Annotated in this window: 49 protein-coding genes and 2 pseudogenes (1 of these 51 cut by a window edge); 18 read left to right on the top strand and 33 right to left on the bottom strand. The window is 67.9% G+C overall.

The annotated features are described in order from the left end of the window. The 3 genes in view from CYU89_RS12165 to CYU89_RS12155 are tightly spaced (at most 26 nt apart) and all read right to left on the bottom strand, a layout consistent with a single transcriptional unit that may run on beyond the window. Nucleotides 1–280, bottom strand: partial view of a COX15/CtaA family protein gene (locus CYU89_RS12165; RefSeq protein WP_296281414.1) — the start only. It extends 881 nt beyond the left edge of the window; only the first 280 of its 1,161 coding nucleotides appear in the window; it begins with the start codon at nucleotides 278–280; its stop codon lies beyond the left edge, outside the window. A gap of 22 nt (nucleotides 281–302) precedes the next feature. Next, the gene (locus tag CYU89_RS12160; protein WP_296281345.1) at nucleotides 303–875 is read right to left on the bottom strand and encodes a hypothetical protein; all 573 of its coding nucleotides are present in this window, start codon (nucleotides 873–875) and stop codon (nucleotides 303–305) included. Between the two features lie 26 nt (nucleotides 876–901). Continuing rightward, nucleotides 902–1,636, bottom strand: a complete 735-nt coding sequence (locus CYU89_RS12155; RefSeq protein ID WP_343125256.1) for an SURF1 family protein — start codon at nucleotides 1,634–1,636, stop codon at nucleotides 902–904. Between the two features lie 89 nt (nucleotides 1,637–1,725). Between CYU89_RS12155 and CYU89_RS12150 the strand changes: the two genes are divergently transcribed. Next, nucleotides 1,726–1,947 carry a twin transmembrane helix small protein gene (locus CYU89_RS12150; RefSeq protein WP_162335975.1) on the top strand — a complete coding sequence of 74 codons (222 nt, stop codon included), beginning with the start codon at nucleotides 1,726–1,728 and terminating at the stop codon, nucleotides 1,945–1,947. A gap of 94 nt (nucleotides 1,948–2,041) precedes the next feature. On the opposite strand, the gene CYU89_RS12145 is transcribed toward CYU89_RS12150, so the two are convergent. From CYU89_RS12145 to CYU89_RS12120, 6 genes are read right to left on the bottom strand one after another with little or no spacing between them, the layout of a single operon-like run. Next, nucleotides 2,042–2,920, bottom strand: a complete 879-nt coding sequence (locus CYU89_RS12145; protein WP_296281344.1) for a cytochrome c oxidase subunit 3 — start codon at nucleotides 2,918–2,920, stop codon at nucleotides 2,042–2,044. A gap of 28 nt (nucleotides 2,921–2,948) precedes the next feature. After that, the gene (locus CYU89_RS12140) at nucleotides 2,949–3,527 is read right to left on the bottom strand and encodes a cytochrome c oxidase assembly protein (RefSeq protein WP_296281343.1); all 579 of its coding nucleotides are present in this window, start codon (nucleotides 3,525–3,527) and stop codon (nucleotides 2,949–2,951) included. Then, nucleotides 3,524–3,658, bottom strand: coding sequence for a hypothetical protein (locus CYU89_RS12135; RefSeq protein ID WP_296281342.1), 135 nt, complete (start codon nucleotides 3,656–3,658; stop codon nucleotides 3,524–3,526). Before CYU89_RS12135 ends, CYU89_RS12140 begins: the two co-directional genes overlap by 4 nt. An 18-nt stretch (nucleotides 3,659–3,676) precedes the next feature. Beyond that, nucleotides 3,677–5,290 carry a cytochrome c oxidase subunit I gene (gene ctaD, locus CYU89_RS12130; RefSeq protein ID WP_296281341.1) on the bottom strand — a complete coding sequence of 538 codons (1,614 nt, stop codon included), beginning with the start codon at nucleotides 5,288–5,290 and terminating at the stop codon, nucleotides 3,677–3,679. A gap of 35 nt (nucleotides 5,291–5,325) precedes the next feature. Then, nucleotides 5,326–6,264, bottom strand: coding sequence for a cytochrome c oxidase subunit II (gene coxB, locus CYU89_RS12125; RefSeq protein WP_296281340.1), 939 nt, complete (start codon nucleotides 6,262–6,264; stop codon nucleotides 5,326–5,328). 18 nt (nucleotides 6,265–6,282) lie between these two features. After that, nucleotides 6,283–6,759, bottom strand: coding sequence for a DUF2244 domain-containing protein (locus CYU89_RS12120; RefSeq protein ID WP_296281339.1), 477 nt, complete (start codon nucleotides 6,757–6,759; stop codon nucleotides 6,283–6,285). Nucleotides 6,760–7,021: 262 nt separating this feature from the next. Here CYU89_RS12120 and putA point away from each other — a divergent pair, with 262 nt between their 5' ends. The 3 genes from putA to CYU89_RS12105 all read left to right on the top strand — a co-directional run bounded on the left by putA (nucleotide 7,022) and on the right by CYU89_RS12105 (nucleotide 12,613). Beyond that, nucleotides 7,022–10,237 (top strand): bifunctional proline dehydrogenase/L-glutamate gamma-semialdehyde dehydrogenase PutA, encoded by a 3,216-nt coding sequence (gene putA, locus CYU89_RS12115; RefSeq protein WP_296281338.1) that lies wholly within the window; start codon nucleotides 7,022–7,024, stop codon nucleotides 10,235–10,237. 248 nt (nucleotides 10,238–10,485) lie between these two features. Further along, nucleotides 10,486–11,646, top strand: a complete 1,161-nt coding sequence (locus CYU89_RS12110) for a GGDEF domain-containing protein (protein ID WP_296281337.1) — start codon at nucleotides 10,486–10,488, stop codon at nucleotides 11,644–11,646. Between the two features lie 13 nt (nucleotides 11,647–11,659). Next, the gene (locus CYU89_RS12105; RefSeq protein ID WP_296281336.1) at nucleotides 11,660–12,613 is read left to right on the top strand and encodes an SMP-30/gluconolactonase/LRE family protein; all 954 of its coding nucleotides are present in this window, start codon (nucleotides 11,660–11,662) and stop codon (nucleotides 12,611–12,613) included. A gap of 452 nt (nucleotides 12,614–13,065) precedes the next feature. Here CYU89_RS12105 and CYU89_RS12100 read toward each other — a convergent pair whose 3' ends face one another. Continuing rightward, nucleotides 13,066–14,433, bottom strand: a complete 1,368-nt coding sequence (locus CYU89_RS12100; RefSeq protein WP_296281335.1) for an outer membrane protein transport protein — start codon at nucleotides 14,431–14,433, stop codon at nucleotides 13,066–13,068. 223 nt (nucleotides 14,434–14,656) lie between these two features. On the opposite strand from CYU89_RS12100, the gene CYU89_RS12095 reads away from it, so the two are divergent. The 3 genes from CYU89_RS12095 to CYU89_RS12085 all read left to right on the top strand — a co-directional run bounded on the left by CYU89_RS12095 (nucleotide 14,657) and on the right by CYU89_RS12085 (nucleotide 17,106). Continuing rightward, nucleotides 14,657–15,349: a rhomboid family intramembrane serine protease gene (locus CYU89_RS12095; RefSeq protein ID WP_296281334.1), complete on the top strand. Its 693-nt coding sequence runs from the start codon at nucleotides 14,657–14,659 to the stop codon at nucleotides 15,347–15,349. A gap of 96 nt (nucleotides 15,350–15,445) precedes the next feature. Continuing rightward, on the top strand, nucleotides 15,446–15,766 hold the full coding sequence (locus tag CYU89_RS12090) for a DUF1820 family protein (RefSeq protein ID WP_296281333.1): 321 nt from the start codon (nucleotides 15,446–15,448) through the stop codon (nucleotides 15,764–15,766). Nucleotides 15,767–15,849: 83 nt separating this feature from the next. Next, nucleotides 15,850–17,106 (top strand): cation:proton antiporter, encoded by a 1,257-nt coding sequence (locus CYU89_RS12085; RefSeq protein ID WP_296281332.1) that lies wholly within the window; start codon nucleotides 15,850–15,852, stop codon nucleotides 17,104–17,106. Between the two features lie 34 nt (nucleotides 17,107–17,140). Here the strand turns inward: CYU89_RS12085 and CYU89_RS12080 are convergent. The 3 genes and pseudogenes from CYU89_RS12080 to gpmI all read right to left on the bottom strand — a co-directional run. Beyond that, nucleotides 17,141–18,478 (bottom strand): annotated as a pseudogene (locus tag CYU89_RS12080) (S41 family peptidase); the annotation flags it as partial. 116 nt (nucleotides 18,479–18,594) lie between these two features. Next, complete coding sequence (locus tag CYU89_RS12075; RefSeq protein ID WP_296281331.1) at nucleotides 18,595–19,854, bottom strand: peptidoglycan DD-metalloendopeptidase family protein; 1,260 nt, start codon at nucleotides 19,852–19,854, stop codon at nucleotides 18,595–18,597. After that, nucleotides 19,854–21,401 (bottom strand): 2,3-bisphosphoglycerate-independent phosphoglycerate mutase, encoded by a 1,548-nt coding sequence (gene gpmI / locus CYU89_RS12070; protein ID WP_296281330.1) that lies wholly within the window; start codon nucleotides 21,399–21,401, stop codon nucleotides 19,854–19,856. The genes CYU89_RS12075 and gpmI overlap by 1 nt, the downstream gene beginning before the upstream one ends. A 139-nt stretch (nucleotides 21,402–21,540) precedes the next feature. Between gpmI and CYU89_RS12065 the strand changes: the two genes are divergently transcribed. From CYU89_RS12065 to CYU89_RS12055, 3 genes are all read left to right on the top strand, one after another. Then, nucleotides 21,541–22,200 (top strand): hypothetical protein, encoded by a 660-nt coding sequence (locus CYU89_RS12065; protein WP_296281412.1) that lies wholly within the window; start codon nucleotides 21,541–21,543, stop codon nucleotides 22,198–22,200. 80 nt (nucleotides 22,201–22,280) lie between these two features. Then, nucleotides 22,281–23,984 (top strand): M28 family metallopeptidase, encoded by a 1,704-nt coding sequence (locus CYU89_RS12060; protein ID WP_296281329.1) that lies wholly within the window; start codon nucleotides 22,281–22,283, stop codon nucleotides 23,982–23,984. Between the two features lie 297 nt (nucleotides 23,985–24,281). Continuing rightward, nucleotides 24,282–24,674, top strand: coding sequence for an MAPEG family protein (locus tag CYU89_RS12055; RefSeq protein ID WP_296281328.1), 393 nt, complete (start codon nucleotides 24,282–24,284; stop codon nucleotides 24,672–24,674). On the opposite strand, the gene CYU89_RS12050 is transcribed toward CYU89_RS12055, so the two are convergent. The 3 genes from CYU89_RS12050 to CYU89_RS12040 form a co-directional block, all read right to left on the bottom strand. Continuing rightward, nucleotides 24,643–25,224 (bottom strand): helix-turn-helix transcriptional regulator, encoded by a 582-nt coding sequence (locus CYU89_RS12050; protein ID WP_296281327.1) that lies wholly within the window; start codon nucleotides 25,222–25,224, stop codon nucleotides 24,643–24,645. The two genes, CYU89_RS12055 and CYU89_RS12050, sit on opposite strands and share 32 nt — an antisense overlap. Further along, entirely contained in the window at nucleotides 25,208–25,987 is a 780-nt protein-coding gene (locus tag CYU89_RS12045; protein WP_296281324.1) for a cytochrome b/b6 domain-containing protein, read from the bottom strand. The genes CYU89_RS12050 and CYU89_RS12045 overlap by 17 nt, the downstream gene beginning before the upstream one ends. Before the next feature lie 99 nt (nucleotides 25,988–26,086). Further along, a complete protein-coding gene (locus CYU89_RS12040; protein ID WP_296281322.1) occupies nucleotides 26,087–26,815 on the bottom strand; it encodes a pseudouridine synthase in 729 nt (242 codons plus the stop codon). 82 nt (nucleotides 26,816–26,897) lie between these two features. On the opposite strand from CYU89_RS12040, the gene CYU89_RS12035 reads away from it, so the two are divergent. Continuing rightward, a complete protein-coding gene (locus CYU89_RS12035; RefSeq protein ID WP_296281320.1) occupies nucleotides 26,898–29,684 on the top strand; it encodes a pitrilysin family protein in 2,787 nt (928 codons plus the stop codon). A 765-nt stretch (nucleotides 29,685–30,449) separates the two neighbouring features. Here CYU89_RS12035 and CYU89_RS12030 read toward each other — a convergent pair. Further along, nucleotides 30,450–31,289 carry an endonuclease/exonuclease/phosphatase family protein gene (locus tag CYU89_RS12030; protein ID WP_296281319.1) on the bottom strand — a complete coding sequence of 280 codons (840 nt, stop codon included), beginning with the start codon at nucleotides 31,287–31,289 and terminating at the stop codon, nucleotides 30,450–30,452. Nucleotides 31,290–31,378: 89 nt separating this feature from the next. Between CYU89_RS12030 and CYU89_RS12025 the strand changes: the two genes are divergently transcribed. Then, entirely contained in the window at nucleotides 31,379–32,218 is an 840-nt protein-coding gene (locus CYU89_RS12025) for a hypothetical protein (protein WP_296281317.1), read from the top strand. Then, nucleotides 32,215–32,625 (top strand): hypothetical protein, encoded by a 411-nt coding sequence (locus CYU89_RS12020; protein WP_296281316.1) that lies wholly within the window; start codon nucleotides 32,215–32,217, stop codon nucleotides 32,623–32,625. The genes CYU89_RS12025 and CYU89_RS12020 overlap by 4 nt, the downstream gene beginning before the upstream one ends. 21 nt (nucleotides 32,626–32,646) lie before the next feature. Here the strand turns inward: CYU89_RS12020 and CYU89_RS12015 are convergent, their stop codons facing one another. Then, a complete protein-coding gene (locus tag CYU89_RS12015) occupies nucleotides 32,647–33,213 on the bottom strand; it encodes a type 1 glutamine amidotransferase domain-containing protein (RefSeq protein WP_296281314.1) in 567 nt (188 codons plus the stop codon). Between the two features lie 105 nt (nucleotides 33,214–33,318). Between CYU89_RS12015 and CYU89_RS12010 the strand changes: the two genes are divergently transcribed. Next, a complete protein-coding gene (locus tag CYU89_RS12010; protein ID WP_296281312.1) occupies nucleotides 33,319–33,738 on the top strand; it encodes a hypothetical protein in 420 nt (139 codons plus the stop codon). Nucleotides 33,739–33,789: 51 nt separating this feature from the next. Here CYU89_RS12010 and ubiB read toward each other — a convergent pair whose 3' ends face one another. The 5 genes from ubiB to oleC form a co-directional block, all read right to left on the bottom strand. Beyond that, complete coding sequence (gene ubiB, locus CYU89_RS12005; RefSeq protein WP_296281310.1) at nucleotides 33,790–35,442, bottom strand: ubiquinone biosynthesis regulatory protein kinase UbiB; 1,653 nt, start codon at nucleotides 35,440–35,442, stop codon at nucleotides 33,790–33,792. Continuing rightward, nucleotides 35,439–36,080, bottom strand: a complete 642-nt coding sequence (locus CYU89_RS12000) for an SCP2 sterol-binding domain-containing protein (protein ID WP_296281308.1) — start codon at nucleotides 36,078–36,080, stop codon at nucleotides 35,439–35,441. The genes ubiB and CYU89_RS12000 overlap by 4 nt, the downstream gene beginning before the upstream one ends. A gap of 115 nt (nucleotides 36,081–36,195) precedes the next feature. After that, nucleotides 36,196–36,354: a DUF1328 domain-containing protein gene (locus CYU89_RS11995; protein WP_082563134.1), complete on the bottom strand. Its 159-nt coding sequence runs from the start codon at nucleotides 36,352–36,354 to the stop codon at nucleotides 36,196–36,198. Between the two features lie 156 nt (nucleotides 36,355–36,510). Then, a complete protein-coding gene (oleD, locus tag CYU89_RS11990; protein ID WP_296281304.1) occupies nucleotides 36,511–37,512 on the bottom strand; it encodes a 2-alkyl-3-oxoalkanoate reductase in 1,002 nt (333 codons plus the stop codon). Next, the gene (gene oleC, locus CYU89_RS11985) at nucleotides 37,509–39,152 is read right to left on the bottom strand and encodes an olefin beta-lactone synthetase (protein WP_296281303.1); all 1,644 of its coding nucleotides are present in this window, start codon (nucleotides 39,150–39,152) and stop codon (nucleotides 37,509–37,511) included. Before oleC ends, oleD begins: the two co-directional genes overlap by 4 nt. Nucleotides 39,153–39,244: 92 nt before the next feature. Between oleC and CYU89_RS11980 the strand changes: the two genes are divergently transcribed. After that, nucleotides 39,245–39,625, top strand: a complete 381-nt coding sequence (locus CYU89_RS11980; RefSeq protein WP_296281301.1) for a YkgJ family cysteine cluster protein — start codon at nucleotides 39,245–39,247, stop codon at nucleotides 39,623–39,625. 146 nt (nucleotides 39,626–39,771) lie between these two features. Here the strand turns inward: CYU89_RS11980 and CYU89_RS11975 are convergent, their stop codons facing one another. The 4 genes from CYU89_RS11975 to CYU89_RS11960 all read right to left on the bottom strand — a co-directional run bounded on the left by CYU89_RS11975 (nucleotide 39,772) and on the right by CYU89_RS11960 (nucleotide 45,175). After that, nucleotides 39,772–40,677: an alpha/beta fold hydrolase gene (locus CYU89_RS11975; RefSeq protein ID WP_296281299.1), complete on the bottom strand. Its 906-nt coding sequence runs from the start codon at nucleotides 40,675–40,677 to the stop codon at nucleotides 39,772–39,774. A gap of 67 nt (nucleotides 40,678–40,744) precedes the next feature. Further along, entirely contained in the window at nucleotides 40,745–41,761 is a 1,017-nt protein-coding gene (locus tag CYU89_RS11970; protein ID WP_296281297.1) for a 3-oxoacyl-ACP synthase III, read from the bottom strand. A gap of 123 nt (nucleotides 41,762–41,884) precedes the next feature. Further along, a complete protein-coding gene (locus tag CYU89_RS11965) occupies nucleotides 41,885–42,202 on the bottom strand; it encodes a DUF4156 domain-containing protein (protein ID WP_296281295.1) in 318 nt (105 codons plus the stop codon). Between the two features lie 105 nt (nucleotides 42,203–42,307). Continuing rightward, complete coding sequence (locus tag CYU89_RS11960) at nucleotides 42,308–45,175, bottom strand: pitrilysin family protein (RefSeq protein ID WP_296281293.1); 2,868 nt, start codon at nucleotides 45,173–45,175, stop codon at nucleotides 42,308–42,310. A 120-nt stretch (nucleotides 45,176–45,295) separates the two neighbouring features. Between CYU89_RS11960 and CYU89_RS11955 the strand changes: the two genes are divergently transcribed. From CYU89_RS11955 to trmL, 3 genes are all read left to right on the top strand, one after another. Beyond that, nucleotides 45,296–46,000 carry an SDR family oxidoreductase gene (locus CYU89_RS11955; RefSeq protein WP_296281291.1) on the top strand — a complete coding sequence of 235 codons (705 nt, stop codon included), beginning with the start codon at nucleotides 45,296–45,298 and terminating at the stop codon, nucleotides 45,998–46,000. 391 nt (nucleotides 46,001–46,391) lie between these two features. Beyond that, nucleotides 46,392–46,778: a hypothetical protein gene (locus tag CYU89_RS11950; protein WP_296281289.1), complete on the top strand. Its 387-nt coding sequence runs from the start codon at nucleotides 46,392–46,394 to the stop codon at nucleotides 46,776–46,778. Nucleotides 46,779–46,879: 101 nt separating this feature from the next. Beyond that, nucleotides 46,880–47,359: a tRNA (uridine(34)/cytosine(34)/5-carboxymethylaminomethyluridine(34)-2'-O)-methyltransferase TrmL gene (trmL, locus tag CYU89_RS11945; RefSeq protein ID WP_296281288.1), complete on the top strand. Its 480-nt coding sequence runs from the start codon at nucleotides 46,880–46,882 to the stop codon at nucleotides 47,357–47,359. Between the two features lie 181 nt (nucleotides 47,360–47,540). On the opposite strand, the gene CYU89_RS11940 is transcribed toward trmL, so the two are convergent. The 6 genes and pseudogenes from CYU89_RS11940 to CYU89_RS11915 all read right to left on the bottom strand — a co-directional run. Then, nucleotides 47,541–48,806 (bottom strand): FAD-dependent oxidoreductase, encoded by a 1,266-nt coding sequence (locus CYU89_RS11940; protein ID WP_296281287.1) that lies wholly within the window; start codon nucleotides 48,804–48,806, stop codon nucleotides 47,541–47,543. Next, nucleotides 48,803–49,510, bottom strand: coding sequence for a M15 family metallopeptidase (locus CYU89_RS11935; RefSeq protein WP_296281286.1), 708 nt, complete (start codon nucleotides 49,508–49,510; stop codon nucleotides 48,803–48,805). Before CYU89_RS11935 ends, CYU89_RS11940 begins: the two co-directional genes overlap by 4 nt. A gap of 1 nt (nucleotide 49,511) precedes the next feature. Beyond that, nucleotides 49,512–51,062: a serine hydrolase gene (locus CYU89_RS11930; RefSeq protein WP_296281285.1), complete on the bottom strand. Its 1,551-nt coding sequence runs from the start codon at nucleotides 51,060–51,062 to the stop codon at nucleotides 49,512–49,514. A 109-nt stretch (nucleotides 51,063–51,171) separates the two neighbouring features. Beyond that, on the bottom strand, nucleotides 51,172–54,066 hold the full coding sequence (locus CYU89_RS11925) for a TonB-dependent receptor (protein WP_296281284.1): 2,895 nt from the start codon (nucleotides 54,064–54,066) through the stop codon (nucleotides 51,172–51,174). 375 nt (nucleotides 54,067–54,441) lie between these two features. Beyond that, nucleotides 54,442–55,197 (bottom strand): N-acetylmuramoyl-L-alanine amidase, encoded by a 756-nt coding sequence (locus CYU89_RS11920; protein WP_296281283.1) that lies wholly within the window; start codon nucleotides 55,195–55,197, stop codon nucleotides 54,442–54,444. A 116-nt stretch (nucleotides 55,198–55,313) separates the two neighbouring features. Continuing rightward, nucleotides 55,314–56,221, bottom strand: a pseudogene (locus CYU89_RS11915) (energy transducer TonB); the annotation flags it as partial.

Here is a 56,221-nt window from a genome sequence, read left to right as displayed (position 1 = left end):
CGGCGAGGTGGCGATGCACCTGTTCGCGCCACGCCTTGTGGGTTTCGAACGGCCGGATCTCGCTGGCGACGTGGGAGGCCGCTTCATCGACCGCTTTCGGCCACGCGGCACGGCCGTAGCAGGTCGGCCAGTCGGGGCAGCTCAGCCCGGCATCGGACAGGCGCACGAAGGCGCCGAACACGACGACGCACAGCGTCAGTGCGACCGCGAGCCAGGCGATGCGATGGAAGTGCTTGTAGACAGCAGGACGGGAGAGGACGGAGCGGGCGGGGGTAGTCATCATCGGCGGTTCTGTGAGCGGCTCAGATGAGCTTGATCAGCTTGGACACATCCGTGCGCAGGCCGCCCGGATCGAAGCCGGGGGCATAGCGCAGGATGACGAAGCCATGGGGATCGATCACGTAGACCGGCGTACCCGCCGCGTCGTCGACCTGCGGCAGGCGCGCGCGCAGGGGATCATTGGCGCGCACCTCGCGCAGGGCCGCATGGCGGGGGGCGTCGGCGGGATAGTCGCCGATCCAGAGGATGTCCACTTCGTCGGCGTTGTGGCCGAACAGTTGCCAGACCTTGTCCAGGTCGCGGGCGAGACGGGTGCAGGCCTGCGCGCAGTCCGGCGCCGGGGCGGCTACGATGCGCCAGCGACGCTCGGCGGGCGTCCAGTCATAGCGGCCACCGTCGGCCAGCGTCAGCGAAAGATCGCGCGCGTCCGCCGGCGGCTGCAGCATCACCCCGTGGTTCTTGTGCGAGGCGGGTTGCCAGCCGGAGAAACGCAGGATGCCGGCGCCGAACACGGTGCCGAAGAACAACGCGAACAGGCCGACGAGCATCCACCGCCCGCGACGCCGCTGGGCGGGATCGAATGGTTTTGGGTCCATGGACGCATTTTCTCACGCCCGCGGGATCATTGCCCCTTCCGTGCACCACGCCGGCTGCGCCAGGTCAGCACCAGTGCCGTCACCAGCACGGCGCCCGCCAGTCCGAACCACTGCACGGCATAGCCGATGTGGCGCTCCGGGGGCAGCGTGTTGGGCAGGATGTCCAGGTCGCGCGCATAGCCCAGCGGCAGGTCCGGATCCAGCTTCAGCACACGTGGCGCCAATGAAGGCAGGCCCAGCGCCTGGCCGATCTCCTGCCGCTGCAGCGCGATCACCAGCAGGCTGCCATCCGGCTGCGCGCTGGGCAGCGCGTGGGCGATGCCTTCCGATGGCGGCGGTACCAGCAGTCCGGTAATGCGCTGGGTACCCGACAGCGGCGCCACGGCCGGCATCTCGCGGTTGCCCGGCACCGGCAGCCAGCCCAGTTCCACCAGCAGCGGCGCTCCCGCATCGGCCGGCTGGAAGACACGATACGCGCGCACGCCGGGCTGGCGGTCGCGGGTCTGGTTGTCGAGCAGGATGGCCGGCGCAGGCAGGAATTCGCCCTCGCCGGCCGCCCAGTCGTAGGCCTGCGACCGCGCCTTGTCCGCGGCCGACGCCAGCGGCTGCGGCTGCCGCTCCGCCAGCACGCGGGCGGTCTCGGCCAGCATCGCCTCCTTCTGCTCTGCCCGCCCCCACTGCCAGGCGCCCAGACTGCCGAACAGCGACATGGCCAGCACTGCCAGGGTCCAGCCGACCGGCAGCGGCATGTGGCGGCTCACGGACTGCGTCCGAGTGTCGCACCCACCGCGGGCTCACCCGGGGAGAGCGATAATGCGCGCCTCACTGCCGAAGTCCCGTCAAGGACGCCATGAACGATTCGCTGAAAACCCTGCTGATCATCGCCTTCCTCATCCTCATCGTCTGGAACCTGGGCGCTGGCCTGTACTACATGCTGGTCGACAAGGGCGAGAGCAAGCGCACCGTCAACGCGCTGACGCGCCGCATCGCCCTCTCCGTCGGCCTGATCCTGCTGGTCGTGCTGGCCATCAAGATGGGCTGGATCCAGCCGCACGGCATCAATCCCGGCTGAGCACGCATTGTCCCGCGCGCGGCACCCCGCGCCAACCGGGCAAAAGAAAAGGGCCGGCATTGCCGGCCCTTCTTCGTTGCGGCGTCGCCCGCGCTTACAGCACGTAGACGAACAGGAACAGGCCCAGCCACACCACGTCCACGAAGTGCCAGTACCAAGCCACGGCTTCGAAGCCGAAGTGGTCGTCCTTGGTGAAGTGGCCCTTGGCGCAACGGAACCAGATGATGGCCAGCATGATGGTACCCAGCGTCACATGCAGGCCGTGGAAGCCGGTCAGCATGAAGAACGTGGAGCCGTAGATGCCCGAGCCCAGCGTCAGGTTCAGTTCCTTGTACGCGTGGACGTATTCCTCGGCCTGGAAGAACAGGAACACGCAGCCCAGCAGCACCGTGGCGCCCAGCCAGATCAGCAGCTGGCTGCGGTTGCCGGCCTTCAGCGCATGGTGCGCGATGGTGATGGTGACGCCGGAGGTCAGCAGGATCAGCGTGTTGAGCAGCGGCAGGCCCCACGCCGGGATGGTCTGGAACTGGCCGCCCACCTGGCCCGGGCCGGCGCTCGGCCACGCGGCCGAGAAGCCTTCCCACAGCAGGCTGTTGGTCATCACGCCGTCGCCTTCGCCACCCAGCCACGGCAACGCGAGCGTGCGGGCATAGAACAGCGCGCCGAAGAAGGCCGCGAAGAACATCACTTCCGAGAAGATGAACCACACCATGCCCATGCGGAACGACACGTCCACCTGGCGGTTGTAGTGGCCGCTGACCGACTCGCGGATCACGTCGCCGAACCACATGAACAGCGTGGCGCACAGGCCGACCACGCCGGCGTAGAACGTCCACATGCCGAACGACAGGTCGTTGAGCCAGCTGGCCACGCCGACCATGGTGACGAACATGGCGATGGAACCCACGAACGGCCACTTGGAGCTGTGCGGCACGAAGTAGATGTTGGCGTCTGGCGATGGGGCGTTTGCCATGGCGATGCTTCCGGTTGCTAAGGCGAAGTCAGGGGGCCGCGAGCGGCGAAGTCGACGCATTGCCCGTGCCGATCTGCGCGGTCAGGGCGTCGTTCTTGAAGAAGGTGTACGACAGGGTGATCGTCTTCACTTCCGCCGGCAGGTCCTGGTCCACGATGAAGCGGACCGGCATGTCGCGGCTTTCGCCGGGCTGCAGCGTCTGGGCGGTGAAGCAGAAGCACTCGGTCTTGGTGAAGTAGCCCGACGCGCGCGCCGGCGCGACCGACGGCACGGCGCTGCCGACGACGGCCTTGTCGCTGTCGTTGCGAGCGAAATACTTCGCTTCGTAGAGCTCGCCGGGCACCACCTGCATGGTCAGCTGTTCCGGCTTGAAGGCCCACGGCAGCTTGGAGTTCACGCCGCCGTCGAACTGCACGGTGACCGTGCGCTTCGCCTTGGCGGCGGCCGCCGCGGCGGCCTGGCCCGGGCCCTGCTCCAGGCGTATGCCGAACACCTTCTCGCAGGCGATGCGATACAGCGGCACCAGCGAGAACGTCAGCACGAACACCGCCATCGCCACGCCGACCAGCTTGAACAGGCCGGCCGAGTTGGACTTCGCCGCCGTCATGCGGCCAGCACCGCGCGGCCGATGAAGGCCACGAAGATGGCGAAGGCGATGCCGCCGATCACCCACGCGGTCCGCAGCACTGCCCTGCGGCGGCGCGCGAGTTCTTCGGGGGTGAAGGCGGGGACGTTCATGCGGTCGCGGTCAGGCGTTCAGTGCGTCACGTCGCCGTGCGCCAGGTCGCCGTCCCGGATGACCGGCGGCGTGGTGAAGGTGTGGTGCGGCGCCGGCGACGGCACGGTCCACTCCAGCCCCTTCGCGTTCTCCCAGGCGCGCGCCTCGGCCTTCTTGCCGCTGCGCAGCGAGGACCACAGGATGGCGGCCATCATGAAGGGCGTGACGAACATGCCGAACGCACCGATCGAGCTGATCAGGTTCCAGTCCGCGAACACCGGGTTGTAGTCCGGGATGCGGCGCGGCATGCCGGCCAGGCCCAGGAAGTGCTGCGGGAAGAACAGCAGGTTGACGAACACGATCGTCCACCAGAAATGGACCTTGCCCCAGAACTCGCTGTACATGCGGCCGGTCCACTTCGGCCACCAGTAGTAGGTGGCGGCGATGATGGAGAACAGCGCGCCGGTCACCAGCACGTAGTGGAAGTGCGCCACCACGAAGTAGGTGTCGTGGTACTGGAAGTCCGCCGGCACGATCGCCAGCATCAGGCCGGAGAAACCGCCGATGGTGAACAGGATGACGAAGCCCACGGCCCACAGCATCGGCGTCTCGAAGGACAGCGAGCCGCGCCACATCGTGCTGACCCAGTTGAACACCTTCACGCCGGTCGGGATGGCGATCAGCATGGTGGCGAACATGAAGTAGATCTCGCCGCCCAGCGGCATGCCCACCGTGAACATGTGGTGCGCCCACACGATGAACGACAGGAAGGCGATCGAGGCGGTCGCGTACACCATGGCCTGGTAGCCGAACAGCGGCTTGCGGCTGAAGGTCGGGATGATTTCCGACACCACGCCGAACGCCGGCAGGATCATGATGTAGACCTCGGGGTGACCGAAGAACCAGAAGATGTGCTGGTACATCACCGGGTCGCCGCCACCGGCCGCGTTGAAGAAGCTGGTGCCGAAGAACTTGTCGGTCAGCAGCATGGTCACCGCGCCCGCCAGCACCGGCATCACCGCGATCAGCAGGAACGCGGTGATCAGCCAGGTCCAGCAGAAGATCGGCATCTTCAGCAGGTCGATGCCCGGCGCGCGCATGTTCAGCACGGTGGCGATGATGTTGATGGCGCCCATGATCGAGCTGACGCCCATCATGTGGATCGCGAAGATGGTGAAGGCGACGTTGTAGCCGCCCTGCAGCGACAGCGGCGGATACAGCGTCCAGCCACCGGCTGGCGCGCCGCCCGGCAGGAACAGCGACATCAGGAGCAGGGTGAACGCGAACGGCATGATCCAGAAGGACCAGTTGTTCATGCGTGGCAGCGCCATGTCCGGCGCGCCGACCTGCAGCGGGATCATCCAGTTGGCCAGGCCGACGAACGCCGGCATCACGCCACCGAAGATCATGACCAGCGCATGCACCGTGGTCATCTGGTTGAAGAACTCGGGGCTGACGAACTGCAGGCCCGGCACCATCAGCTCGGCACGGATGATCACCGACATGCCCGCGCCGATGATGAACATGATGAAGCTGAAGATCAGGTAGAGCGTACCGATGTCCTTGTGGTTCGTGGAGAAGAACCACCGCTCGATGAAGCTCTGCTGGTGACCGTGGTGATCGTCGTGATGATCGACAGCGGTGTTGGCCATGTTCGTACTCTCTTGCAGCTGGTGCGGACGGTCGATCAGCCCTGCGCGGTCGGCGCGGGCGTCTCGGCGGTGGGGGCGGCTTCAGCGGCCGGGGCCGTCGTGGCGTCGGCCGGAGCGGCCGGTTCCACCGGCGCGGCCGGAGCAGGTTCGGCGGCCGGAGCGGGCTTCTTCGACGCCAGCCACTGCTCGAACTCGGCCTTCGGCACAGCCTTCACGACGATCGGCATGAAGCCGTGGTCCTTGCCGCACAGCTCGGCGCACTGGCCGCGGTAGATGCCGGGCTCCTTGATGTCGGTCCAGGCCTCGTTGACGATGCCCGGGATCGCATCCTGCTTCCAGCCCAGCGCCGGTACCCACCAGGCGTGGATCACGTCGTCGGCGGTGATGACGAAACGGATCTTGGTATTGGTCGGCAGGACCAGCTGGTTGTCGACGTCCAGCAGGTAGTGCGGGTTCTTCGCCAGGTCCGGCTTCTCGCCACTCTGGCGGATGCGGTCGGACTCGCGGTCCAGCCGGCTGGTGAAGGAGACGTCCTCGCCCAGGTAGTCGTACTTCCACATCCACTGGTAGCCGGTGACCTTGACGGTCATCTCGGCATCGCGGGTGTCGTACATGGCGATCAGCTTGGCGGTGGCCGGCCAGGCCATGACCACCAGGATCAGCACCGGGATGACGGTCCAGATGATCTCGGCCGTGGTGTTGTGGCTGAACTGCGCCGGCACCGCGCCCTTGGAATGGCGGAACTTGAACATCGCGTAGCCCATCGCGCCGAACACGATGACGCCGATCACGATGCAGACCCACAGCGCGATCATGTGCGCGTCATAGGCATGCTGCGAGGACGCGGTGACGCCCTTGCCCATGTTCAGCTGCCACCGGTGCGGGTCGGCCGACTGCGCCCAGGCCAGCGCCGGCATCGCCAGCAGCGTGCAGGCCGTCACCAACCGCTTCCACATCCCATTCACTTGCGTCATTGCCTAGACCCCAATGCGTCATCGGTTGCGGCCGCTCGCGGCCGCCAGTAAATCCTGCAACGTGTCCGCCAGCTCCCGGCGTTCGGCCGGCCCCAGGAAGTCGCCTACCCGGACCCGCCTGCCACTGGATGCCAGCGAAATCCTTTCGCCTTCCCGCTCGATCCCCAGCCGTACCCAGTACGGGTGCGCCCGGAACACCACCCCGGCGTCGGAGGTGACCACCTCCACCGCCTCGGGACCGATGCGGATCTCCTCGCCCCGGTCGCCGCTGCGCCACAGCGCCCTCAGCGCCGTGGCCACGATGGCCGAATGGAGCAATGCAAAGGCCGGCGCGAAGGCATTGCCTCCCCACCAGCCCAGCATGGCGACGATCCACATCGCGCCCGACAGCGCCACGAACAACAGGATGAACTGGCGGCGCGTCAACGCGCGGGGCGGCCGCAACCGGAGCTGCGCACCACGCCCGTCCCACGATGACGGCACCCTTTCGATCATGTCGTCCGCCACACGATCCGGGCTGCGGAAAACCGCTGAATGGTAGCTCCCGGCACACTTTGCGGCAAGTTTCATTGATCCTGCACAAGGCGCGCGAATCCTCCGCAAACACGGCGCGGCGCCTTCGCGCGGCGATTCCATGACCGGCGTCACCGCCCGGACGACCGCCCTGCTGCGGCCCGTGCGCGCGGTCGCCGCGGGCATATCCGGCCCGGCCGCGCCGTCCTAAACTAATGGACTGCCTTTGGACTGCCCCGCCGTCATGTCGACCCCTTCGCCTGTCCCCCCATCCGCCGCTCCACCGGTCGGCGCCGTCGTCTCTCCCGAGCTCCCCGCACCCCCGGCCGCGCTGCGTGCCGCCATCACGGCCGCCTGGCTGCGCGACGAGACCGAGCACGTCCGCGAACTGCTCGGACAGGCCCGCCTGCCGGCCGACGAACAGGTCCAGGCGCAGAAGCTGGCCGTGGACCTGGTGAAACGGGTCCGCGCGCGCGCCCAGGACCAGGGCGCGATCGAGGCCTTCATGCGCCAGTACGACCTGGGCAGCGAGGAAGGCGTGCTGTTGATGTGCGTGGCCGAGGCGCTGCTGCGCATTCCGGACCAGGAGACCGCGGACAAGCTGATCCGCGACAAGCTGGGCGACGCCGACTGGGAGAAGCACCTCGGCCAGAGCGACTCGGTGCTGGTGAACGCCTCGACCTGGGGCCTGATGCTGACCGGCAAGCTGGTCAACCTGAACGACCTGACCCGCGCCGACGTGCCGGGCGCCTTCAAGCGCCTGGTCGGCCGCGTGGGCGAGCCGGTCATCCGGCTGGCGGTACGCCAGGCCATGCGGATCATGGGGCACCAGTTTGTCATGGGCCGCACCATCGACGAGGCGCTGGCCCGCAGCCGCAAGGGCGACAACGCCGACTACCGCTATTCGTTCGACATGCTGGGCGAGGGCGCGCTGACCACGAAGGATGCGGCTCGCTACCTGGAGGCCTATCGCCAGGCGATCCACGCGATCGGCCGCACCGGCCCGTTCGCGGACGTGCTGGCGGCGCCGAGCATCTCGATCAAGCTGTCCGCGCTGCACCCGCGTTACGAACACGCCAAGCGCGCCCGGGTGATGCGCGAGCTCGCGCCGGCGATCCTCGAACTGGCGCAGCTGGCCAAGTCGTATGGCATCGGCTTCACCATCGATGCCGAAGAAGCCGACCGCCTGGAGCTGTCGCTGGACCTGATTGAGGCGACGTTCTCCGACGACTCGCTGGCCGGCTGGGAGGGCTATGGCCTGGCCGTGCAGGCTTACCAGAAGCGCACGCCGTACGTGATCGACTTCTTGGCCGACCTCGCCCGCCGCGTCGGTCGCCGCATGCCGGTGCGCCTGGTGAAGGGCGCGTACTGGGATGCCGAGATCAAGCGCGCGCAGATCGATGGCCATCCGGGCTACCCGGTGTTCACCCGCAAGCCGAACACCGACGTCTCGTACCTCGCCAACGCGCGCCGCATGCTCGACCACGGCGACGCGCTGTACCCGATGTTCGCCACCCACAACGCGCAGACCATCGCCGCGATCCGCTTCATCGCCCACGGTCGCCCGTACGAACACCAGAAGCTGCACGGCATGGGCGACGACCTGTACGCGGAAGTGGTGCCGAAGCACCGGCTCGACACGCCGTGCCGCGTCTACGCGCCGGTCGGCTCGCACGAGGACCTGCTGCCGTACCTCGTGCGGCGCCTGCTCGAGAACGGCGCCAACAGCAGCTTCGTCAACCGCATCACCGACGAGAACGTCGCCATCGAGGACCTCGTGCGCGACCCGGTGCAGACGGTGTCCGAATTCGATTCCATCCCGCATCCGCGCATCCCGCTGCCGGTCGATCTTTTCCGGAGCCAACCGGCTCCCATCGCCTCTTCTGACAGGAACAACTCCATGGGCGCCAACCTCGCCAACGACAACGACCTGCGCGCGCTCGCCGAGCGCATCAACGCGGCGGTCAAGCCGTGGCGCGCGGCGCCGCTGGTGCCGGGCGCCGTCGTGTCCGGCAACGCGCTGCCGGTGACCAATCCGGCCGACCGCCGCCAGACGGTCGGCGAATGGCAGCCCGCCGACAGCGCCGCCGTCGAGAAGGCATTGGCCAATGCCGTCGCCGCGCAGCCCGCCTGGGATCGCACGCCGGCCGCGAGTCGCGCCGCCATCCTCGAACACGCCGCCAATCTGCTGGAACAGCGCCTGCCCGACTACATCGCGCTGTGCGTGAAGGAAGCCGGCAAGACCATCCCCGACAGCGTCGCCGAGGTGCGCGAGGCGGTCGATTTCCTGCGCTATTACGCCGCGCAGGCGCGCACGCAGTTCGGCGCGCCGGAACACCTGCCCGGCCCGACCGGAGAATCCAACCAGCTGCAGCTGCAGGGCCGCGGCGTGTTCGTCTGCATCAGCCCGTGGAATTTCCCGCTGGCGATCTTCCTGGGGCAGGTCAGCGCCGCGCTCGCCGCTGGCAACAGCGTGATCGCCAAGCCGGCGGAGCAGACCAACCTGATCGGCCACGCGGCGGTGAAGCTGCTGCACGAGGCCGGCATTCCCGAGTCGGTGCTGCAGTTCCTGCCCGGCGACGGCGCCACCGTCGGCGCTGCGCTGACCAAGGATCCGCGCGTGGCCGGCGTCGCCTTCACCGGTTCCACCGAGACCGCGCGCGCGATCAACCGCGCGCTGGCCAGCCGCGATGCCGGCCCGATCGCCACGCTGATCGCCGAGACCGGCGGCCAGAACGCCTTCATCGCCGACTCGTCCGCGCTGCCGGAGCAGCTGGTGAAGGATGCGATGGGCTCGGCCTTCACCTCCGCCGGCCAGCGCTGCTCGGCCGCGCGCGTGCTGTTCGTGCAGGACGACATCGCCGACAAGGTGATGACCATGCTCGCCGGCGCGATGGATGAACTGAAGATCGGCGATCCGGGCCTGCTGTCGACCGACGTCGGCCCGGTGATCGATGCCGACGCGCTGAAGATCCTCGACGACCACGCCGCGCGCATGGCGAAGGAAGCGCGCCTGATCAAGCAGGCGAACGCAGGCGAGGACACTGCACACGGCACGTTCTTCGCGCCGCGCGCGTGGGAGCTGACGTCGCTGGACCAGTTGCACAAGGAAATCTTCGGACCCGCCTTGCACGTGGTCCGGTGGAAGGCCGACCAGCTGGATGCGGTGATCGACCAGATCAACGCAACAGGCTACGGCCTGACCCTGGGCGTGCACTCGCGCATCGACGAAACCGTCGACCGCATCGCGGCGCGCGTGAAGGTCGGCAACGTGTACGTCAACCGCAACCAGATCGGCGCCGTGGTGGGGGTTCAGCCGTTCGGCGGCCAGGGCCTGTCGGGCACGGGCCCGAAGGCGGGTGGACCGCACTACCTGCCGCGCTTCGCCACCGAGAAGACCGTCACCGTCAACACGACCGCGGCCGGCGGCAACGCGTCGCTGCTGACGCTGGGCGAATGACGTAACGCGTCGTTTTTCGCCCGATGCCGGACACCGAGCCCCGCCCATGCGGGGCTTTTTCGTGGGACATGACCCACGGCACTGATGCGGGCGGCGGTGTCGCCGCGATCCTGCCGATCCGTGGTCGCCGTCGCTGAACTTCCGCCGCGACTGCGCCAGCATCGCGCAGCGAGCCTGCCGGAATGCACCGTTTCCTGCGTTCCTGCAGCGACAGGATGTTCAAAGGCCAGCAGGGCTCCAACCGACGCATGACGACCGACTTCTACAACCTGCTGCTCAGCGACTGCGCCTTGGCCGCCGTGCTGCTGGCGCTGTTCCTCTACGTGGGCAGGGTCTCGCGCGGCGTGCGCGGCATCACCACCTGGGGCGTGGCGCATTTCCTCTATTCACTCGGCGCGGCGATGCTGGATGGCACGGCGCAGACGCTCGTGCGCGCCGGCAATGAATCGCTCGCGGACGGCATCGCCGGTGCCGGTGGCGTGCTCGCGTGCGCGGGGCTGGTCGGACTGGCGTGGTCGATCATCCAGTTCGTGCAACAGCGCGCGCTGGCCCTGTGGGAACGCGCATTGCTGCCGCTGTGCCTGGGCTTCTCGCTGGCTGGCGTGGCCCTGGGGGGCGGCGTGGAGGCGCAGGGCGCGGCGATGAGCGCCACGGAAGTGATCGTGCTGCTGGTCATGGTGCGGCATCTGTTCGCGCTGCGCGGTGCGCCCGACCACGTCCCGGCGCGCCTGATGATCGTGGGTTGCGGGGTGCTGTTGTGGCTGTACGGAGGAGACCTGCTGGCCGCGCTGACCGGACGTTACGGCCCCAACCCGATGTGGGTGAACCTGGACCTGTCCATCTGGTTCCTGCTCAATTTCTGCATGCTGATGCTGGCCAGTTTCCGTGCGGCGGAGCCCTTGCGGCGCGGCGCGCTGTTCGATCCGCTGACGGGCGCCTTGAACCGGCGCGGGCTGGACAACGAGCTGCAGGCGCTCGGCACGCGCGCCGCCGGGGAGCACGGGCTTGCCGTGATCGTGCTGGACCTGGACCACTTCAAGGCGGTCAACGACGACCACGGCCATGAAACCGGCGACCGGGTACTGCAGCGCTTCTCCGACGTGGTTCGCGGCTGCATCCGCAGCGAGGATCTGTTCGCGCGGCTGGGCGGCGAGGAATTCATGCTGGTCTTGCGCAACACGCAGGCCGACACCGCGCACGCCCTGGCCGAACGCATCCGCCGGCAGGTGATGATGCTGGAGTTCGCGCCCGCCCATCGCAACATCCGCGTCACCGTGAGCCTGGGCATCTCGTTCTCCGCCGACCGCCATGCCCCCTGCGAAACGCTGATCCGGCTCGCCGACGAGGCGCTCTACGACGCCAAGCACAAGGGGCGCAACCGGATCGAGGTACGCTGGCATCCCGCCTGAGTAAGAGACCGCCATGCCGCGACGCCATCGCCTTGCCCTCGCCCTCGTCCTGTGCGGCGCCCTGCCGCTCGCTCATGCATCTGCCTACCGTTCGGTCTGCCCGGCCGATCCGGGTCGCGCACCCGCGGGCGAACTGACGGCCACGCGCGTGGCCGCCGCGAAGGCCGACGACGGCCAGGACCGCCTGTACGAGGGCGCGGTGTGGAAGGACGGCGCGCTGTACCTGTCGGATTTCGTGCATAGCGGCCGCTTTCCCTCGCGCATCCGCCGCTTCACGCCGCCGGACCGCTGGGAGACCGCGGTGGAGGACAGTGGCAGCAACGGGCTTGCGCTGGATACGGAAGGCCACCTGATCGCCGCCACGCACGACCGCAAGCAGGTTGCGCGCGTCGATCTGGACGACGGCACGCGGACGGCACTGGTCTCGACCTTCGAGGGCGCGCCGTTCAATTCGCCGAACGATCTGGTGATGGCCGCCGACGGCACGCTGTACTTCACCGACCCGGACTACCAGCGCAAGGCCGCGCCCGGTGGCCAGCCGCTGACGCGGGTGTACCGCTATCGCGACGGCACCACGAACGTGGTCGACGACACACTGCGCAACCCCAACGGGATCGCACTGTCGCCGGAGGGCGGCACCCTGTACGTGGCCGGCGGCACCGACGACGGCGATGTGTTGCGCGCCTATCCCCTGCGCAACGGCATGCCGGGCGACGGACGCGACCTCGCACGCATCAGCGGCGGCGATGGCCTGGCCATCGACTGCCTGGGGAACATCTACGTGACCGAACACGGCGAACGGCGCGTGCGCGTGCTTTCTCCGACCGGTCAGGTTCTGGCGACCATCCGCGTGGATGCGAACATCACCAACGCGGCCTTCGGTGGCGAGGACCGGCGCACGCTGTTCCTCACCGGCGCGGCCAGCCTGTGGTCGATCGACCTGGACGTGGCGGGTCTGCCGTACTGACGGCAACGCGTGCGCTGTGCGCTGGATGCTCTCGGCGGGAGACGGGTTCGAGCGCCTGACGGACGTAGCGTGCGCCACGCGCACGACGACTGAACCCATCACCGCGCGCCGTGCGCTCAGCGCACGCTATGGCTGCTTGATGTTCTCACTCCAGGAAGAGAGCCTGCCCCGTGCGCGATACAGCGTGGCGTGGCCGGGGCGCCGGATGCGGGTGTGCGGACCGCTGAGCCTCCACCACTCCGCCTGACCCTCACCCCAACCCCTCTCCCGCCGGGAGAGGGGGTTCAAAGCGCCATGCCGGGCGGGTGCCGGCGTTGCGTGCGCCATGAGCACCATGCGTGAACCATCACCGCGGGTCGTGCCCACGGCGCACGCCACGGACCGCGCGCTTGCGAAGGCAAAGAAAAACCCCGCCGAAGCGGGGTTTCTCGTGGTCCGGATCCGTGGTGCGATCAGAACTTGTACTGCATCGACACACCGAACAGGTCGGCGCCGCCTTCGAAGTCGCCGACCAGGCGCGCGCGCGTGCTGGTGGTCAGGTCCACTTCGGGCGTATCGACGATGTCGATCTTCACGTAGCTGGCGCTCAGCTCGAAGTGCTCGGACACGTTCCAGGTCAGGCCCAGCGAGTACCACATGCGGTCCTGGTCGGGCAGGCGCGGGGTGCGGTACGGGCGGCTCACCGGGGAGTCGTCGCGGGCCACGCCGGCACGGAAGGTGAACGCATCGCTGAACTTGTATTCGCCACCGATCGAGTAGAACCAGTTCTCGTCCCAGTTGTACTCCTCGACCGAGTCGGGCTGCGCGGGGTTGTCGAACTCGATGCGGATCTCCTGCAGCGACGACCAGTCGGTGCGGGTGACTTCGGCCATGACGGTGAAGCGGTCGGTGGCGTAGTAGGTGGCGCTGAACGCATCGACCGCCGGGGTCGTCAGGTCGGCACCGCCGCCGCCGTTGATGAAGACGCTGTTGCCCAGCGCGGCGCGGACGTTGGCCGGCACTTCGAACACGGAGTCGCCATCCAGCTCGTGGTCGACTTCGGAACGGTGCGAATAGCCCAGCGACCACTTGTCGCTCGGACGCCAGTTGACACCGACGATCCAGCCCAGGCCGTTGTGCGTGCCGTTGATGCTGGCGAAGCCGTCATTGCGCTGCGGGCCGAACTGCGCGGTCGGGCCGACGCACGCGGCAGGGCTGCGGCTGCAGGCGATGGTGCCGAAATCCACGGCGTTGGACAGGGTGACGTCGGCGTGCTCGTAGATCAGGCCGGCACCGACCGAGAAGCTGTCGCTCAGCTCCAGCGATGCGGCCAGCGTCAGGTCGACGATCTTCACGTCCGATTCCAGCGCGTGGTAACGGCCCTTCCAGCCGTCGTCGTATTCGGTCTTCAGGCCGAACGGCGCGCTGATCATCATGCCGAGCGTCAGGTACTCGAAGTCGCCGCTCAGGGGCAGGATGAACGACGCGGCGGGCACGGCGGCCACGTCACCGGCGTCGCCACCATTGCCGCCGGTCAGCGGCTGCTGGAACGGCGTGCCGGTCGCGGCGGTGCCGTCGCCGGAGAATTCGTAGGACAGGTCGATCGCGGTGAGGTCGGCCTGCAGCGTGCGCTCGGTGAACGTGGACATGACGGCGGGGTTGTTGACCACCACCGAAGCGTCGCCCTTGGCGGAGGCCGAGCCGGCCATCGCGCGACCCTGGGCCTTGACGCTGTTTTCCTTCAACTGGAAGGCGGCCGCGTGCACATCGCCATAGGCGAGGACACCGGCGATGCCGAGTGCCAGCGCGGTGACGCGGGTCAGGTTCTTGGTGAATTCCATCTGTATCTCTCCGGAGACGTGGGTACAAGGATCGTCTGCGTCGCGAAGGCCGGGGTGTGTTGTCCACCTTTCGACCTGCCGGAAGCCCCTCCCGACATACGACGCCGTATGCAGTATACCCGCTAACTAAACTCTAACAATCCGTCGTAAGTCATTGCCCCTATTCAGTTTCGTCGCGATGCACCATGGGCAGCCGGACGGTGAGCAGGTAGAGTTCCGCCGCATGTTCGTTTCGCTCCCCTCCCGTCGCAAGGCGCCCGTCCGCTGGGCCACGCCCACCTTGCTCGTCCTGCTGTCGGCGACGTTCTGTTGGGCGCTGACGCGGGGAGATGCGGCACAGGGCGATCTGCTGATCCGCTGGGGCGCACTGACCGGCGGCATGGTGGCCCCGGAGGTCTGGCTGGCGTCGCTGCAGAGCGGCACGGTGCTGCGGCTGTTCACTGCGCTGTTCCTGCATGCGGACTGGGCGCACCTGCTCGGCAACCTGGTGTTCCTGCTGATCTTCGGGCTGCCGTCGGAGCGGGCGATGGGGCCGTGGCGCTTCCTGTTGCTGTTCCTCGTCGGCGGTGCCGTGGCCAACGTGGCGGCGGTACTGAGCATCGGCACTCCGGACCGCGTCATCATCGGCGCCAGCGGCGCGATCTCCGCCGTGATCGGCGCCTACCTGGCCCTGTTCCCCGCCGCCAAGCTGGGCGTGGTGCTGCCCCTGGGCCTGTTCCTGGAGTTCGTGAAGGCTCCCGCCTCGTTGCTGATCGGCATCTGGGCGCTGCTGCAGGTGGTGTTCGCCTATACCGGCCCGGCGTTCGGTGCGGTGGCGTGGTGGGCGCACATTGCCGGCTTCCTGTTCGGGGTGGTCTTCGCCCTGTTCGTGCGCGCGGCGATCGCACGCCGCATGCGGAAGCGGCAAGGCTACTGAGGGGAGGAGTGAGGGAAGAGGAGTGAGCAGTACAGCCTTTGCTCACGCCCCACTTCTTTCCTCTCACTTCCCTGCCCTCGCTCCTATAATCCCCGCATGAAGAACGCGCTCTACAAGATCACCTTTCACAACCACACCAAGGTCTACGAGCTGTACGCGCGCCGTGTCGCCGCCAGCGCCCTGTGGGGCTTCACCGAAGTCGCCGACCTGGTGTTCGATCTCCACGAAGGGTTGGTGGTCGATCCCACCGAAGAGCGGTTGCGCGACGAATTCGGCGCGACCAAGGTGTTGCACCTGCCCATGCAGAGCATCATCCGCGTGGAGGAAGTGGAGCGGAAAGGCCAGTCCGCGATCCGCGATGCCACCACCGGCGAGAAGGTGGTGACGCCGTTCCCGCTGCCCGCCAAGCCGCGCTGAGCCGCACGGGGTGTTCCTGGCCCGTTGTCCGTGACCCTATGATGCGTCGCTGACCGGTCCGCAATCCGGCAACGCAGGCGACGATGTCCACACCCCAACTGTCGGTCTACTTTTTCCTCCAGGTCGGGGTGATCATCCTGGCGTGCCGGGCAGCGGGCGCGCTGGCGCGACGCATCGGCCAACCCCAGGTGGTCGGGGAAATGATCGCGGGGGTGGCACTGGGACCCTCCCTGTTCGGCGCGCTTGCCCCGGGCATGCAGGGCGCGCTGTTCCCGGCGGCCTCGCTGGACATGCTGTATGTCGGCGGGCAGGTGGGAGTGGGGCTCTACATGTTCCTGGTCGGCACGGAGTTCAACGTGGCCCACCTGCAGGCGCGCTACCGCAGCGCCCTGGCGGTGTCGTGGGCCGGCATCGCCGTGCCGTTCGCTCTGGCCTTCGCGCTGGCGCCGTGGCTGCACGAGGTGCCGGGGCTGTTCTCGCCGCAGGCGCGCTTCCTGGAAACCGCGCTGTTCCTGGGCGCCGCCATCGCGATCACCGCTTTCCCGATGCTCGCGCGCATCATCCAGGAGCGCGGCCTGGCGGGCTCGCCGCTGGGCACGCTGGCACTGACGGCCGGCGCCATGGATGACGCGGCGGCCTGGTGCATCCTGGCGGTGGTGCTGGCGAGTTTCGGAGGAAGCTGGGGCCAGGCCTGGATCGCGATCATCGGCGGCATCGTGTATCTCGCGCTGATGCTGTCGGTCGGGCGCCGCTGGCTGCGGCCGCTGGCCAACCGCGTGCCGCTCGACGGGCCGTTGCCTGCACAGACCTTCGCGGTAGTGATGGCGCTGTTCTTCTTCTGCGCGTGGGCGATGGATGCCATCGGGCTGCATGCGGTGTTCGGCGGCTTCGTGCTCGGCATCTGCCTGCCCCGCGGCGCGCTGACCGACCGCCTGCGTGCGACGCTGCAGACGGTCGTCGTCGTGCTGTTGCTGCCGCTGTTCTTCACCTACTCGGGACTGAAGACGCAGCTGTCGCTCGTCTTCGATGCGGCGATGCTGCTGCCGGCGATCGCGATCCTGCTGGCGTCGTTCGGTGGCAAGGCCGTCGCGTGCTGGGCCGCGGCAAGGCTGGCGGGCGAAACCTCGCGCGATGCGATGGCGATCGGTGCATTGATGAATGCGCGCGGCCTGATGGAGCTCATCATCATCAACATCGGCTTGCAGGCGGGGCTCATCGGCCCGAGCCTGTTCTCGATCCTGGTGGTGATGGCCATCCTGACCACGCTGATGGCGACGCCGCTGTTCAACCGCATCATGCGCAGTGCGAGCGCCGCGGAGGCGGAGCCGAGCGCCCGGTGACGGGCGCGCGCCGTCAGCGCCGCGAGGTACTGCCCGCGCTGTCCGCTTTCGCGGTCGCGGCAACCTTCTTCAGCTCCGCCAACGCGGCCTGGATCGGCGCTTCGCCATCCAGCACATCGCCGGGCGTGTAACCGGCGGCACCTTCTTCATCGCCGCGCAGGTGGCCCGGCAGCGTGGCTTCGGTGATGTACAGCTGGCCATCCTGGCCCAGGACAGCGGCGCCTGGCTTGCCGCCCTGCTCGGGCTTTACGACCAAGTCCGGCACGATGCCGCTGGCCTGGATCGACTTGCCGCTGGGCGTGTAATAGCGCGCCGTGGTCAGCTTGACCGAATCGCCGTTGTCCAGCGGCAGCACGGTCTGCACCGATCCCTTGCCGAAGGTGCGGCTGCCCACCACGCGCGCACGGTTGTTGTCGCGCAGTGCACCGGCCAGTACTTCCGATGCGCTGGCCGAGCCGGCATCGACCAGCACCACGACCGGTGCGCCGTTCAGGCGGTCGCCGGGCGTGGCATCGAACTTGGAGTCGCTGATCGACATGCGTCCGCGCGTGCTGACGATGTTGCCCTTGTCGAGCAGATCGTCCGCCACCTGCACGGCGGCGAGCAGGAGGCCGCCGGGATTGCTGCGCAGGTCCAGCACCAGCCCGCGCAGCTTGCCGTTCTGCTGCAGCCTGTCGATCTGCTTCTGGAAGTCGGCCGCGGTATCGGTCTGGAACGCGCTGATGCGCAGGTAGCCATAGCCCGGTTCCAGCAGGCGGCTGCGTACGCTGGTCACACGGATGGTGTCGCGCACCAGGGTGACGTCGAAGGGTTTGGGGGTACCGTCGCGCACGATGGTCAGTACGATCTTGCTGCCCGGCGCACCACGCAGCGGCTCCATGCCGTCGTCGGCGCTGATCGGCTTGCCGTCGATGGCGGTGATGAGGTCGCCCGACTTGATGCCCGCCTTCGCCGCCGGCGTGTCGTCGATGGGCGACACCACCAGCAGGGTACGGTCAGGCTGCTGCATCAGTTCGACGCCGATGCCTTCGTAGGCACCGTTGGCCTGTTCGTCGAAGGCTTCGGAGTCGGCCTTGTCGAAATACGTGCTGTGGGGATCCAGGTCCAGCAGCAGGCCGCGGATCGCGGACTGCATCAGCTTCTTGTCCTCGACCGGCTCCACGTACGCTTCCTTGACCGCGTTGAACACGGCCACGTAGCGGCGGATTTCCTCCAGCGGCACCTTCGCCGGCGCGGTCTCCGCCGCGTCGGGGTCGTCGCTGGGCGCGACCACCGGCGGCGTCTCCGGCAGCGGCGCCTGCTGCTGTGCCCATGCCGGCGTGGCGGCGAGCAGGGCGACGGTCAGGATGGCCAGGGGAAAACGCTGCGTCATGCGGACACTCCGGGTGAGGCTTGCGAGGACGTCGCGGCGCGGCGCGACGTTCGCCGGATTATGCGTGAACCCGCGCGGCGCGGATGTTCAAGCGGAGTTACGGGCGCCAGCACCGTTCATCGCCGCTGCAGCCACGAGGCCGGATCGACCGGCTGTCCGTTCCGGCGCAGCTCGAAATACAGGGCAGCCTGCCCTTGTCCGCCCGATGTGCCGACGCGCGCGACGGCCTCGCCACGCTTCACCTGCACGCCACTGTCCTTCAGCAGGCTGTCGTTGTGCGCATACAGGCTCATGTAGCCGTTGCCATGGTCGAGGATCAGGATCAGGCCATAGCCGGTCATCCACTCTGAGAAGACCACCGTGCCGTCGGCCACGGCCGTGACCGTGGTGCCGGCGGGCGCACCGATCAGCACGCCGGTGCTGGCGCGGCCGTCCGGCAGGCGACCGCCGTAGCGCGCCAGCAGGCTGCCCGACACCGGCCAGCCGAGTCCGCCGACCTTCAGTGGCGGCGCAGACGCTACGGCCGGGCGCGGGGGGGCGTTGTCGCGCGATGGGCGCGCACCGGTGCTGGCCGGGTCACGCTTCTTCGCCGCCGCGGCCTGGGCCGCGGCGCGGCGTGCGGCGGCACGGCGTTCGGCGTCGGCGCGGGCGGCCGCCGCACGCAGGTTTTTCAGCAGTGTCTCGAGCGAGCGTGCGTCCTGGCCGAGCGCTTTCTCCTTGGCGGCGCGATCCTGGTAACGCTCGTCGAGGTCGGCGACGAGGAGGGCGCGCGTCCTGCGGTCCTTTTCCAGCTGCGTCACCTGCTGGCGTTGCCGTGCGCGCGCGGCGTCCAGGTCCGCGCGACGGGCGACGATGTCGCGCTCCACCTCGTCCAGGGCGGCCAGCTCGGTGTTGAGCGACGCGATGCGGTTCGCCTGGTCGCGTTGCACATAGCGATGGTAGGCCAGCAGGCGATGGGCGTCGGCCACGCGATCCTGCGACAGCAGGACCTTCAGCGGCGCGTCGTCGCCCCGCTGGTAGGCTGCGCGCACCAGGGCAGCCAGCTGCGCACGTTGCGCGGCCTGCTGGGCGCGCATGGCATCGCGCTTTCGCTGCAGCTCCTCCAGCGCCGCAGCCTCGCGGCGCAACGCCGCTTCGGTATCGGACAGCGAGCGCGTGGTGCGCCCGACCTGCTCGTCGGCATCGCGCAGCTGGCGCGACGCCGTCCCGCGCTCGCCCTCCAGCTTGCGGCGCTCCTGCGCGATCGACTTCAGTTCGCTGCGCACGCGCTGCAGCTTCTGCTCGGCCTCGCGGGACGTCTGCGCAGGTGCGACCGCGACGACCGAGAGCGCGGCCAGCACGATCGCGAAGCCTGCGGCGCGCGTGCGGTGCGGCATCAGGGGTCGATCAGGCTGCGGCCGCTCATGTCGGCCGGCTGCGGCAGGCCGAGCAGGTCGAGCAGCGTGGGCGCTACATCGCGGAGCGCACCGCCGCTGCGCAACGTCGCCGCGCGCTCGCCCACATAAACCAGCGGGACAGGACCCACGGTGTGCGCCGTGTGCGGCTGGCCGGTGTCAGGGTCGCGCATCATTTCCAGATTGCCGTGGTCCGCAGTGATGATGAGTGCGCCACCCGCGGCGCGCACCGCGGCATCGACCTCGCCGATCGCCTTGTCCACCGCCTGCGCGGCGAGGATCGCCGCCTGCAGGTCGCCGCTGTGGCCGACCATGTCGGGGTTGGCGATGTTGCAGACGATCGCGTCGAACCGGCCCGACCCGATCGCCGCCACCAGCTTCTCGGTCAGCTCGGGGCAGCTCATTTCCGGCTGCAGGTCGTAGGTCGCGACCTTCGGGCTCGGCACCAGGATGCGCTCCTCGCCGGCGAACACGTCCTCGCGGCCGCCGCTGAAGAAGAACGTCACGTGCGCGTACTTCTCGGTCTCGGCGATGCGCAGCTGGGTGAGGCCGTGTTCGGCCAGCAGCTCGCCGAAGGTCTCGCGCAGGTCGTCCGGCGCGAACGCCACCGGCGCCGGCAGCTTGGCGTCGTATTCGGTCAGGCAGACGTAACGCGCCAGCGCCGGCACGCGCCGCTCGAAGCCGTCGAACGCCGGCGACACGAACGCCGCGGTCAGCTGGCGCGCGCGGTCGGCGCGGAAATTCATGAACACCACCGCATCGCCATCGGCCATCGGCGTTGCGCCGTCGATGACGGTGGGCAACACGAACTCGTCGTTCTCGCCGCGCGCATACGCGGCTTCCAGCGCGGCGACGCCACTGGCGGCATGGTGCTCGCTCTTCGCCTCGACCATCGCATCCCACGCCAGCCGCACGCGGTCCCAGCGCTTGTCGCGGTCCATCGCGTAGTAGCGCCCGCTGACCGAGGCGACGTGCGCGTTGCCGAGCGTCGCGCATCGATCCTGCAGCGCACGCAGGCTGGGCTCGGCCGACTTGGGCGGCGTATCGCGGCCGTCGAGGAAGGCGTGGACCGCGACGCGCGGAACGCCCTGGCGCTTGGCGAGGTCGAGCATCGCGAAGATGTGCAGCTCGTGGCTGTGCACGCCACCCGGCGACAGCAGGCCGAACACGTGCAGGGTCCTGCCGTCGGCCTTGGCCGCGTCGCACGCGGCGACCAGCTCGGCGTTGGCGAAGAAGCTGCCGTCTTCGATCGCGGCGTCGATGCGGGTCAGGTCCTGGTAGACGATGCGGCCTGCGCCCAGGTTCATGTGGCCCACTTCCGAATTGCCCATCTGACCGTCCGGCAGGCCGACATGGCGGCCTTCGGTATGTATCAACGTGTGCGGCGCGGTCGCCAGCAGGCGGCGCCAGTTCGGCAGATCGGCCTGCGCCAGCGCGTTGTCGGCGGGATCTTCACGGTGCCCCCAGCCATCCAGGATCAACAGCACGACAGGCTTGGGGCGCTTCACGGACGGGGCAGATGCGGACACGGGCGAGATTCCAGTGACTTCAGGCAGGTGACGATTGTAGCGAAGCATGGTGCCATCCACTCCGGCACGGCGGTGTTTAAACCCTCCGTCACGCCGGTGCATCAGACCGATACGAGACCACCCAAGAGGCAACCCCATGATCCGTCCCCGCACCGCCCTGCTGCTGACCCTGGCCCTGGCCGCCACGCCCGCGTTGGCGCAGCAGGAAATCTCCAAGGTCAACGGCAGCATCACCGCCGACGCCGGCCAGACCTACGGCGACCTGGACACCGTCAACGGCAGCATCCGCATCGGCGAAGGCGCCACCACCGAAGACGCCAGCACCGTCAACGGCAGCATCAACATCGGCGACAAGGCCGTGGCCGAATCGCTGGAGACCGTCAACGGCTCGATCCGCGCGGGCAAGGACGTCAACGTCCGCAAGGACGTCGAAACGGTCAACGGCAGCATCTTCATCGATCGCGGCGGCGTGGTCGGTGGCGACATCGAAACCGTCAACGGCGCCATCGGCATCGTCAGCACGCAGGTCGGCGGCGAGATCACGACGGTGCGCGGCGACATCACCGTCGGCGTCGGTTCGAAGGTCCGCGGCGGCCTGCGCGTGCAGAAGTCCACGGGCTTCTTCAACACCGACAACAAGAAGCCGCCGCGCATCGTGATCGGCCCCAACGCCGAGGTGACCGGCCCGCTGGTGTTCGAGCGTCCGGTCGTGCTGTACGTGCACACCAGCGCCAAGATCGGCCCGGTGACCGGCGCCACCGCCAAACCGTTCAGCACCGACACCGCACCTACCGAGTAACCCCGCGCACGGGCGGTCCGGCACGGGTCCGGGCCGCCCATTGTGGCTAGAATCGGGATTCCGTTCGTTGAGGAATCCCGATGCCCCGCAAGTTGATGCTGGTGCTTGCCGCCACCGCCGCCCTGGCCGCGTGCAAGCAGGAACCCGAGGCGCCCGCCGCAGCGCCCGAAGCCGCCACGCCGCCCGCCGCGGCGCACACCTTCACCGCCGACATCACCGAGGCCGACTTCGCCGACATGGTGAAGACGCTGTCGTCCGACGCATTCGAGGGCCGCGCGCCCGGCTCGGCCGGCGAAGAGAAGACCGCCGCCTACCTCGAGACGCAGATGAAGCGCATCGGCCTGCAGCCGGGCAACAACGGCAGCTACTTCCAGGACGTGCCGATGGTGGAGACCACCGCGGACGAATCCGCCACCACGCTGAAGCTGACCACGGCCAAGGGCGCGCGCGACCTGACGTTCGGCACCGACTATGTCATCGGCACCCGCACCGGCCAGACCGACGTCAAGCTGGATGCCAGCGAGCTGGTGTTCGTGGGCTACGGCGTGGATGCGCCGGAGCAGCAGTGGAACGACTACGCCGGCCAGGACTGGACCGGCAAGACCGTGGTGATGTTCGTCAACGATCCCGGCTTCCATGGCAAGGACGAGACGCTGTTCGGCGGCAACCGCATGACCTACTACGGCCGCTGGACGTACAAGTTCGAGGAAGCCGCGCGCAAGGGCGCCGCCGCCGCGCTGATCGTGCACGACACCGCCGGCGCCAGCTACGGCTGGGACGTGGTGAAGAACTCCTGGGCCGGCCCGCAGTACGACCTGCCGGCGAAGGACGATCCGGAAAAGCGCATCCCGCTGCAGGGCTGGCTGAGTGCCGACGCCGCGAAGCAGCTGTTCGCCGATGCCGGCCTGGACCTGGACGCGGCTTATGCGAACGCCGGCAAGCGCGGCTTCAAGCCGGTGCCGCTGAAGGCGCAGGTGTCCGCGACGCTGAAGAGCAGCATCACCGAGAAGACCTCGCGTAACGTCATCGGCGTGCTGCCGGGCGCCAGCAAGCCCGACGAAGCCGTGCTGTACATGGCCCACTGGGACCACCTGGGCAAGCATGAAGGCGAAGAGGGCGACAACATCTACAACGGTGCGGTCGACAACGCGACCGGCGTGGCCGGCATCCTGGAGATCGCCGAGGCGTTCGCCCACCAGGACCCGAAGCCGGCGCGCTCGGTGGTGTTCGTGGCGGTGACGCTGGAGGAGTCCGGCCTGCTGGGTTCCAAGTACTACGTCGCGCACCCGACCTTCCCGCTCGACAAGATCGCGGGCGTCATCAACCTCGACGCGATGAGCGTGGGCGGCAAGTCGCGCGACTTCGTCGTCACGGGCAAGGGCAACTCGCAGCTGGAAGACATGCTGAAGGTGTACGCCGACCAGCAGGGGCGCGTGCTGGCCGAGGAAGGCAATCCGGCGGGTGGCTACTACTTCCGCAGCGACCACTTCAACTTCGCCAAGGCTGGCGTGCCGGCGCTGTACGCCAAGGGCGGCAACGACCTGCTGGAAGGCGGCGTAGACGCCGGCAAGGCGGCGAGCGAGGAGTACGCCAAGCGTTACCACCAGCCGAGTGACGAAATGCACGCGGGATGGAAGCTGGACGGCGTCGTGCAGGACCTGCAGGCGCTGTACGGCGTTGGCAAGGACCTGGCCGTCGCCGGCACCTGGCCGAACTGGTACGAAGGCAATCCTTTCAAGGCCGCGCGCGACAGGATGATGAAGGCCGAACCGGCGAAGCAGTGAGCCTCGCTGCAGTCGGACACACACGAAAACGGCGCCGCAAGGCGCCGTTTTCTTTGGTTCCCGGCCCTGCGATCGACTGGCCCTTTCTCCTGTGGGAGCGACGTAAGTCGCGATGAGGCGTTAACGGTGGCCCATCGCGACTTACGTCGCTCCCACAACAGTTTGCCTCGCGCCCGATCCCATTCCATCGCGTTCCCTCACCCCGGCCCTCTCCCCCCGGCCACGGAGGAGAGAAGCAGAAGCATGGACGCCCCACTGCCGTACCCACTACCCTGCGCCATCCTCGGAGGAAACATCATGTCCATCGCTTACTGGTGCATCCTGGTCACCGCCCTGCTGCCGTACCTGTGGGTCTTCATCGCCAAGCGCTCGGGCGAGCGCTACAACAACCGCAATCCGCGCGCATGGGTCGCCAAGCAGGAAGGCAACTACAAGGTGCAGCGCGCCAACGCGGCGCACCTCAACGGCTTCGAAGCGTTCCCCGCCTTCGTCGCCGGCGTGCTGATGGCGCAGCTGGCCGGCGTACCGGCGGACACGATTTCGCCGCTGGCCATCGGCTTCGTCATCGCGCGCGTGCTTCATGGCGTGTTCTACCTCTCCGACAAGCACACGCTGCGCAGCCTGTCGTGGCTGGTGGGCATGCTGTGCGCCGTGGGGCTCATGGTGCTGGCGGCACTGCGGGTCGGCTGATTCCTGCATCTGTGGCGCCACGCGGCACCAGCAGATCCTCGAGGAAGAACGCAGCGAGTTCCGAACGTCCCGCCAGCCCGGCCTTGGCGTAGATCGACGCCGACTGCGCGCGCACCGTTTTCTCGTGGGTGCCGCGCAGCTCCGCGATTTCGCGCAGTCCCAGCCCCTTCAGCAGCAGGAAGGCGACTTCTTTCTCGGCGGGCGACAGGCGCCATCCATCCAGCTGCAGATCGATGGAGCGCGACAGTCCTTCCACATGCCGTCGCGCCTGCTGCCGCCACGCGTCGGCCTGTGCGCGTACCTGGCTGAGATCTTCCGCCTGCCGGACCAGGCGACGGCGCAGGCGCAGCGCGCTGCGCAGCAAGTGCATGGCGCCCAGCAGGGCCAGCCCGGCGGCGAGGATCTCCAGTGCCACATGCCAGGCGGACGCGCCCTGCCGCAGATCGCCCACGACATCCGTGACCACCAGCAGCGCGATCAGCAGCAGGACGCCTGCAATGACGCTGCGTTCGCTGCCCCGCAGGGGGCGATGCTCAACCGTGGGAGACATGCTCGGTCTGCTCCCCGCGCGCATGCGCGTCCTGGTCGGCCTGCTCGTCGTGGTCCCCGCTCCGTTGTCCGGTGTCTTCGTCGGCCTCACGAAGCATCAGCGTCTGGCCGAAGAGCGTGACGCGGCCACGGTTGGCATCGTAGCGACTCGCGACACCTGCGCCCACCGCCACCAGCACCGCCACGAACGCGACCGCCACCCCCGCGTGCGGACGCACATCGGTCTCTCCGGCGGGAATGCCGCGCTTGCGCCCCGTCACCATGCTCAGCGGAAGTGCGTCGCGGTGTCGCAGTACGTGCACCAGCACGCCGGCCACATGCAACAACACCACGGCCAGGAAAGCGTTGGCGAGCACCTCGTGAACTTCCTCCACGGCGTGCGGCGCGCGCCCCGCGACCATCGTCAGTCCGGTGGCCGCCAGCCCCAGCCCCAGCCCCATCATCGCCAGCGCAGCCCAGCTGGAGGCAGGGTTGTGTCCCGCCCATGCCCGTGTCCGCCCAAACAGCACGCCCTGTAGATAGCGTCCCAACGCGGCGGGGCCCAGACTGAAGTCCGACAGTCGCGCATGCCGTGTTCCCACCACGCCCCACAGCAGGCGCAGCAGTACCGCCGTCCCCAGCAGACCACCGGCCAGCATGTGCAGCACGAACCGCGGCGACTCGTCATCGACCGTACTGCCGATGGCGTACGCGGCGGCGAACAAGCCCGCGAAGGTCCAGTGGAAGACCCGCGTGGGCAGGTCGTAGATGCGGGGAGAGGACATGGCGGCGCGCTCCGGGGAAAGGAGCCCCACCTTCGCGACACCGTGCTGCGGCGTCATCGGGCAAATGCCGCATCCCTTCCGCATCAAGGCGTTACGGAATCAGCGCAGGTCCTCTTCCCACCCGAACAGGGCGAACGCCTTGCGGAACTCCGCATCCAGCGGCGCCACCGCCTCGATGCGCGCGCCGGTCAACGGATGCGCGAACGACAACCGCACCGCGTGCAGCAGCATGCGGTGCACGCCCTGCATGCGGAAGTTGCGGTTGTGGCGGCCATCGCCGTGGCTGGTATCGCCGATGAGGTGATGGAACGCGTGCTTCAGGTGCCGGCGGATCTGGCGGAAGCGGCCGGTCTCCGGCTGGCAGCGCAACAACGCATAGCGCGAGGTCTCGAAGCCGACGGACGGCAGCGGCAGCTCGCCCGTGGCCAGGCGCACGAAGCGCGTCACCGACGGCTTCTTCTCAGGCTTGCCCGGGCCGCCATCCAGCGGATGGTCGACGGTGAAATCCGGCTCCGGCCAGCCGCGGCACACGGCCAGGTAATCCTTCTCGACCTCGCGCGACATCAGCACCTTGCCGAGCGTCGAGGCACTCTCGCGGTCGAACGCCACCAGCAGGCAGCCGCTGGTCGCGCGATCGAGCCGATGGATCAGGAAGATCGGCTTGCCGAACTGCGCGCGCAGTCGGTCGGCGACGAAGTCCGTCTCGCCGCCGGCGAGCTTGCTGTCGTGCGCCATCACGCCCGCGGGCTTGTTGACCACTGCGATCTGCGCATCCGCATACAGCACGGGCACTGCGCCATCGTCCGATTTCGTCTCACCGTAATCCATGAATCTGCGTGCCTTCCAAATCTGCGAAACTCGGGGTTCGCCGCACGCGATGGACGCACGCGGCCCTGAAGGAGGATTGAGGATGAAGTCACCCCGTTTCATTGTCGCACTCGGCCTGGCCGTGACGCTCGCGCTGGGCCAGCCGGCCTGGGCCGATGCCGCCGCCGCGCTGCCGAAGGGCGTCGCCGCCGGCCCCAGCATCGAGGGCATAAGCGAGTACACGCTGTCGAACGGCCTGCGCGTGCTGCTGTTTCCCGATGCCACCAAGCCCACCGTGACCGTGAACCTGGTCTACGGCGTGGGTTCGGTGCACGAGAACTACGGCGAGACCGGCATGGCCCATTTGCTGGAGCACCTGCTGTTCAAGGGCACGCCCACGCAGGCTGACATCAGCGGCGAGATGAAGAAGCGGGGCATCGACTTCAACGCCACCACCGGCCTGGACCGCACCAACTACTTCGCCTCCTTCCCGGCCAACACCGACACCCTGGAGTGGGTGTTGAAGATGGAAGCCGACCGCATGGTCAATTCGAACGTCGCCAGGAAGGACCTCGACAGCGAGATGACCGTGGTCCGCAACGAGCTGGAAGCCGGCGAGAACAATCCCGCCGCGGTGCTGTTCCAGCGCATCCGCTCCACCGCCTTCCTGTGGCACAACTACGGCAACACGACCATCGGCGCGCGCAGCGACGTGGAAGGCGTGCCGATCGACAAGCTGCAGGCGTTCTACCGCCAGTGGTACCAGCCGGACAACGCCACCCTGGTGGTCGCTGGCCGCATCGACAGCGCCGACGTGCTCGCACGCGTGGCGCGCCATTTCGGTCCGGTGAAAAAGCCTGCGCGCGTGCTGCCGCGCTTCTACACCGTCGAACCCGCGCAGGACGGCGAGCGCGAAGTCACCGTGCGCCGCGTCGGCAACCTGAAACTGGTCGCCGCGTCCTACCACACGCCCGCGCTCGCGCATCCGGACAGCGCTCCGCTGACCGTGCTGGCCAACGTGCTGGGCCACACGCCGGGCGGACGCCTGCACAAGACCCTGGTCGAAGCCAAGCTGGCCGCGGCCGCCGGTGCCAATGGCGAGTCCATGCGCGACCCGGGCCTGCTGACCGCCATCGCCGTGTTACCCAACGACGGCGATGCGGCCAAGGCGGAAGCCGAACTGCTGAAGCAGGTCGAACAACTCGCGGCACGCCCGATCACCCAGCAGGAAGTCGATGAAGCCAAACAGCGCATCGCCAACGCGTACGAGCTGTACTTCACCGACGTCAATGCCGTGGGCATGGGCCTGTCCGAGTTCCAGTCCGCCGGCGACTGGCGCCTGCTGTTCACCAGCCGCGATGCGGTGGAAAAGGTCACCGTGGCCGACGTCAACCGCGTCGCCGCTGCCTACCTGAAATCCAGCAACCGCACGCTGGGCCGCTTCGTTCCCACGCCCACGCCGGATCGCGTGGAGATCCCGGCTGCACCGGCGGTGGCCACCCTGGTGGACGGCTACACCGGACGCGCCGCGGTAAGTGCCGGCGAAGTGTTCGATCCCTCGCCGAAGAACATCGATGCGCGCACGCAGACCTTCACCCTCGGCAGCGGCCTGAAGGTGTCGCTGCTGCCGAAGAAGACCCGCGGCGGCACCGTCATCGTCGATGCGAACTTCCGCTTCGCCGACGAGGCTGCCCTGAAGGGTCGCGAAGGCGCCGCCGGCATCGCCGGCGCCATGCTGATGCGTGGCAGCAAGACGATGACGCGCGAGCAGATCGACCAGCGCCTGGAACAGCTGAAGACGCAGGGCAGCGTGGGCGGCAGCCTGCAGGGCGCGAGCATCGGCCTGCAGACGCGGCGCGAGCACCTGGCCGATGCCCTGGCATTGGTCGCCGACGTGTTGCGCAACCCGGCCTTTCCGGAGAGCGAGTTCGAACAGCTGCGTACGCAGGCCCTCACCGGCATGGAAGCCTCGCGCTTCGAGCCCGGCGCCATCGTCGGTCGCGCACTGGGGGAATACTTCGACCCCTGGCCGGCCGGCCATCCGCTGCATGCGCGCACGCTGGACGAATCGCTGGCCGAGCTGAAGGCGCTGAAGCTCGACGACGTCCGCGCGTTCCATCGCGATTTCTACGGTACGTCCAACGGTGAGATCGCCATCGTCGGCGACTTCGACCCGGCTGCCGTGCGCGCGCAGCTGGAACAGCTTTTCGCGGGCTGGACCTCGGGCAAGCCCTACGCCCCGATCGCCACGCAGTACACCGACGTGGCGGCGAAGCAGGCGCGCTTCGAAACGCCGGACAAGCCCAACGCGGTGCTGCTGGCCCGCCACAATCTGCCGCTGAAGGTGACCGATGCCGACTACCCGGCACTGGTGGTCGCCAACCGCATCTTCGGTGGCGGCGCGCTGAAGTCTCGCCTGGGCGACCGCATCCGCCAGCAGGAAGGCCTGAGCTACGGCGTGTCCAGCGGCGTGCGCGCCGATGACAGCCCGAGCGGCAAGGACGACGCCGGCAGCCTGAGCATCCAGGCCATCGCCGCGCCGGAGAACATGGCGAAGGTGGAAGCGCTGGTGCGCGAAGAGCTGGCCAAGCTGGTCAAGGACGGCATCACCGCCGAGGAACTGAAGGACGCCGTGGCCGGCACGCTGACCGAGCGCCAGCAGGCGCGCGCCGAAGACGGGACTGTCGCCGGCATGCTGGCCGACCAGCTGTTCTATGGCCGCACGATGCAGTTCACCGCCGATCTGGACGCGAAGTACGCGGCGCTGACGGTGGACCAGGTCAATGCCGCCATCCGCAAGCACTTCAAGCCAGAGGCGCTGAGCGTATTCCTGGCGGGCGACTTCGCCCGGAAGGCGGCGGCAACCCCCGCGGCGGCACCCACGAAGTAAATCGCATCAAGTGACACGGAACGGCCCCGCAAGGGGCCGTTTTCGTTTTCACGCTCGCAGAAGATCCTTTCCCGCAGATGTTCCCCTCTCCCCTGCAGATGTTCTCCTCTCCCCGCGCGCGGGGAGAGGGTGCCGAAGGCGGGTGAGGGGCGAACGGAGAGGCGACGTACACCGCGCCCGTACTGTCGCCAGAGGCGGCCGCGACGACACATCCCGCGTGACCGACCATCGCGCCCGCCCCTCATCCGCCCTCCGGGCACCTTCTCCCCGCAGGCGGGGCGAAGGGAAAAGCCGTCATCGCGCGCCAGAACGTCGCGAGACCTGGCGAGCCCCCTCCGCCCCCCCATTAACCCTTACACCGGCCTCGGAGCCCGGCGATGGGGCCCGGAGCTCGATCAATGGAGCTCTGCGCTTCGTCTGCCTCACATCGAGCTCCAGGCGCGGAGCTCGGAATGTGATCGATGGAGCTCGGGAGCTCGATCTCTCTCACGTCGAGCTCCATCCACGAAGCTCTGAACGCCATCGGTGGAGCTCGGAATGCGATGGGGATGACTTTCGGAGTTCCGTCGATGGTGCTCGGAAGCTCCATCTGTCTCACATTGAGCCCCATCAACGAAGCTCGGAAAGCCATCGATGGGACTCGGGAGCTCGATCTCTCCCGCATCGAGCTCCAGCCGCGAAGCTCGGAAAGCCATCGACGGGATTCAGCGCTCCATTTGTCTCACATCGAGCTTCACCGGCGCGGTGTCGCCAGGCAGCCCAGGCTTAAGGCAAGCGCAGCGTCACCACCACCGGGAAGTGATCGGACGGATAGCGCTGGTTCCAGCGTGTCGTCACCGAGGCGACCGATTCCAGCTGCACGCCCCGGACGAAGATCCAGTCGATGCGGCGGTCCGGGTTGCCGGTGAACGCGTGGAACGTGGCGTCGCTGCCCTCGACGCGCGGCGCTGTCGTCCATGCATCCTGCAACGTGCGGGCGAGCACCGCATGCGCCTCGCTGTCCGGCGTGGTGTTGAAATCGCCGGTCAGCACCACCGGCACGTTCGCGGGCAGTGTGGCGATGCGCTGCGCGATGGCGCTCGCGCCCTTCACCCGCGCTGCTTCGTCCTGCTCGCGGTACGGCAGGTGGGTGTTGAAGAAGTAGAAGCGCTTGCCGTCGCTGCGCTGCTCGAACAGCGCCCACGTCACCATGCGCGGATAGAGATGGTTCCACGTGATGCTGCCCGGCACGTCGGGCGTGTCGGACAGCCAGAAGTCACCGGATTCGACGACCTTCAGCCGGTCCTTCCGGTAGAACACGCCCATGTGCTCGCCGGCGCCATCGGCGTTGCGGCCGCGGCCGAACCAGGCGTATTGCGGCAACTCGCTCGCCAGGTATTCGGCTTGCAGCTTCACCAGCTCCTGCAGGCCGATCACGTCGGGCTGCTGCTCGCGCAACATGCGCACGGCGAGCGGCTTGCGCGTCCCCCAGTAATCCACGCCATCGCTTTCGACGGGCAGGCGGATGTTGAAGCTCATGATGCGGAGCGGCGTCTCGTCCGCGATGGCCGGCATGGCGACGGTGGCCAGGATCATCCCGATCAGTAGTGAACGCAGCAGTGGCATGGTGATCCTCCGGCTCGACTCGCTCCAGTATAAGAACTGCGGTAACGTCGCGCTCCATCGGGGAACCGGGAAGTTCGATCATGCGGGGAATGAAGTGCATTGCCGTCCGTTCCGCCTGGTTGCTGTCTGCTTTCGTCGCCGCGCCGTTCGCACACGCACAGGAGGAGACGCCTGCGCCTGTCGGCGACGCACAGGTCACCAAGGCGCTGCTCGATGCGGAAGCCGCCGGGCGGGCGATCTACCTGCATGACCAAGCGGCAGCGGTCGCTTCCGATGCCGTAACCGGAATCGAGTCGTTCCGGGAAGACGGAAAGCGGGGACGATTGGGAGGCTGGATCACCGAACAGCGCGAGGAAGGCATCGTGGTGACCTTCGTCAGTAGCGAGCCGGTACCTCGCTCAAGATACCGGGCTACGGTATCGGCTGGCGGCCGCGTCGTGGGAGACGCCGTTGCGCTCGCCGAGCCCGCCGCACTGACGGAGTACGAACTGCGCGCCGCGCATGCGCGCACGACGGCGTCTACGGCGACGTTCGAGCCCTGCTCGCGGACGTACAACACGGTCGTGCTTCCAGCTGCCAACGACGCGAGCGGCTGGAATGTCTATCTGCTGCCTGGGACGACACAACACGGCGTGGTCCCGATCGGCGGCAGCTATCGCGTTGATATCGATGCGTCGGGAGAGAACATCATCAAGCAGCGGCCCTTCACGCGGACCTGCATCGCACTGGAGCGCCCGCCCGAGGACAAAGCCAGAGAGACAGTCGCCCTGGTGATCACGCACTTGCTGGATCCCACGCCCACGGAAGTGCACGTGTTCTGGAGCCTGTGGGCACGAACACCGCTTTATGTAGCCACGTCCGAGGGCAACTGGCTGATCGAGGCGGGCAGCATCTCATTGGTGAGTCGCCGCGAGGCATCGACGAAATGAAGAAGACCATCCCTTCCGCAACGTTCATTGCCTTGGTGCTGATGCATGCGACGGGAGCGGCTTCGGTGCCTGCGCCACCACCACCGGTCATGAGCGAGCAAGCGGCTGCGGCATGCGCTCTCGCGCGATTGAAGCCCTTTGTGGGCCCTTATGGCATACAGCAGCGCTGGCCGGTCATGACAGCGCTGCCGCAGGGTCGCCGGCACGCCGCTGGGGTCATGCTGTCCGACACCGGGCCGGTGGCGGATGGATACCAGCACTTCCTGCATGTCGACGTTCAGACGAATGCCGTCTACATCGTGCAACAGGGCGGCTTCGCTGGCACGACCAAGGTCTACGGCCCGCTGCCGTTGCCGTACTGCAAACCCGGTCCCGCGCCGACCAGTAAACCCGCCTCGCCGCACTGACTGGCGAGGCGTCCCGCCGGATCAGGCCGATCGTCGCTGTCCGCTGTGCTGGCCTTCGGCGATCTCCTCCACCAGCTTGGCGCAGAACGCAGGCAGGTCCTTCGGCGTACGGCTGGTGACCAGGCCCTTGTCGACAATGACCTCATCGTCCTTCCAGTTCGCGCCCGCATTCTCCAGGTCCTTGCGGATGTTCGGCACCGACGTGACGGTGCGACCCTTCAGCACGTCCGCGTTGGCGAGCACCCAGGGACCGTGGCAGATCGCGCCCACCGGCTTGCCCGCCTCGAAGAAGTCACGGGTGAATGCCAGCGCCTGGTCGTTCACGCGCAGGGCATCGGGATTGAACAGGCCACCTGGAATGACCAGGGCGTCGTAATCCTTCGCGCTCACCTCGGACAGGACGTGATCGACCGGTACCTGGTCGCCCTTGTCGAAGTGCTTGAAACCCTGGATGCGCCCGCTTTCCAGCGAGACGATGTCGACCTGGGCCTGGTGTTCCTTCAGGGCCCGCATCGGTTCGGTCAGCTCGGACTGCTCGAAGCCGTCGGTAGCGAGGATGGCGATGCGTTTGCCGGTCAGGTGGCTCATGGGGAGAACTCCCGTGCGAATGAAGCATCACCCTATCGCGCGCCGCGCGCACGCCACGCGAAGGAATCGTTGCGCCCGCGTCAACGCGGCAGCCGCCATGCTTCAATGGGGCCTGTCCCCCTCGAACGCGTCAGCATGCAGAACCGCGTGATCGTCGTGTTGCGCAGCGTCGCCGCGCTGGTGCTCGCCTTCCTCGCCATTCCGCTGGTGAACGTGGCCGGCGGCGAACTCGCCGCGCTGTTGGGCCTGCCGCGCGGGGGCGATGCGCGGCTGGCGTACGACCTGCTGTGGGTGTGCCTGGCCGGCGTGGCGGGCAGCGCGCTGATGGTCGGCATCGCCGCGGTAGCGAAGACCGCGCATGCGTGGGCGCTGTTCGCGTTGTACCTGGCGCTGGATGTCTACGCGACGGGAATGGCGTGGGATGACTTCCCACGCTGGTTCACTCTCGCCTGTCTGCTGACACTGCCCGTGCAGGTGTGGCTGGGCTGGTGGCTGGTGGTTGGGCGACGAGTGAGGAGCAAGTAAGGGCGTCGAAGCGTTCGCTCACTGCTCACGTCTCTTTCTTCATTCCTCGCTTCACCGCCTGGGCCACGCCGCCAGCAGGGCCCACAGGCCGCCGATGCCGGCGATCCATGCGGAGGCGGGCACCGACAGGATGCTGGGGCCGCCTGCTTCCAGGCCATAGAGCACGGCCGCCACGATCAGCAGGCCGACACCGAGGATGGCGGCGACCACGCGGCGCTGCATGCCCTTCATGGTCTGCGCGAGGTCGGTGAGGTCCTTCGAGCGCAGCGACAGTTCATGGCGGCCGTCCACCTGCTGGCTCAGCCAGGCGTGCACCAGGCGCGGCATGTCCGGTGCGTGCGTCATGATTTCCGGCAACCGCTTGCGGAATTCCTGCGCGGCGCGCTGCGGGCTGTAGCGTTCCAGGAGGATGCGCTCGAGCACCGGCTTGGCCACGGCCCAGATGTCGATCTGCGGGTCCAGCTGGCGGCCCACGCCCTCGATGTTGAGCAGCGTTTTCTGCAGCAGGATCAACTGCGGCTGCAGCGTCAGCTCGTAGCGCTGCGCGGTGCGGAACAGCTTGGCCAGCACCTCGGCAAGCGAGATCTCGCTGAGCGGGCGGGTGAAATACGGTTCGCAGACGGCGCGCGCGGCGGCTTCCAGTTCGTCGATGCGGATGTGCGACGGCATCCAGCCGGCCTGCACGTGCAGCTCGGCGATGCGGCGGTAGTCGCGGTTGAAGATGGCCATGAAGTTCTCGGCGAGCCAGTACTGGTCGTCGCGCGAAAGCTGGCCCATGATCCCGAAATCCAGCGCGATGAAGCGCGGATCGGTCCTGCGTTCCGGGTCCACCCAGATGTTGCCGGCATGCGCATCGGCATGGAAGAAATTGTCGCGGAACACCTGCTGGTAGAACACGCGCACGCCCTTGGCCGCCAGCGCGCGGCGATCGATGCCGGCGGCGTCCAGCGCGACGATGTCGTCGGACGGAATGCCGCGCACGCGTTCCATGGTCATGGCGCGCTCGGCGGTGTGCGACCAGATCACCTCGGGCACGTAGAGGTCCGGCGACTCGGACCAGGTGCGCCGCAACAGGCTGGCATTGCCGGCCTCGCGCTGCAGGTCGAGTTCGGCCGCCAGCGTGTTCTCGATCTCGGCGACGATCTCGCGCGGGCGAATCTTGTCGGCGTTCGGATGGGCGCGCTCGACGATGGCGGCGACGCTTTCCAGCAACGCGATGTCGCCGGCGATCTGCTTGCGGATGTCGGGCCGCAGCACCTTCACCACCACCTCGCGCCCGCCGGGCAGCGTGGCCGCGTGTACCTGCGCGATCGAGGCGGACGCCAGCGGCGTCGTGTCGAAGTGCTCGAACGCCTCGTGGATGGGCCGGCCCAGTTCCTCTTCGACCAGCGCGCGTGCGCGATCGCCGTCGAAGGGCGCGACACGGTCCTGCAGCAGGGTCAGCTCTTCGGCGATGTCGGGCGGGATCAGGTCGCGGCGGGTGGACAGGATCTGGCCGAACTTGACGAAGATCGGGCCGAGTTCCTGCAGCGCCAGCCGCAGGCGCGCGCCGCGTGCCTGCGCCGCTATTTCGGCCGATGCCCGCGGGACGAACGGGCGCGCCAGGCGGAGCCAGGGCTCGACCGGGGTACCGTCGAGCAGGTCGTCGAGGCGATAGCGCAGCATTACCCGACCGATGCGGCTGGCCCGCAGCACGGACTTCATGCGCGATGCTCCACGCGCGCCGCCAGGCGGCCGACGCGGACCGCCAGGCGCTCGACATCGTCGCGGATCGCATCGACGTCGTCATGGAAGGCATTGAGTTCCTCGCGGCCGACCACGTCGCGCGATTCCTCGGTGACATAGTCGGCGGCGCTCTCGGCCAGGTTGGCGGAGGCCGTGCGCACCTGCTGCAGGCCGGCGCGGACCGCGTTCGCCAACTGCACGCCGATGACATCGCCGAACACACGGGTGAACGGCAGCGACCAGTCGGGGTCGAAACGGGTAGCCAACGTCTGCAGCCGGCGCGCGAGGTCGGCATCGCCCGATACCTTGACCTTGCCGACAGGCGTGGCGTGGTCGCGGCGGAAGAAAGGCAATTGGCCCAGCAAGCCACCCAGCGTGCTCTGCACGGTCAGGTCGGCTTCGAGGACTTCACTGGCAGGTCCCACCTGCAGCAGACCGCCACCGACGGTGATGTCCATCGCGAGCGGCGGGGTATCGACGCTCAGCTGGATACGGCGACCTTCCAGCGGAAGCAGCGCCGCGGACATGTCGGGATCCAGCGCCAGCGCCTGGTTCAGCGCGGTTTCCAGCGCCCGACCGGCGAGGGGTTTCAGAACATCGAACGGAGACAGGTCCATGCCGTCATTCTAGCGGCAAACCCTGTACGCCCCGCCCGCCCGTCCGCCTGCTTCATGCAGGCTCGGGGCGGGCTCGACGGCATCATGCCGTCCCGGCGGAGAGAGACGGTATGCGTCAGACGCGCTTGCCGCGCAGCAGCGAGATGATCGCCAGGATCACGAAGACAACGAACAGCACCCACGCGATGTTGGTGGCGGCGCCGGCGATGCCGCTGAAACCCAGCACGGCGGCGATGAGCGCGATGACGAAAAAGATGATGGCGTAGCGCAGCATGGAAACTCCCTTTGGCATCTGGCCAGTGGTACAGCCGGTAGTGGCGTGCGCCATGCTGGTATGCCGGGAGTCATCGCCGCGTGAGTGTCCGGAGCGCCGATATGGACGGGCTTCAGCGTCGTGATTCGGACGTGAAGGAGAGCGTGCGGTGCGGTCTCAGACCGGATGTTCGCGCAGCCAGGCCCGCAGGCGCGCGAACCCTTCCTCCATCGACACGCGCGGTACGTAGCCGAAGTCGCGGCGCGCGGGCGCCATGTCGTACCAGTGCGCGGTACTCAGCTGCTCGGCGAGGAAGCGCGTCATGGGCGGCTCGCCCTTCAACGGCAGCACCGTCCACAGCGTCTCGCACACCGCGCCCACGCGGTAGGCGGCCTTGAACGACAGGTGCTTGTCCACGCGCGGCGCGCCGGCCGTTTCCAGCAGCGCGTTGAGCAGCTTGCGCATCGGCCAGGGCTCGCCGTTGGAGATGAAGTACGCCTTCCCTGCGCAGGCGGCGCCGGGCGCGAGATGGTCGAAGGCATCGAAATGCGCCTGTGCGGCGTTGTCGATGTAGGTGGTGTCGACGTGGTTCTCGCCGCTGCCGACGATGCGCAGGCGGCCGGCGCGCGCGCGCGATACCAGCCGAGGGAGGATCTGATGATCGCCCGGGCCCCAGATCAGGCGCGGGCGCAGCGCGACCGTCGCCAGCGCAGCATCGTTGGCGGCGAGCACGGCCTTCTCGGCGACCGTCTTCGTCGTCGCGTACGGCGCCTTGAAGCCTTCGCCGTACGGCACGTCGTCAGCCGTGCCACCTTCGACCGGATGCGTGGCGCGGTGGGTCACGCTGGGCGTGGAGGTATAGACCAGCCGGCCGATGCCGTGCGCGCGGCAGGCATCGAGCACGTTCTGCGTGCCGAGCACGTTGGCGTCGTGGTAGCTGCGATAGCTCCCCCACGCACCGGCCTTGGCGGCGTTGTGGAAGACCGCATCGACGCCATCGGCAGCGTGCCGCACCGCGTGCGCATCGGCGAGATCGCCCTGCACCTGGCCCACGCCGAGTTCGCGCAGCACCGGGTAGTAGCCGCGATTGAGGCTGATGACCTCGTGCCCGCGCTCGACCAGGCCATGGCACAGCGCCTGACCGAGGAATCCACCGCCGCCGGTGACGAGGATCTTCATGCGTGTTGCTCCTGTTGCGTGGCGGCCCACACGGCCAGCGTCTCGCGGCCGATCTTGGCGTTGTGGCGGATGTCGACGGGAAAGCCCGGGTGCGGCAGGAACACGCCGATGCGTGCGGTATGCGGAAGGCGCGCGCCGATCTCGCGCAGTTCGGCTTCGATGCGCTCGCGATCGGCGACCACGCCGGGCATCAGCTCGTAGCACAGCACCGGCCGCTGCCGGCCCGCCTCGCCCACGCCGACCAGCGCGGTGCGCCGCACGTGCGGATGCGTGTTGAACACGGGTTCGACCTGCTCGGTGTAGAGCGGGCCGTCGACGGTCTCCACGCGCTGCGTCTTGCGCCCGCAGAACCACAGCCGGCCTTCGCCATCGAACCAGCCCACGTCGCCCATGCGATGCACGATGCGCTCGCCGCCGTCGGGCAGCGCTTCGCGGATCTTGGCGATCCGCGTGGCCGCGTCGCGGCGGAAATAGGTATCCGTGGCGGTGGGGCCGGCGACGGTGATTTCGCCGACCTCGCCATCGGGCACGACGACGACGTCGCGCCAGTCGGCGATCGGCGCATCGACGATGCGGATGATGCGGACCTCGTTCGGCGGCACGGCGCGACCGACGCAGGTGCCGGCACCGGCTTCGGTCGACGCGCGCGTGGATTCCAGTTCGCGGCCTTCGATGACGGCAACGGGCAGGCACTCGGTCGCGCCGTACGGCGTCCAGAACTGCGCACCCTCGGGGAGCAACGTGCGGATCTTCGCCACGGTATCGGGCGGCACCGGCGCACCGGCGGACGTCACGCGCTGCACGGTGGGCAGCGGTGCGCCGTGGTCGGCGAGCACCTTCATCAACGCCGGCGAGCCGAACAGCTGGGTGACGCCGAAGCGCGCGATGGCCGCGTGCAGCTTGTTCGGGTCGGCACTCGCGGGCCGGGTGGGATCCATGTCGGGGATCACCGAGGTCAGCCCCAGCGCAGGATCGAACAGCGCGAACGGCGGGAAGGTCGGCAGGTCCACGCCGCCGGGCTGCATGCCGAACGCATTGCGCAGCAGTTCGATCTGGGCGACGAAATGGCGGTGACGGTAGACCACGCCCTTCGGCACGCCGGTGGAGCCGCTGGTGAACAGGATGCCGGCGACATCGTCGGGCGAGGTGTCCGCGAGTTGCGGGCCCGCGCCGCTGCCGCGCGCTTCGATCTTCGCCAGCGTGGTGCCGCCCCAGGCCCAACGCGTGCCGACGGTGACGATCTTCTTCGCCGATCTCGCCCAGCCCAGCACGCGGCGCGCGACCTGGGCCAGCGGGATGCCGATGAAGGCCTCGGGCTCGGCTTCGTCCAGGCATTGCTTCAGCGCGCGGCGGTCGATGCCGGGGTCCACCAGCACCGGCACGGCGCCGGCCTTGAACAGCGCGAACATCAGCAGGAAGAACTCCGGCGTGGGCCTCACCATCACCACGGTGCGGCTGCCTCGGCCGATGCCGTACGCGCCCAGGCCGGCGGCGATGGCGTCGCTGCGGGCATCAAGCTGCGCGTAGGTGAGCTCGCGGGTGTAGCGGCCAGCGCCATCGGGGCAGCGCATGGCCACGCGGTCGGGCTGCTCGCGGGCCAGCCGGGGCAGGCTGGCGGCGATGTTGCACGGATCGGTCATTCGGGCATTGTCGCCGCTGGGCGGTACTTGCGTCAGCCCGCGGCGTTGGCAGAATGCGCGTCCCGCCCGCGCCCTGACGCCCGCCCACGCCGATGCACCCATGCCTGACCTGCGGCGCCTGCTGCGCCCACTTCCGCGTGAGCTTCCACTGGAGCGAGGCGGACCCCGACCAGGGCGGCGTGGTGCCGATCGAACTGACCGAGCCGCTGCGCGTGCACGAGCGGGTGATGCGCGGCACGTCGCAGAAAGAGCCGCGCTGCGTGGCGCTGGACGCTGACATCGGCCGCTACAGCCGCTGCACGATCCACGACCGGCGCCCGTCGGTCTGCGCATTGGTGCCCGCCTCGCTGGAGTTCGGCGAGCGCAGCGCGCAATGCGACAAGGCGCGGCTGGCGCATGGGTTGCCGTTGCTGGTGGAGGCGGACTGGGCGGGCGTGGTGAACGCCGAGAAGAACCCGCTGCCGGAGTTCTGACCCTTCTCCCCTTGCGGGAGAAGGTGGCGCGCAGCGCCGGAAGAGGGGACGCGAGCGCAGCGAGCGCTTGGCAGCCCGCAATCAGAGGCAAAAGCGCCCCTCATCCGCCTTCGGCACCTTCTCCCCGCTGTCGCAGGGAGAAGGAATCAGGTTAATGGATGACGATCCAGGAAGTCGCGGATCAGCGGCACCAGGATCTCGTGCTTGTCTTCCAGCACGTAGTGGCCGGCGTCTTCGTACGCGTGCACCTCCGCGTCCGGCAACGCGGCGCGGAAACCGTCGAGGAAGTGCTTGTCGAACACGAAGTCCTTCAAGCCCCAGCCCAGGAACGCGGGCCGGTCGGCGAACGACGGCAGCGCCTTGCCGGCGGCTTCCAGCAGCGGCCACGCCTTGTCCTCCGGACCGAGCGGGATGTCCTGCATGAAGCGGATCGTGGCGATGCGGTTGGCCCAGGTGTCGTACGGGGCCACGTAGGCGCGGCGCACGTCGGCGGGCATGCGGCGTTCGACGCCGATCCATGACGCGCCGGCGGAGAAGGCGTTGAAGCCGCGGATGATCCACTCGCCGATCGTCCAGTCGCGGCCGAGCCCGATCTGCCAGGGCATCGCCTTCGCGGCGGGCATCGGGAATGCGGCGGTGTTGGTGACCACCAGGCGCTTCACCTGCGCGGCGTGCGAGAGCGCCCAACCGAAACCGATCATGCCGCCCCAGTCGTGCACGGCCAGCGTCACCGGGCCGGTGATGCCGAGGTGGCGCAGCAGCGCGGCGACGTCGTCCACGCGCGACTGCAGGGTGTAGTCATAGCGGCTGTCGTCGGGCTTGTCCGAAAGGCCCATGCCGATGTGGTCGGGCACGATGCAGCGATAGCGCTTGCCGGAAGCGGGGTCCGACAGCCCCGCCACAAGCGTGCGCCAGTAATAGCTCCACGACGGATTGCCGTGCAGCATCACCACCACCTCGCCGTCGCGCGGGCCTTCGTCGAGGTAGTTCATCGACAGGCCCGGGCGGACCTCGAAGCGCTTCGGATGGGAGGGATAGCCGGGAAGGTTCATCGCGCGTGGCCGCCGTCAAAGAAAAGGGCCGGCGAACCGGCCCCTGGAATGCGAATGCCGGGTGGGATTACCACTCCACCTCGGCCATCGTGCAGTTCAGGCCCGAGCCGATGCCGAGCAGTGCGATGCGGTCGCCCTTCTTCAGCTTGCCCAGTTCCTTCAGCTTGCTCAGCACGATCGGCACGCTGGCCGGGCCGATGTTGCCGTGCTCGGTGAAGATGGTCATGACCTTCTTCGGGTCGATGCCGAAGGACTTCACGAACGCCTGCGTGTGCGGGCGGCTGACCTGGTGGATGACGAACTGGTCCAGTTCGTCCACGGCCCAGCCCAGCGCGACCTTGGCGGCGGCGAAGGTCTTGGTGGCCAGCTTCATGCCCTCGATCAGCAGCATGCGGGTGTCGGTGACCATGCGGTCCAGGTTGCCGCGGCAGAGCTTGTTCCACTCGGTCGCCGAGCGGGTCACGCCGCCCTTGTAGCGCGGGGCTTCCGGAGCCAGCGCGCGGCGCGTCAGCACCATCGCCACGGCACCGCAGCCCAGCGTCAGCGCAGCCAGTTCGTCGCGGAACTGCTGCTCGGTCACGTCGGGGGCGTTGAGGCGCTCGATGGTCTTCTCGTAGACCAGGTTGGCGGTTTCGCCGTCGACGACCAGGGCGTAGTCGATCTCGTCGCGCTCCAGCATGCGCGCGGCGATGTCCATGCCATTGATGAAGGCCAGGCAGGCATTGGCGACGTCGAAGGTCTGGCAGTGGTCGCCCACGCCGAGGTTGCCGCAGACGATGCTGGCCGTGGACGGTTCCAGGTAATCGCGGCTGACGGAGGTGTTGACCACCAGGCCGACCTTGTCGGCGCCGATGCCGGCGTCGGCCAACGCCTTCTTCGCCGCCATCGTGGCAGCGTCGGACGCCTGGGTGTCGTCGTCCCACAGGCGGCGCGCATGCACGCCGGCCACGTCGTTCAGCACGTCGGTCTTGATGCCCAGGCGGTCGAGCGTGGGCTGCAGCCGGGCGTTGATTTCGGCGGACGTCAGCGTGTGCGGCGCATCGATGTGCGCCAGTCCCGCGATGGAGACATTCTTGAAGAGCATCGAGGTTAGCGCCAAGGCTCAGGCGAGGGGGCCGACAAGGGTAACGGCTTCGGGCCTTCACCGCATCTTTACGACCCGGAGGAGCCAACGCTGCCGGCCCTCAATTGTGACTCAGTTCACACTTCATCGGCCGCAGCGATAGGCCGCGAACCGCTGCTCGCCATTCGACGGATCGCCCAGCGGCTGCAGCGTGTCGGCCTGAACGCCGGGCGCTTCGTTGCGGGCGAGGGTCTCCAGTTCGTCGCGCACGCGCAGGGCATTGCGCTCGTAAAAGGCCACGTTGCCCGGCACTTTCACGGTGATCTCGCTGCGCTTCTCGCAGCCTGCGGGCGCGGCGCCGGCGGACAGCACGCGGACGTTCTTCGCGTTCGGGGCCAGATGCACCCAGGTGCAGGCGGAGAGCAGCACGGTGGAGGCGGCGGCAAGCAGGACAAAACGCATGAGGGTCACCTTGGGCGAGGGTCGGGTCATTCTGGCCGATGCCGGATGAATCTATCCGGGTCGTGCGCCGCCCCTCGGCGACCGGGGCGGCGCAGACCGGGGGGCTTACTTCTTCTTGACATTGCCGTCGGCGTCCAGCTCGACGGCATCGCCCAACTGCAGCGCGCGGACCGACTCGCCCACCTTGGACAGGTCGCCCACGACCACCCAGGTCAGCGACGACGGCGACAGCGTGGCCGCCGCCTTCGCGACATCGACGGCCCCGATGGCTTCGTTGCGGGCCTTGTACTGCACGATGTAGTCGTCCGGACGTCCATACCGCTGGTTGGAGGCGATCTGGGCCAGCACCGCCGAGGCGGTCTCGTACGCGCCCGGAAGCTCCAGGGTGTTGGCGGCGCGGATCTTGGCGATCTCTTCCGGCTTGGCCGGCGCCTGGCCGGTGGCGAACTGGCTGATCTCCTTCTGCAGTTCCTTCATCGAATCGGCGGTGCGGTCGCTCTGCACCGCCGCGCTCGCCCACCACGGACGCTGGCCGAGGGTGTTGCGCGCACCACTGTAGGAGCCGTAGGCCCAGTGCTTGTCTTCGCGCAGGTTCATGTTGAGGCGCGAGCTGAACTGGCCGCCCAGCACGCCGTTGGCGAAGTCGAAATCGATGGTGCCCGCATCACCGGTCGGCGGCACCAGTTGTGCGGCATAGACGTTGGACTGGATGGCGCCCGGCTGGTCGATCAGGAACACGCGTGCCTTGGCCGCGTTGGCGACCGTCGGTACGGCGGCGAGCTTCGGCGCATTGGGGGCGGCCTTCCAGTCGCCCAGGCGCGCTTCCAGCAGCGGCACGATCTCGGCCAGCGTGGTGTCGCCGACGATGGTGATGCGTGCCTGCGACGGCTGCAGCCAGTCGCGGTGGAACGCCGCCAGGTCGTCGCGGCTCAGCGAGGCGATGGAAGCCTCCGTGCCCGAACCGGTGAACGGAATGGCATAGGGATGCCCGGCGCCGTAAAGCAGCGGCGGCAGCGTGCGCAGCGCGGCGGTCTGCGGGCGTGCCTTCTCCTGTTTGATGCCGGCGATCCAGGTCGCGCGCACGCGCTCGATTTCCGCCGGGTCGAAGGTCGGGCGGCGCAGCACGTCGGCCAGCAGGTCCAGCGACGGCGCCAGCTTGTCGGTCAACGCGGACAGGCCGACCGAGGCCGAATCCAGGCCGGCGCCCGTGGTCAGTTCCGCACCCAGCGCTTCCTTGCGGGCGGCGAACGCAAGGGCGCCGTACTGGCCAGCGCCTTCGTCCATCATCTGCATCGCGAAGCTGGCGGTACCGAGCTTCTTGCCGACGTCGGCGGCGTAACCCCCGGGGAATTCGACATTGATCTGCACCACCGGCGTCTCATGACGCTCGGCCAGCGTGACCTGCATGCCGTTGGACAGCGTGGCGCGCTGCACGGCCGGGAACTTCAGGTCGGGGAAGGTGGTGGTCTTCGGCACACCGGTGCTGCGATCGACGTCGGTCTTCACCGTCTTGAACTTCGGGTCGACCTTGGGCGCGGCGGCCGGCGTGGTGGCGGGCGCCGCGAACACGGTTTCCGGAAGGGCCGAAGCCGGCGTTTCGCTGGGCTGCACGAGAATGGTGTGCGAACCGCCGCTCAGCCACTTCTTCGCCGCGGCCTGCACCTCGGCCGGCGTGGCGCTCGCGTAGATGGCGAGGTCTTCCTTGTAGCAATCGGGCTTGCTCTGGTAGACGGCGCACGATGCCAGCACGTCGGACTTGCCGCCGAAACCGCCGATGCGCTCGATGCCGCGCACGAAGCTGGCCACGCCGGAGACCCGGGCGCGCTCGAGCTCCTCCGCCGTCGGACCCTGGGTGATCAGCCGCTTCAGTTCCTCGTCCAGCGCCGCCTCGACCTTGGCCGGGTCCACGCCCTCCTTCACCGTGGACATCAAAAAGAAGGTGCCGCTGATCTCGCTGCTCCACTGGTACGCGCTCGCCTGGTCGGCGATCTTCTCGCCGTGCACCAGGCGCGTGTCGAAGCGCGAGGCCGCGCTGCCGCCCAGCACCTGCGCGAACAGGTCGAGCAGCACGGCGTCCCTCGTGCCCATTTCAGCGACCGGCCAGGCGCGATAGACGCGGACCTGCGGCACGCGGTCGGGAATGGTTTCGCGGGTGTCCTTGGCGTGGGTGGGAATGTTGGTCTTCATGTCCGCCAGCGTGGCGCTGGCCGGGATGTCGCCGAAGTAACGCGTGACCTTTTCCTTGGCGGTGGCGACGTCGATGTCGCCGGCCAGCACCAGCACGGCGTTGTTCGGGCCGTACCAGCTGCGGAACCAGGTCTTCACGTCGTCCAGCGTGGCCGCGTCCAGGTCGGCCATCGAGCCGATGGTCTGCCAGCTGTAGGGATGTCCGGCCGGATAGAGCGCCTCGAACATGCGCGCGCTGATGCGACGGCCGTAGGGCTGGTTCTCACCCTGGCGCTTCTCGTTCTGCACCACGCCACGCTGCTCGTCGAGCGCCTTCTGGTCGATCGCGCCCAGCAGGTGGCCCATGCGATCGGATTCCATCCACAGCGCCATGTCCAGCGCGGTGGTCGGCACGTTCTGGAAGTAGTTGGTGCGGTCCTGGTTGGTGGTGCCGTTCTGGTCGGTGGCGCCGACCAGCTCGAACGGGGTGAAGAACTCGCCGGCGTGGTTCTCGCTGCCCTGGAACATCAGATGCTCGAACAGGTGGGCGAAGCCGGTGCGGCCGGGCGTCTCGTTCTTGCTGCCCACGTGGTACCAGATGTTCACCGCCACGATCGGCGCTTTGCGGTCGGTGTGCACGATCACCCGCAGGCCGTTGGGCAGCGTGAACTCCTCGTAGGGGATCACGATGTCCGCGCCGGCGGCCGGCTTCGCATAGGAAGGCGCGGGCGCGTAGGCCAGGCCCCCGAGGGCGGCGGACAGAGCGACGGCGAGCAAGGCGGCGCGGGGCCGACGGTAGAGGGACATGGACACTCCTGTTTATACGGTATGGACCTGCAGAATCCGCGATGCTAGCCGCCGGCCGTCGTCATTACACTAGGCCACAAGCCATGACCAATGGCAGGGGAACCCCCTCGAGGAGGCGCCATGGACCGCAAGCACTGCCTGATTACCGGCGCCAACCGGGGACTGGGGTTGGAGCTGGTGATCCAGCTGTTGGCCCGGCAGCGGCACGTGGTGGCGACCTGTCGCCACCCCGGCAAGGCGACGGCGCTCAACCGCCTGGCCGGCGAGCATCCCGGCCGCCTGCACGTGATGCCGCTGGATGTCGCCGATGCGCGCAGCCGCGACGCGCTGTTGCGCGAGTTGCCCCTGGTGACCGACGACGATCCGCTGCACCTGCTGATCAACAACGCCGGCGTGCTGCGCGGCGGCGAACGTTTCGGGCAGGTCGCCGCCACCGACCTGGACGCGAGCTTCCACACGCATGCGGCCGGACCTTTCCTGTTGACGCAGGCGCTGGCGCCGCGGCTGGCCGACGGTGCCGTGGTGGCGAACATCTCGTCCGAGATCGGCTCGAACGCCTTGCGCCAGGAATTCCGCACGCCCAGCTACGCCATCGGCAAGGCGGCGCAGAACATGGTGACGTCCCTGCTATCGCAGGCCTTGGCCCCACGCGGCATCAAGGTCGTGGCTCTGCACCCCGGCTGGGTGCGCACCGACATGGGCGGCGACAGCGCGCAGCTGTCAGCGGCGGAATCCGCCAGCGGCCTGCTGCAGGTGATCGACCATCTCACCGCCGAGCAAAGTGGACGCTTCCTTGATTGGCAGGGCGACCCCCTCCCCTGGTGAAACTGAACGTTGACTCCGCAAGTTCGCGGGCGACGCAACGATTCCTAGTTGAACGGCATCCAAACCCTTACGTACCGGAATGACCGGGCGTGGGGCGAAGCAGCGTGTTCGCAGTCACAACGAACAACGCCGCCCGTCTTGGCTTACGCAGGACGGACACTGGACGGACAGTCTTCCGGACAGCGGACGCGCAGGAAGCACTCGGAACACTTGATGGATCAATGACTTACGTTTGGCATGGTTTCTGCGATACCTACAACAAACTCGCGCAGCACCTGCTCAACCTGACTGAAGCCTGAACGAAACTCACAAAACGAAAAGTTTTGCTTGATCGCTCTGTCTAGGTGTACTACCTTACTACCACACCACCCAACAACATCACTACAGAGGCATGACAATGAACGCCAAGAACCTCCTCCCCCTGACCGCCGCCGCCGTGTTCGCCCTGTGCGCCGGTGCCATGGTCGTTTCCGCCAGCCACGCCGACAACCGCCAGACCGCCGCCACCGACATGGCCCGCATCGTGGACCTGCCGACCGTGACGGTCGCCCCGGATGCCGCCGACTTGGCCCACTACAACACCTACAAGGACACCAAGATTGTCGACCTCGCCACCATCACCGTAACGCCGGCCGCCGAAGACCTGGCCCAGTTCGTCGCCCAGCAGGCCGTGCGCGTGGTCGACATGCCGGTGGTCACCGTGCGTCCGTCGGCCGAGGACATGCAGCAGATCGCGGTGCAGGCCGGTGCACTGGCCAGCCAGCTGGCTTCGCGCTGATACGCAGGCGATACACGTTCCACCTGCGTCATCACGCAAGCCGGCGGCGGCCGGAGCTCCACCGCCAATGAGGCCATGCAGCGCCGCGTAGAATGCGCGCCATGACCGATACCCTGGACATCGACGTCCTGCTGTACCAGCCGGAAATTCCCCCGAATACCGGCAATGCCATCCGCCTCTGCGCGAACACCGGCGCGCGGCTGCACCTGATCGAACCGCTCGGGTTCGCATTGGAAGACAAGCAGCTCAAGCGCGCCGGCCTGGACTACCACGAATACGCCACGCTGCAGGTACACGCGTCGCTCGACGCCGCCCTGCAGCGTATCCGTCCTGCACGCCTGTTCGCCCTGAGCACCCGCGGCACCGTCCGCCACGACCAGCCGGCCTATGGGCCTGGCGATGCCTTCCTGTTCGGGCCGGAAACCCGCGGCCTGCCGCAGGACGTCCTGGAAGGCGTGCCGGGGGACCAGCGCATCCGCCTGCCGATGCGACCGGACAACCGCAGCCTCAACCTGTCCAACACCGTGGCCGTGGTGGTGTTCGAGGCGTGGCGACAGGCGGGATTCGTCGGCGGCGCGTAGTCATTGCCCTTCTGTAAGAGCGACGTCAGTCGTGACCGCACGCGTGAACCGCCGACGCACTTCCATCAGGCAACCTCTGCGGCGAGACACTGGCGCTCGCGACATCAAATCGCCTTGATCGCGAATCCGTGGGTCTGACGATCTGCGGTCGCGACTGACGTCGCTCCTACAAGTGGATCGGCTACCCGAACCGCGCCAGCGCATAGGGCGCCAGCGGTATCTCCGTCGCCTCGCCGGCCATCATCTGATCCAGCAGCTTGCCCGTGACCGGTCCTTGGGTCAGGCCGAGGTGGCCGTGGCCGGTGGCGACGAAGACGTCTTCCCCCGGCACGCGGTCGATGATCGGCAACGAATCGGGCGTGCAGGGGCGATTGCCGGCCCACTCGGACACCGGTTCGCCCGCGATACCGGGAAACAGCGTGCGCGCCTCGGGGTCGAGCCGGCGGATCAGCGCGTAGTGCGGATCGCGACCCAGCGCGGTCAGCTCCTTGATGCTGGTCATCCGGATGCCTTCCTGCATCGGCGACACCACCATGTAGCGCTCCGCCCACAAGGTGGGACGGCGCACTACCGTTTGCGCCTGCGGGTACATCAGGTGGTACCCGCGCGCGGGAATCACGGGAATCTTCAGCCCGAACGGGCGCAGCAACGCATTGCTCCACGCGCCGGCAGCGACCACCACCCGGCCGGCATGCACAGGCCCCAGGTCGGTATCGATCCGATAGCCCCCGCCCTGGCGCGCCACGCCCGACACGCGGGCGATCAGCGACGTCGCACCACGCGCGACCAGGTCATCGAACAGCCGCCTGCAGAACGCCCCCGGGTCACGCATCGCCAATGACTCGCGCTGGAACACCGCGCGCCGGAATCCCGACCCGATGCCCGGTTCCAGGTCGCGCAACTGGGCGGCATCCAGCACATCGAACACGACGCCACGTTCACGCATCAGTCCGCGTTCCCATTCACCCTTCGCGAACGTCGCCTCCTCGCTGTACACGTGCAGATAGCCGGTGTGCGCGATCAACTCGCTGGCGTGGATCCGTTCTCCGAGCTCCAGCCACGCGCTGCGCGATGCCGTGTTGATGGCGCCCAGCGCATCGATGATGGGCAACACGTGCTGCAACCGGCCCTGGTTGAGGAACTGCAGCAGCCAGCGCGCGTACGACGGGCTGACGCCCCAGTCCAGCTTCAGCGGCGCCAGCGGATTGGCCAGCATGCGCAGCGCCTTGGTGACGATGCCCGGCGTCGACTGCGGCATCACGTTGCCGACCGAGATGGAGCCGGCGTTGCCGAACGATGTCTCGCCCGCCGGCCCCTTGGCATCGATCAGCACGCACGACAGCCCGCGATCCAGCAGATGGTGCGCCGTCGACAGGCCGACGATGCCGCTGCCGATCACCGCGACATCGGCGGCCATCGGCGAGGGGGAAGAGGGGGAAGCACTCATTGGATCGGGACGTCGTAGGCAGTTCGCGGGGTGGGTTCGGGACGGAAGGTGAAGTGCCACCACTCCATCGCATAGTTCTGGAAGCCATGGCGGGCCATGGCCTGCACCAGCCGCTCGCGGTTGCGGCGCTGGTCGTCGTTGATGGACGGATGCGCGGTGTTGGCGCGCGGATCGAAGAAGTCGAACGGCGTGCCCATGTCGAGTTCGACGCACGCGTCACCGTCGCATCGCACCAGCGTCAGATCGAGCGTCGCGCCACGGCTGTGCCCGGATGTCTCCGCGATGTAGCCATCCAGCAGGCTGTCCTTCTCGAGATTCGGGTAATAACCCGCCTTGGTGCGCTGGTCGGACGGATCGCGCGCCCAGCGGACGAAGTGCTGCACCGCGCGTACCGGGCGATAGCAGTCGAACACCTTCAGCGACAGGCCTTCGCTCTGGAAGTCCTGTTGCACGCGTGCCAGTGCCTGCGCGACCGGCGCAAGCAACAGGCACTTCGGTGCGTCGTAACCGGTGACGGGCGTGCCGACGAAGTTGTTCGTGCCGGCGTAGCGGATGTCCTGCGCCAGTCCGGGCACGACGCTGGCCGCGTCGACCAGGCCCGCCTGCGACGCGTCGCGCGCGCGAGACACTTCTACCACCGGCGATGACGCGCACGCGCTCAACCAGGGAAGCACGCACGCCAGCAGCAGCCAGGCACGACCCATGTCATCGCCCTCCGTCGCACGACGCCGTGCGGACGAACGCGAGGTCCTGGTAGTCGTAGCTGAAATCGGCGTCGGGGTCGACATGGCTCAGCGTCAACGTGGCGACGCCGTCCGACGCGGTGCCGAAGTGCAGCCACGGCTCCGCGTCCACGCTCTCGTCATCCCAGTCCACCAGCCATCGTGTGCCGACCCGCATGACCGTGCCCGTCAGCATCGGCGAACGCTCGGATGCGAACCGGACCTGCCCGCGATCCAGGCACAGCGCGACCTTGCCGAACCATGGATCCTGGTAATGGCCCGTCCAGTCGTCCAAGCTCCGGGCTCCGGCGGGGACGCGATGCCGCGTGTCAGGCTTTGGTCTGGCGGCCCGCTCGCCTGCACGCTCGTGATCCAGCAGACCGGCGTAGTACGCCACCGTGGGCATCGACTGCGGATCGGTGAAGTGCTTGGTCAGTACCTGCCCCAGTACCGTGCGCGCGGCTTCGCCTTCGCCGTTGATGAGGATGACGATCCCCGTGCGCTGGTCGGGCAGCAGGATGACGGACGAGTACATGCCGGCCAGCGTGCCGGTGTGCGCGACCTTCCACGCCCCGTCCACGTCCGACAGGCGCCAGCCATAGCCATAGGCCGAGACATGGGTATTGTCCCACGCGCGCATGCGCGCGCTCACCGGCATGGGCATGTGCGCGGTCCACACGGCCTTGCGCTGTACCGGCGACAGCCACACGGGCGCCGCATCCGGCGACAACCACATGCGCATCCACGCCAGCATGTCATCGAGGCTGCAGCGGATGCCGCCGGCCGCCATCGACGTGACGTTGGGGACGATGTCGCCGTCCTCGCGGATGACACGGTTGCCCTGCGGCGTGCGCATGTGCGGTTGCGCCACGTTGCCGACTTCGGTCCGGTTCCATTCGCCCACCTGGCAGCGCGACAGGCCGAGCGGCTCGAACAGTTCGCGCTTCACCAGTTCCTCGTACGACGCACCGCCTGCGGCGGCCGCGACCTCACCCGCCACGACGTACAGCAGGTTGTCGTAGGCATATTCGGCGCGAAAGCTGTGCGTGGGCTTCAGATGTTGCAGGCCTGCAATGATGTCGGCGCGGGTGAAGCGGTTCGGTTCGGGCCACAGCATCAGGTCGCCGGCACCCAGGCCCAGGCCGCTGTTGTGGATCAGCAGGTCCCGCACCTGCATCTGCTGCGTGACCCACGGGTCGTGCATGCGGAACTGCGGCAGGTGCTTGATGACCGGGTCGTCCCACTTCAGCCTGCCGGCATCGACCAGGCGCGCGAGCACGCCCGCCGTCATCGCCTTGCTGTTGGACGCGATCTTGAACAGCGTGTCATTGTCGATCTTCCCGCCGCCACCGGCCTCCCGTTCGCCGAGCGTGCGGGTGTAGACGATGTCGCCATCGCGGATGACGCCCACCGCCAATCCGGGCAGCCGGTATCGCTCGAAGGTCTGTTCCACCGCGATGTCGAAGGCATCGTTGGCGGGTGCCGCATGTGCGACGGGCGCCAGCAGCGCAAGGCAGACAAGGACGTGCTTCATGGCGTGATTCGGGTTCCGCGTTACCGCAGGCCTCGCATCCTGCAAACAGGGGGGCCGCCGCCGGTTGCCGGCGGCGGCCCCGATACCATCGATCCGGGCGCGGATCAGGTCAGTCGAACTTGTACTCGACCATCAGCGCGAACGAGCGGCCGCGCGGATCCGCGACGCGCGGCTCCCACGCGGCGCCGGACGCGAAGTCGTTCTGGTGCGCGGTGAACGGCGGATCCTCGTTCAGCACGTTGCGCATCACGAAGGTGAGCTTGGTGTTCTCGATACCCGTCCATGTCAGGCTGTAGTTGTACGTGATGTAGTCGTCGACGTTCGGGTTCCAGTCCTCGGGCACGTAGCTGCCATTGGCGACGCTGACCGGCAGTTCGTCCTTGTAGCCGTCGCGATAGACCTGGGTCAGGGTATGCGCCCAGTCGCCCTTGGCCCAGTTGAAGCCCAGCGTGTGCTTCCACTTCAGCGGCAGGCTGTAGTAGCGGACGTACTTGCCGACCAGGTTGTTGCCGTAGGGCGAGGTTTCCAGGGCTTTTTCCTGGAAGCTGTCGATGTAGCTGCCGTTGAGGTTGATGCGCCATATGCCGCCGGCCAGTTCGCCGGTCAGGTTGGCGTCGAGCTCGATGCCGCTGATCAGCGTGCCGCCGGAATTGATGAAGCGGCGATCGATCGCGATGACCTCGCCCGACGCATCGCGGATCCAGTTGGCCGTGAACAGATCGTAGTTGGCGATCAGCGTCGCCTGGTTGGGCACGCGGATCGTGTTGGTCCGTTCGATTTCCCACCAGTCCAGGCTCATGTTGAAGTTGCCGGTCGGCGCGAACACCAGGCCGAAGCTCTTCTGCTTGGACTCCTCGGGTTTCAGGTCGGACTTGCCGCCGGTCAGGATGTCCGGCTGGATCGCTTCGCAACCGGGCACGGCCGGGTTGGCCACGCCGCCGGGGCAGCTGGCCGGGTCGGCCAGATCGAAGCCCGTGTACGGACTTTCGGTGACGCCGCTGAAGAGCTTGGTGAACTCGGGCACCTTGAAGCCGGTGCTGTACGCGCCGCGGAACGCCAGCGCATCGATCGGCTGCCACTTGAAGGAGTACTTCGGGTTCACCGTGCTGCCGAAACCGTCGTAATCGTCACGGCGCACGGCCAGGCTCAGCTCCAGGCTGTCGACGACCGGCAGGAAGGCTTCCGCATAGACCGCTTTCACGTCGCGCGTCACCTTCGGCATGTTGTTCGCCGCATCGAACGGCGCGCCGAAGATGTAGCTGTTGTCCAGCGTGATGCCTTCTTCGACCGAGCCGAACTCGAACTCCTCGCGGCGCAGGTCGATGCCGACCGCCGCCTGGACTTCGCCGCCCCAGAGGTTGAAGCCCAGGCCGCCGGAGAACGCAGCGTCCAGCGTGGTGACCGTGGACTCGCCGCCGTACAGGCGCGTGCCCGCCGCCGACGCGGCCTGCAGCATCGCGATGCCTTCGGCGCGCTGCTCCTGCCCGGGCATCAGGAAGGGGTTGAGCATGCCGCTGCCCAGCGCGGCCTTGAAGGCGGGAGTGAAGTAGTAGCCCGTGCCGAGGACCGATTCGGCCTCGCTGGAGGCGCGCGACAACCCAACGTCGTAGTCCCACGTGCCGATGCTGCCCTCGACGCCCGCCAGCAGGCGGTATGCCTTGGTGGTCGTCTCGATCTGGCGGGGCCCGCAGACCTCGCAGCGCCAGCGGTAGGCGATGCGGTTGCCGTACACGAGGTTGGCCGTGCCGAAGTAGTTGGCCAGCGCGTTGTAGATCATGTTGTAGGTGGCCAGCGCCTGCGCATCGTTGGGCAGGTACGGGAACCACGTGCTCGGGCCGAGCGCCGATGCCGCCGTCGAGGCGCTCGACGTGATCTGCTGGGCTTCGAACTGGCGGTTGGATTCGGTGCGCGAGCCCATCGCTTCGACGTAGAACTGGTGGTTGTCGCTGATCTTGAAGCTGGCCCGGCCCAGCGCCTGCAGGCTCTCCTGCGGCTGCTGCATGACCTGCGCGGCCGGGTAATCCCAGGCGCACGCATAGCGCGAATTGGCGACGCCCCACAGCTGGTAGGCGTACGGCCCCATCATGTCGCCGCCGGCCTCGCATCCGGGCCCACCCGGCAGGTTGAGCGTGTTGACCAGCGCCTGGTTGGGACCACCGGCCGGATTCACCAGCGTTCCGTTGATGAGGCCGCCGGCGATGTTCGACACGGTGGCGAAGGGCGTGCCGCGCGTGTCGGGCGACAGGCCACGCTCGGGCTGGAAGGTGTTGGAGAAATCGCGGTCGGTGCCGAGCAGGATCTCGTTCTTGCGGTAGTTCAGGGTGCCCCACGCGTTCCACCCGTCGGCATCGATGTCGCCCCACCCGCCGAGCACGCTGGCGGTGTAGACGTTGCCGCCGCCCTCCTGGGTGACGTCGACGCCGGCATTTAGCGTGATGCCGCGGTAGTCGCTGCGGGTAATGAAGTTGATGACGCCGCCGATCGCATCGGTACCGTAGACCGCCGAGGCGCCATCGCGCAGCACTTCCACCCGGTCGATCGCCGCGAAGGGGATCGAGTTGAGGTCGACCGCCTGGCCACGCAGGCCGTGCGTCGCGACGCGGCGACCGTTCAACAGCACCAGCGTGGCATCGGCGCCCTGGCCGCGCAGGTTGGCGCCGGAAACGCCGTTGTTGCCGCGCAGGTCGGCCGGCGCGATGCCGGCGTTCGCCGCCAGGCTGTCCGAGCCGTTGCTGGCGATGTTGAGGAACTGCAGCAGCTGTTCGGCGGAGGTGATGCCCTGGGCTTCGATCTCCGCCTTCTGGATGATGGTGATGGGCAGCGCCGCCTCGACGTCGGTCCGCTTGATGCGCGAGCCGGTGACGGAAACGGTTTCCAGCGTGCGTGCCTCGCCCTGCGTCGCAGATGCCGCCTCCTGCGCGAGTCCCACGCCGGGTACGGCGAGCCCCAGCACGATGGCGACGGCGAGATGGCGGGGCGTGAGCGGGCGGGAGCGAGAGGGCATGCGGAATCTCCTGGAGGTAAGAACGCGGCGATACGTGGCCGATACGATGCCTGCGGTGCGTGGTGCACGCCGCCCGGGGAAATCGGCGCACGGCCCCGCCCTGTCCGGGCGCATCGCCGCGCTGTTGCCGTCATTCCCCGCGCGTATGGATCCCCATGCGTGCCACCCGGCGCGTCCGGTTCCGGCGACGCAGCGCAGGCATTGCCTGTTGGTTCGGTTACTGCGCCGGCACCCCGCCGGTTACTGCGTTGCCGGATCCGAACATTCTCCGGCGGGACAACACGAAAACCCCTTTCATGGCGGTGTAGCACGCGCCCCGCGATGAGTCAATAAATTATTCTTGATCAGCGAAAAAACTGACTTGAATATTCCTGTTCATTGGGCGAACGGAGTGGCGGTCAATGCGTGCAGGATGCGCAGGTCTTCGGCGTCGAGTTCGCTGCCCTCCATGCCGCGGAAACGATGATGGAAGGCGCGCACGGTGTCGCCCCGGTTGTCGATGGAATAGCCGATGGCCTGCAGCGCCAGCCAGGGGTCGAAACCGGGCGGCGGTTCGCCCGCACGGGCCGCGGGCCACAGGCCGAAACCGGCGTCGTGCAGGCGCTTCCACGGGAACAGCGGGCCAGGATCGATCTTTCGCGACGGCGCCAGGTCAGAATGGCCGATGACCTGCGTGGGGGGAATGCGCAGGCGCGTGGTCAGGTCGCGCAGCAGAACGATAAGGCTGTCGATCTGCGCATCGGGAAACGGGCTCTTGCCGTCGTTGTCGATCTCGATGCCGATCGACGCATTGTTGACGTCGGTGATCGCGCCCCAGCGACCCGCACCGGCATGCCAGGCGCGTCGGGTATCGCTCACCAGCTGATAGACCTTGCCGTCCTTGCCGAGCAGGTAGTGGGAACTCACGCGTCCCCCGCTGTTGCGGCTGCGCAGGGTGTCCAGCGACTGTTCCACCGAATCCTGTTCCGTGTAGTGCAGCACGATCACCACCGGTCGGCGCTCGTCGAAATTCTTCGACGGCACCCACGTGGCGAGCGGATTGCGCGGGCCGGAATGGGCGCAGGCGCCGAGGACGAGGACCAACGCGGCCAGGAGGGCGGTTCTGCACGCGAACGTGACGCGCTTCGTCATGGGAGACACCTCGGGAAGCAGCCGTGCATAGGAATAGCACGGCACGGAAAAGAAAAGGCCTGCCGCGAACGGCAGGCCACGGGAGAGACACACGCCGGATCGCATGCGCTGTGCAGTCAGAACGTCCAGGTCACCACGAGCTGGGTGTAGCGCGGCGCCTGCCAGACCGTTCCCTGGCCGAAGTGCGGAAGCTGCACGCCAGGCTGCGCCTCGTAACGCGAGTGCACGTTGACGACGGTCTGGTTGTTGAACAGGTTGTACACGGACAGCCGTGCCTTCAGGTCGATGCCCTCCACCGGCAGCGTCCAGGTGACGTTCGCGCCCACGTCGGTGACCCACGGCATGCGGCCGAATGCGCCGCGCTCCGAATACGTCAGCTGGCGCGTCGCCCAGTTGGCGCAGTTGTTCGTGGGCGACGAATAGCACAGCCAGCCCGAGCCACCGCCGCTGAACTCGCCGGGGCCGCCCGCCGCACGGTTGTCGTCAGGCCACACCACGCCGAACGCCGTGATCGGCCCACCGGACCGCGTTGAGAGCGTGGCGCCGAAGCTCCACTGCTCGTTCAACTTGTAACTGCCGCGCAGCTTGATCTGGTGGCGGAAGTCGTTGAACAGCACGCCATAGCGCTCGTTGACCGCCGGATGATCGTAGTACTGCACCAGGTTGGTATCCGCGTAGCCGGTGTCCGAATTGACCGGCCCTTCGATGTTGCCCTCGGACTTCGACCACAGGTAGCTGGCGTTGAACGCCCACTTGTCGTCCCACGCGCGGTCCAGCTGGAATTCCACCGCCTTGTAGGTCCGGCGGGGCTTCTTGTAGCCCATGATGTTGCCGCTGCCGCTGGCGATGTAGCCGTCCTGCGAGGAATCGAACTGCACCCAGTCCTCGGTATCGGGACACCACAGGGTGGTGCTCTCGCCCGGATTGATGATCGGCCAGTCGCCGGAGTACCACGGGCAACCCGCGACGTGGTTGATGCGCGCATCCTCCACCGCCCGTGTGACCTTGCGATACGTCGCATTGA

This window comes from Pseudoxanthomonas sp. (assembly GCF_002863005.1).
In the GTDB taxonomy this organism is placed as follows: domain Bacteria; phylum Pseudomonadota; class Gammaproteobacteria; order Xanthomonadales; family Xanthomonadaceae; genus Pseudoxanthomonas_A.
Note: the sequence above shows the minus strand (reverse complement) of the source record. Positions and strands in the feature narration are given on the sequence as shown.

Coding starts and splice junctions, on each gene's coding strand:
- ctaD (WP_296281341.1), bottom strand. CDS start 5,290: ATGGCCAACACCGCTGTCGATCATCACGACGATCACCACGGTCACCAG.
- CYU89_RS12140 (WP_296281343.1), bottom strand. CDS start 3,527: ATGACGGCGGCGAAGTCCAACTCGGCCGGCCTGTTCAAGCTGGTCGGC.
- CYU89_RS12060 (WP_296281329.1), top strand. CDS start 22,281: ATGCCCCGCAAGTTGATGCTGGTGCTTGCCGCCACCGCCGCCCTGGCC.
- oleD (WP_296281304.1), bottom strand. CDS start 37,512: ATGAAGATCCTCGTCACCGGCGGCGGTGGATTCCTCGGTCAGGCGCTG.
- CYU89_RS12000 (WP_296281308.1), bottom strand. CDS start 36,080: ATGGACCTGTCTCCGTTCGATGTTCTGAAACCCCTCGCCGGTCGGGCG.
- CYU89_RS12145 (WP_296281344.1), bottom strand. CDS start 2,920: ATGGCAAACGCCCCATCGCCAGACGCCAACATCTACTTCGTGCCGCAC.
- CYU89_RS12055 (WP_296281328.1), top strand. CDS start 24,282: ATGTCCATCGCTTACTGGTGCATCCTGGTCACCGCCCTGCTGCCGTAC.
- CYU89_RS12030 (WP_296281319.1), bottom strand. CDS start 31,289: ATGCCACTGCTGCGTTCACTACTGATCGGGATGATCCTGGCCACCGTC.
- CYU89_RS11960 (WP_296281293.1), bottom strand. CDS start 45,175: ATGTCCCTCTACCGTCGGCCCCGCGCCGCCTTGCTCGCCGTCGCTCTG.
- CYU89_RS11920 (WP_296281283.1), bottom strand. CDS start 55,197: ATGACGAAGCGCGTCACGTTCGCGTGCAGAACCGCCCTCCTGGCCGCG.
- CYU89_RS12135 (WP_296281342.1), bottom strand. CDS start 3,658: ATGAACGTCCCCGCCTTCACCCCCGAAGAACTCGCGCGCCGCCGCAGG.
- CYU89_RS11970 (WP_296281297.1), bottom strand. CDS start 41,761: ATGCTCTTCAAGAATGTCTCCATCGCGGGACTGGCGCACATCGATGCG.
- CYU89_RS12040 (WP_296281322.1), bottom strand. CDS start 26,815: ATGGATTACGGTGAGACGAAATCGGACGATGGCGCAGTGCCCGTGCTG.
- CYU89_RS11980 (WP_296281301.1), top strand. CDS start 39,245: ATGCACCCATGCCTGACCTGCGGCGCCTGCTGCGCCCACTTCCGCGTG.
- CYU89_RS12050 (WP_296281327.1), bottom strand. CDS start 25,224: ATGTCTCCCACGGTTGAGCATCGCCCCCTGCGGGGCAGCGAACGCAGC.
- CYU89_RS11950 (WP_296281289.1), top strand. CDS start 46,392: ATGACAATGAACGCCAAGAACCTCCTCCCCCTGACCGCCGCCGCCGTG.
- CYU89_RS12035 (WP_296281320.1), top strand. CDS start 26,898: ATGAAGTCACCCCGTTTCATTGTCGCACTCGGCCTGGCCGTGACGCTC.
- CYU89_RS11930 (WP_296281285.1), bottom strand. CDS start 51,062: ATGAAGCACGTCCTTGTCTGCCTTGCGCTGCTGGCGCCCGTCGCACAT.
- CYU89_RS12090 (WP_296281333.1), top strand. CDS start 15,446: ATGAAGAACGCGCTCTACAAGATCACCTTTCACAACCACACCAAGGTC.
- oleC (WP_296281303.1), bottom strand. CDS start 39,152: ATGACCGATCCGTGCAACATCGCCGCCAGCCTGCCCCGGCTGGCCCGC.
- CYU89_RS11975 (WP_296281299.1), bottom strand. CDS start 40,677: ATGAACCTTCCCGGCTATCCCTCCCATCCGAAGCGCTTCGAGGTCCGC.
- CYU89_RS12015 (WP_296281314.1), bottom strand. CDS start 33,213: ATGAGCCACCTGACCGGCAAACGCATCGCCATCCTCGCTACCGACGGC.
- CYU89_RS11925 (WP_296281284.1), bottom strand. CDS start 54,066: ATGCCCTCTCGCTCCCGCCCGCTCACGCCCCGCCATCTCGCCGTCGCC.
- CYU89_RS12020 (WP_296281316.1), top strand. CDS start 32,215: ATGAAGAAGACCATCCCTTCCGCAACGTTCATTGCCTTGGTGCTGATG.
- putA (WP_296281338.1), top strand. CDS start 7,022: ATGTCGACCCCTTCGCCTGTCCCCCCATCCGCCGCTCCACCGGTCGGC.
- CYU89_RS11940 (WP_296281287.1), bottom strand. CDS start 48,806: ATGAGTGCTTCCCCCTCTTCCCCCTCGCCGATGGCCGCCGATGTCGCG.
- CYU89_RS11995 (WP_082563134.1), bottom strand. CDS start 36,354: ATGCTGCGCTACGCCATCATCTTTTTCGTCATCGCGCTCATCGCCGCC.
- coxB (WP_296281340.1), bottom strand. CDS start 6,264: ATGACGCAAGTGAATGGGATGTGGAAGCGGTTGGTGACGGCCTGCACG.
- CYU89_RS11955 (WP_296281291.1), top strand. CDS start 45,296: ATGGACCGCAAGCACTGCCTGATTACCGGCGCCAACCGGGGACTGGGG.
- CYU89_RS12120 (WP_296281339.1), bottom strand. CDS start 6,759: ATGATCGAAAGGGTGCCGTCATCGTGGGACGGGCGTGGTGCGCAGCTC.
- ubiB (WP_296281310.1), bottom strand. CDS start 35,442: ATGAAGTCCGTGCTGCGGGCCAGCCGCATCGGTCGGGTAATGCTGCGC.
- CYU89_RS12025 (WP_296281317.1), top strand. CDS start 31,379: ATGAAGTGCATTGCCGTCCGTTCCGCCTGGTTGCTGTCTGCTTTCGTC.
- CYU89_RS12010 (WP_296281312.1), top strand. CDS start 33,319: ATGGGGCCTGTCCCCCTCGAACGCGTCAGCATGCAGAACCGCGTGATC.
- CYU89_RS12085 (WP_296281332.1), top strand. CDS start 15,850: ATGTCCACACCCCAACTGTCGGTCTACTTTTTCCTCCAGGTCGGGGTG.
- CYU89_RS11965 (WP_296281295.1), bottom strand. CDS start 42,202: ATGCGTTTTGTCCTGCTTGCCGCCGCCTCCACCGTGCTGCTCTCCGCC.
- CYU89_RS12160 (WP_296281345.1), bottom strand. CDS start 875: ATGGACCCAAAACCATTCGATCCCGCCCAGCGGCGTCGCGGGCGGTGG.
- CYU89_RS12045 (WP_296281324.1), bottom strand. CDS start 25,987: ATGTCCTCTCCCCGCATCTACGACCTGCCCACGCGGGTCTTCCACTGG.
- trmL (WP_296281288.1), top strand. CDS start 46,880: ATGACCGATACCCTGGACATCGACGTCCTGCTGTACCAGCCGGAAATT.
- CYU89_RS12095 (WP_296281334.1), top strand. CDS start 14,657: ATGTTCGTTTCGCTCCCCTCCCGTCGCAAGGCGCCCGTCCGCTGGGCC.
- CYU89_RS12075 (WP_296281331.1), bottom strand. CDS start 19,854: ATGCCGCACCGCACGCGCGCCGCAGGCTTCGCGATCGTGCTGGCCGCG.
- CYU89_RS12150 (WP_162335975.1), top strand. CDS start 1,726: ATGAACGATTCGCTGAAAACCCTGCTGATCATCGCCTTCCTCATCCTC.
- CYU89_RS12105 (WP_296281336.1), top strand. CDS start 11,660: ATGCCGCGACGCCATCGCCTTGCCCTCGCCCTCGTCCTGTGCGGCGCC.
- CYU89_RS12110 (WP_296281337.1), top strand. CDS start 10,486: ATGACGACCGACTTCTACAACCTGCTGCTCAGCGACTGCGCCTTGGCC.
- CYU89_RS12100 (WP_296281335.1), bottom strand. CDS start 14,433: ATGGAATTCACCAAGAACCTGACCCGCGTCACCGCGCTGGCACTCGGC.
- CYU89_RS11935 (WP_296281286.1), bottom strand. CDS start 49,510: ATGGGTCGTGCCTGGCTGCTGCTGGCGTGCGTGCTTCCCTGGTTGAGC.